54 protein-coding genes and 3 pseudogenes (2 of these 57 running past the window's edge) are annotated in these 57671 nt (G+C 58.8%); 21 read left to right on the top strand and 36 right to left on the bottom strand.

The genetic code is table 11. The features are described from left to right. Positions 1-933, top strand: partial view of a M20/M25/M40 family metallo-hydrolase gene (locus B5V03_RS02295; protein ID WP_129267633.1) — the 3' portion only. The gene continues 357 nt to the left of window position 1, outside the view; the window shows 933 of its 1290 coding nt (coding positions 358-1290); the start codon falls outside the window, past its left edge; the stop codon is at positions 931-933. Positions 934-948: 15 nt separating this feature from the next. Here the strand turns inward: B5V03_RS02295 and B5V03_RS02290 are convergent, their stop codons facing one another. From B5V03_RS02290 to B5V03_RS02280, 3 genes are all read right to left on the bottom strand, one after another. After that, complete coding sequence (locus B5V03_RS02290; RefSeq protein WP_433995325.1) at positions 949-2253, bottom strand: ATP-binding protein; 1305 nt, start codon at positions 2251-2253, stop codon at positions 949-951. A gap of 76 nt (positions 2254-2329) precedes the next feature. Further along, positions 2330-3004 (bottom strand): response regulator transcription factor, encoded by a 675-nt coding sequence (locus B5V03_RS02285; RefSeq protein ID WP_129267631.1) that lies wholly within the window; start codon positions 3002-3004, stop codon positions 2330-2332. A gap of 156 nt (positions 3005-3160) precedes the next feature. Next, positions 3161-3919 carry a sulfite exporter TauE/SafE family protein gene (locus B5V03_RS02280; protein ID WP_129267630.1) on the bottom strand — a complete coding sequence of 253 codons (759 nt, stop codon included), beginning with the start codon at positions 3917-3919 and terminating at the stop codon, positions 3161-3163. A gap of 436 nt (positions 3920-4355) precedes the next feature. Here B5V03_RS02280 and plsY point away from each other — a divergent pair, with 436 nt between their 5' ends. Further along, complete coding sequence (plsY, locus tag B5V03_RS02275; protein WP_129267629.1) at positions 4356-5042, top strand: glycerol-3-phosphate 1-O-acyltransferase PlsY; 687 nt, start codon at positions 4356-4358, stop codon at positions 5040-5042. A gap of 259 nt (positions 5043-5301) precedes the next feature. Beyond that, positions 5302-7188: a hypothetical protein gene (locus B5V03_RS02270; protein WP_129267628.1), complete on the top strand. Its 1887-nt coding sequence runs from the start codon at positions 5302-5304 to the stop codon at positions 7186-7188. Between the two features lie 81 nt (positions 7189-7269). Here B5V03_RS02270 and B5V03_RS02265 read toward each other — a convergent pair whose 3' ends face one another. From B5V03_RS02265 to B5V03_RS02250, 4 genes are all read right to left on the bottom strand, one after another. Then, positions 7270-7620, bottom strand: coding sequence for a YunG family protein (locus B5V03_RS02265; protein WP_129267627.1), 351 nt, complete (start codon positions 7618-7620; stop codon positions 7270-7272). A gap of 488 nt (positions 7621-8108) precedes the next feature. Continuing rightward, entirely contained in the window at positions 8109-9200 is a 1092-nt protein-coding gene (locus B5V03_RS02260) for a TRAP transporter substrate-binding protein (RefSeq protein ID WP_129267626.1), read from the bottom strand. A gap of 205 nt (positions 9201-9405) precedes the next feature. After that, positions 9406-10548: an Mrp/NBP35 family ATP-binding protein gene (locus B5V03_RS02255; RefSeq protein ID WP_129267625.1), complete on the bottom strand. Its 1143-nt coding sequence runs from the start codon at positions 10546-10548 to the stop codon at positions 9406-9408. 53 nt (positions 10549-10601) lie between these two features. Beyond that, positions 10602-11051, bottom strand: coding sequence for a VOC family protein (locus B5V03_RS02250; RefSeq protein ID WP_245502144.1), 450 nt, complete (start codon positions 11049-11051; stop codon positions 10602-10604). Positions 11052-11248: 197 nt separating this feature from the next. On the opposite strand from B5V03_RS02250, the gene B5V03_RS02245 reads away from it, so the two are divergent. The 6 genes from B5V03_RS02245 (at position 11249) to B5V03_RS02220 (ending at position 16810) form a co-directional block, all read left to right on the top strand. Beyond that, positions 11249-12121, top strand: a complete 873-nt coding sequence (locus B5V03_RS02245) for an NAD(P)-dependent oxidoreductase (protein WP_129267624.1) — start codon at positions 11249-11251, stop codon at positions 12119-12121. A 22-nt stretch (positions 12122-12143) separates the two neighbouring features. After that, positions 12144-13421 carry a sodium:proton antiporter NhaD gene (gene nhaD / locus B5V03_RS02240; protein WP_129267623.1) on the top strand — a complete coding sequence of 426 codons (1278 nt, stop codon included), beginning with the start codon at positions 12144-12146 and terminating at the stop codon, positions 13419-13421. 138 nt (positions 13422-13559) lie between these two features. Then, on the top strand, positions 13560-15146 hold the full coding sequence (locus tag B5V03_RS02235) for a sensor histidine kinase (protein ID WP_129267622.1): 1587 nt from the start codon (positions 13560-13562) through the stop codon (positions 15144-15146). A gap of 44 nt (positions 15147-15190) precedes the next feature. Beyond that, on the top strand, positions 15191-15394 hold the full coding sequence (locus tag B5V03_RS02230; protein WP_129267621.1) for a DUF1289 domain-containing protein: 204 nt from the start codon (positions 15191-15193) through the stop codon (positions 15392-15394). Positions 15395-15422: 28 nt separating this feature from the next. Continuing rightward, positions 15423-15977 (top strand): TIGR02281 family clan AA aspartic protease, encoded by a 555-nt coding sequence (locus B5V03_RS02225; protein ID WP_129267620.1) that lies wholly within the window; start codon positions 15423-15425, stop codon positions 15975-15977. A 164-nt stretch (positions 15978-16141) separates the two neighbouring features. Further along, positions 16142-16810 (top strand): outer membrane protein, encoded by a 669-nt coding sequence (locus B5V03_RS02220; RefSeq protein ID WP_164987728.1) that lies wholly within the window; start codon positions 16142-16144, stop codon positions 16808-16810. 53 nt (positions 16811-16863) lie between these two features. Here B5V03_RS02220 and dusA read toward each other — a convergent pair whose 3' ends face one another. After that, positions 16864-17874: a tRNA dihydrouridine(20/20a) synthase DusA gene (gene dusA / locus B5V03_RS02215; protein WP_129267618.1), complete on the bottom strand. Its 1011-nt coding sequence runs from the start codon at positions 17872-17874 to the stop codon at positions 16864-16866. Between the two features lie 134 nt (positions 17875-18008). Between dusA and B5V03_RS02210 the strand changes: the two genes are divergently transcribed. Together B5V03_RS02210 and B5V03_RS02205 are read left to right on the top strand one after the other, a co-directional pair. Then, a complete protein-coding gene (locus tag B5V03_RS02210) occupies positions 18009-19190 on the top strand; it encodes a site-specific integrase (RefSeq protein WP_129267617.1) in 1182 nt (393 codons plus the stop codon). A 126-nt stretch (positions 19191-19316) separates the two neighbouring features. Next, entirely contained in the window at positions 19317-20360 is a 1044-nt protein-coding gene (locus B5V03_RS02205; protein ID WP_129267616.1) for a nucleotide kinase domain-containing protein, read from the top strand. A 6-nt stretch (positions 20361-20366) separates the two neighbouring features. Here B5V03_RS02205 and B5V03_RS02200 read toward each other — a convergent pair whose 3' ends face one another. Genes B5V03_RS02200 through B5V03_RS02190 form a run of 3 tightly spaced genes read right to left on the bottom strand, consistent with a single transcriptional unit; the run spans position 20367 to position 23139 of the window. Then, complete coding sequence (locus B5V03_RS02200; RefSeq protein ID WP_129267615.1) at positions 20367-22106, bottom strand: hypothetical protein; 1740 nt, start codon at positions 22104-22106, stop codon at positions 20367-20369. Continuing rightward, positions 22037-22687 (bottom strand): hypothetical protein, encoded by a 651-nt coding sequence (locus B5V03_RS02195; protein WP_164987727.1) that lies wholly within the window; start codon positions 22685-22687, stop codon positions 22037-22039. The genes B5V03_RS02200 and B5V03_RS02195 overlap by 70 nt, the downstream gene beginning before the upstream one ends. Further along, a complete protein-coding gene (locus B5V03_RS02190; RefSeq protein WP_129267614.1) occupies positions 22684-23139 on the bottom strand; it encodes a hypothetical protein in 456 nt (151 codons plus the stop codon). The genes B5V03_RS02195 and B5V03_RS02190 overlap by 4 nt, the downstream gene beginning before the upstream one ends. Before the next feature lie 125 nt (positions 23140-23264). On the opposite strand from B5V03_RS02190, the gene B5V03_RS02185 reads away from it, so the two are divergent. The 3 genes from B5V03_RS02185 (at position 23265) to B5V03_RS02175 (ending at position 26715) form a co-directional block, all read left to right on the top strand. Next, positions 23265-23570, top strand: coding sequence for a type II toxin-antitoxin system HigB family toxin (locus tag B5V03_RS02185; protein WP_164987726.1), 306 nt, complete (start codon positions 23265-23267; stop codon positions 23568-23570). Further along, positions 23567-24751, top strand: coding sequence for an ImmA/IrrE family metallo-endopeptidase (locus B5V03_RS02180; RefSeq protein WP_129267612.1), 1185 nt, complete (start codon positions 23567-23569; stop codon positions 24749-24751). Before B5V03_RS02185 ends, B5V03_RS02180 begins: the two co-directional genes overlap by 4 nt. 461 nt (positions 24752-25212) lie before the next feature. Beyond that, entirely contained in the window at positions 25213-26715 is a 1503-nt protein-coding gene (locus B5V03_RS02175) for a tyrosine-type recombinase/integrase (protein ID WP_245502142.1), read from the top strand. An 85-nt stretch (positions 26716-26800) separates the two neighbouring features. Here the strand turns inward: B5V03_RS02175 and mmsB are convergent. From mmsB to B5V03_RS02115, 12 genes and pseudogenes are all read right to left on the bottom strand, one after another. Continuing rightward, positions 26801-27642, bottom strand: a pseudogene (gene mmsB / locus B5V03_RS02170) (3-hydroxyisobutyrate dehydrogenase). Between the two features lie 94 nt (positions 27643-27736). Next, positions 27737-28611 (bottom strand): annotated as a pseudogene (locus tag B5V03_RS02165) (acyl-CoA dehydrogenase family protein); the annotation flags it as partial. 226 nt (positions 28612-28837) lie between these two features. Further along, entirely contained in the window at positions 28838-29044 is a 207-nt protein-coding gene (locus B5V03_RS02160; protein ID WP_129267611.1) for a hypothetical protein, read from the bottom strand. Continuing rightward, complete coding sequence (locus B5V03_RS02155; RefSeq protein WP_164987725.1) at positions 29041-29475, bottom strand: enoyl-CoA hydratase/isomerase family protein; 435 nt, start codon at positions 29473-29475, stop codon at positions 29041-29043. The genes B5V03_RS02160 and B5V03_RS02155 overlap by 4 nt, the downstream gene beginning before the upstream one ends. Before the next feature lie 125 nt (positions 29476-29600). Beyond that, entirely contained in the window at positions 29601-30770 is a 1170-nt protein-coding gene (locus B5V03_RS02150) for an ABC transporter substrate-binding protein (RefSeq protein ID WP_164987724.1), read from the bottom strand. Positions 30771-30824: 54 nt separating this feature from the next. Then, positions 30825-31589 (bottom strand): ABC transporter ATP-binding protein, encoded by a 765-nt coding sequence (locus tag B5V03_RS02145; protein ID WP_129267608.1) that lies wholly within the window; start codon positions 31587-31589, stop codon positions 30825-30827. Next, the gene (locus tag B5V03_RS02140) at positions 31582-32334 is read right to left on the bottom strand and encodes an ABC transporter ATP-binding protein (protein ID WP_129267607.1); all 753 of its coding nucleotides are present in this window, start codon (positions 32332-32334) and stop codon (positions 31582-31584) included. The genes B5V03_RS02145 and B5V03_RS02140 overlap by 8 nt, the downstream gene beginning before the upstream one ends. Then, positions 32331-33314 carry a branched-chain amino acid ABC transporter permease gene (locus tag B5V03_RS02135; RefSeq protein WP_129267606.1) on the bottom strand — a complete coding sequence of 328 codons (984 nt, stop codon included), beginning with the start codon at positions 33312-33314 and terminating at the stop codon, positions 32331-32333. The genes B5V03_RS02140 and B5V03_RS02135 overlap by 4 nt, the downstream gene beginning before the upstream one ends. 20 nt (positions 33315-33334) lie before the next feature. Continuing rightward, entirely contained in the window at positions 33335-34237 is a 903-nt protein-coding gene (locus tag B5V03_RS02130; RefSeq protein ID WP_206736110.1) for a branched-chain amino acid ABC transporter permease, read from the bottom strand. A gap of 82 nt (positions 34238-34319) precedes the next feature. Further along, a complete protein-coding gene (locus B5V03_RS02125; protein WP_164987723.1) occupies positions 34320-36089 on the bottom strand; it encodes a thiamine pyrophosphate-binding protein in 1770 nt (589 codons plus the stop codon). 207 nt (positions 36090-36296) lie between these two features. Continuing rightward, on the bottom strand, positions 36297-37247 hold the full coding sequence (locus B5V03_RS02120) for a PDR/VanB family oxidoreductase (protein ID WP_129267603.1): 951 nt from the start codon (positions 37245-37247) through the stop codon (positions 36297-36299). Next, a complete protein-coding gene (locus B5V03_RS02115) occupies positions 37240-38460 on the bottom strand; it encodes an FAD-dependent monooxygenase (RefSeq protein WP_129267602.1) in 1221 nt (406 codons plus the stop codon). Before B5V03_RS02115 ends, B5V03_RS02120 begins: the two co-directional genes overlap by 8 nt. Before the next feature lie 184 nt (positions 38461-38644). Here B5V03_RS02115 and B5V03_RS02110 point away from each other — a divergent pair, with 184 nt between their 5' ends. The 7 genes from B5V03_RS02110 (at position 38645) to B5V03_RS02080 (ending at position 46174) form a co-directional block, all read left to right on the top strand. Then, entirely contained in the window at positions 38645-39580 is a 936-nt protein-coding gene (locus B5V03_RS02110; protein ID WP_129267601.1) for a LysR family transcriptional regulator, read from the top strand. Positions 39581-39923: 343 nt separating this feature from the next. Continuing rightward, on the top strand, positions 39924-41204 hold the full coding sequence (locus tag B5V03_RS02105; protein ID WP_129267600.1) for a cytochrome P450: 1281 nt from the start codon (positions 39924-39926) through the stop codon (positions 41202-41204). A 34-nt stretch (positions 41205-41238) separates the two neighbouring features. Next, a complete protein-coding gene (locus tag B5V03_RS02100) occupies positions 41239-41640 on the top strand; it encodes a limonene-1,2-epoxide hydrolase family protein (RefSeq protein ID WP_129267599.1) in 402 nt (133 codons plus the stop codon). Between the two features lie 51 nt (positions 41641-41691). Then, positions 41692-42708 carry a zinc-dependent alcohol dehydrogenase gene (locus B5V03_RS02095; protein WP_129267598.1) on the top strand — a complete coding sequence of 339 codons (1017 nt, stop codon included), beginning with the start codon at positions 41692-41694 and terminating at the stop codon, positions 42706-42708. A 154-nt stretch (positions 42709-42862) separates the two neighbouring features. Further along, positions 42863-43708: a sugar phosphate isomerase/epimerase family protein gene (locus tag B5V03_RS02090; RefSeq protein WP_129267597.1), complete on the top strand. Its 846-nt coding sequence runs from the start codon at positions 42863-42865 to the stop codon at positions 43706-43708. A 46-nt stretch (positions 43709-43754) separates the two neighbouring features. After that, a complete protein-coding gene (locus tag B5V03_RS02085) occupies positions 43755-45458 on the top strand; it encodes a GMC family oxidoreductase (protein ID WP_129267596.1) in 1704 nt (567 codons plus the stop codon). A 197-nt stretch (positions 45459-45655) separates the two neighbouring features. Beyond that, on the top strand, positions 45656-46174 hold the full coding sequence (locus B5V03_RS02080) for a MarR family winged helix-turn-helix transcriptional regulator (protein ID WP_129267595.1): 519 nt from the start codon (positions 45656-45658) through the stop codon (positions 46172-46174). 138 nt (positions 46175-46312) lie between these two features. Here the strand turns inward: B5V03_RS02080 and B5V03_RS02075 are convergent, their stop codons facing one another. The 13 genes and pseudogenes from B5V03_RS02075 to B5V03_RS02015 form a co-directional block, all read right to left on the bottom strand. Continuing rightward, positions 46313-47161: an alpha/beta fold hydrolase gene (locus B5V03_RS02075; RefSeq protein WP_206736109.1), complete on the bottom strand. Its 849-nt coding sequence runs from the start codon at positions 47159-47161 to the stop codon at positions 46313-46315. 67 nt (positions 47162-47228) lie between these two features. Beyond that, complete coding sequence (locus B5V03_RS02070) at positions 47229-48128, bottom strand: SDR family oxidoreductase (protein WP_129267594.1); 900 nt, start codon at positions 48126-48128, stop codon at positions 47229-47231. Positions 48129-48150: 22 nt separating this feature from the next. Then, complete coding sequence (locus B5V03_RS02065; protein ID WP_129267593.1) at positions 48151-48858, bottom strand: aspartate/glutamate racemase family protein; 708 nt, start codon at positions 48856-48858, stop codon at positions 48151-48153. Positions 48859-48938: 80 nt separating this feature from the next. After that, a complete protein-coding gene (locus B5V03_RS02060) occupies positions 48939-49910 on the bottom strand; it encodes an SDR family NAD(P)-dependent oxidoreductase (RefSeq protein ID WP_129267592.1) in 972 nt (323 codons plus the stop codon). A 257-nt stretch (positions 49911-50167) separates the two neighbouring features. Beyond that, a complete protein-coding gene (locus tag B5V03_RS02055) occupies positions 50168-50629 on the bottom strand; it encodes a hypothetical protein (RefSeq protein WP_129267591.1) in 462 nt (153 codons plus the stop codon). A gap of 337 nt (positions 50630-50966) precedes the next feature. Next, positions 50967-51719 carry an SDR family NAD(P)-dependent oxidoreductase gene (locus B5V03_RS02050; RefSeq protein ID WP_129267590.1) on the bottom strand — a complete coding sequence of 251 codons (753 nt, stop codon included), beginning with the start codon at positions 51717-51719 and terminating at the stop codon, positions 50967-50969. Then, positions 51716-52585, bottom strand: coding sequence for a fumarylacetoacetate hydrolase family protein (locus tag B5V03_RS02045; protein ID WP_129267589.1), 870 nt, complete (start codon positions 52583-52585; stop codon positions 51716-51718). The genes B5V03_RS02050 and B5V03_RS02045 overlap by 4 nt, the downstream gene beginning before the upstream one ends. 148 nt (positions 52586-52733) lie before the next feature. Beyond that, positions 52734-53423, bottom strand: coding sequence for a hypothetical protein (locus B5V03_RS02040; RefSeq protein WP_129267588.1), 690 nt, complete (start codon positions 53421-53423; stop codon positions 52734-52736). Then, entirely contained in the window at positions 53420-53665 is a 246-nt protein-coding gene (locus tag B5V03_RS02035; RefSeq protein WP_164987722.1) for an SDR family NAD(P)-dependent oxidoreductase, read from the bottom strand. Before B5V03_RS02035 ends, B5V03_RS02040 begins: the two co-directional genes overlap by 4 nt. Next, positions 53635-54504, bottom strand: a pseudogene (locus tag B5V03_RS02030) (fumarylacetoacetate hydrolase family protein). Before B5V03_RS02030 ends, B5V03_RS02035 begins: the two are co-directional and overlap by 31 nt. An 84-nt stretch (positions 54505-54588) precedes the next feature. After that, positions 54589-56385, bottom strand: a complete 1797-nt coding sequence (locus tag B5V03_RS02025; RefSeq protein WP_245502141.1) for an FAD-dependent monooxygenase — start codon at positions 56383-56385, stop codon at positions 54589-54591. Positions 56386-56422: 37 nt separating this feature from the next. Further along, positions 56423-57277, bottom strand: coding sequence for a VOC family protein (locus B5V03_RS02020; protein WP_129267587.1), 855 nt, complete (start codon positions 57275-57277; stop codon positions 56423-56425). A 15-nt stretch (positions 57278-57292) separates the two neighbouring features. After that, on the bottom strand, positions 57293-57671 hold the 3' portion of the coding sequence (locus B5V03_RS02015; protein WP_129267586.1) for a VOC family protein. The gene runs 500 nt beyond the window's last position; the window shows 379 of its 879 coding nt (coding positions 501-879); the start codon falls outside the window, past its right edge — the gene reads right to left on this strand; the stop codon is at positions 57293-57295.

Below are 57671 nucleotides of genomic sequence, written 5' to 3'. Positions count from 1 at the left end.
CTGATCGCCCACATGGACACGGTGTACCTGAAGGGCATGCTGAAGGACCAGCCGTTCCGCGTCGATGGCGACAAGGCCTACGGCCTCGGCATTGCCGACGACAAGCAGGGCGTTGCGCTCATTCTCCACACCGTGGCGATGCTGCAGAAGCTGAATTTTAGGGATTACGGCACGCTCACGGTGCTCACCAACGGCGACGAGGAGATCTCCTCGCCCGGCTGGCGCAGCACCCTCACCAAATTCGCCTCCGATCAGGATGTGGTGTTCTCGTTCGAAGGCGGCGGCACCGACGGCACGCTGCGTCTCGCCACCAGCGGCATCGGCTCGGCCTATCTGACGGTGACGGGCAAGTCGTCGCACGCGGGCGCACGGCCCGAGGGCGGCATCAATGCACTCTACGAGCTCTCGCACCAGGTGCTGCAGATGAAGGACCTGTCCAAGCCCGAGCAGGGCCTGAAGCTGAACTGGACGGTCTCCAAATCAGGCACCAACCGCAACGTGATCCCCGCCGACGCCACGGCGCAAGCGGATGCGCGCGCGCTCAAGGTCGCCGATTTCGATGAGCTGGAGAAGGCGCTGCAGGACAAGATCAAGAATCGCTTGCTGCCCGACTCCAAAGTCGAGCTGAAATTCGAAGTACGCCGCCCGCCGCTCGAAGCCAACGACGCCTCGCGCCGCGTCGCCGCCTACGGCAAGACCATCTATGGGGAGATCGGACTGTCCCTCAAGGTCGACGAGAAGGCGACTGGAGGCGGCACTGATGCCGCGTTTGCCGCGCTCAAGACCAAGGGCGCTGTGGTCGAAGGCATGGGCCTGTCGGGCTTCGGCGCACATTCGAACGATGCCGAATATGTCCAGATCAACAGCATCGTGCCGCGGCTCTACCTCGCCACACGCATGATTATGGATCTGTCGACCGGCAAGCTGAAATAGCGGTTTGCGCGGCGGTCAGCTTCGGCCTGGGGCGGAGGCCCCCTCCTCCGCCAACCGAAACCGCAGCGTGAATTCCGCGCCGCCGCCGGGGAGGTTTTCCACCGCAACCGTCGCCCCGTGATCGTCCGCGACGCCGCGCACGATCGAGAGGCCCAGGCCCGCGCCATCGCTGCGCTGGCGGTCGCGGCGCCAGAAGCGCTGGAAGATCAGCTCGCGCTCGGCCTCCGCGATGCCCGGGCCGCAATCGCGCACGCTCACCGAACCGTCCTCGCCGACCTCGACGTCGACGGAAGTATCCTTTGCGGTGAATTTGATGGCATTTTCGGCGAGATTGAAGATCGCGCGCTGGAGCATCTCCGAATTGCCGTGGATCATCACCGGCGCGTCGGCGCCCTTGAGCGCGATGTCCTTATGCTGGGCCAGCGCGAACGGCGCGATCGAACCGACCACTTCGGTGCAGACGGCGCGCAGATCCGCGGTCTCGCCGGGATCGAGCACCAGCGTGTCGAGCTCGGCGATCTCCAGCAGCTGGGCAACGATGCGGCTCATGCCTTCGATGTCGGCATGCAGCACCTCTCGTGCGGCGCCGTCGCCGAGCGTTTCGATCCGCGTGCGCAGGATCGCGAGCGGCGTGCGCAATTGATGCGCGGCGTCCGCCGTGAACTGCCGCTGCACCCGAAAGCCGTCCTCGAGGCGGTCGAGCGCCTGGTTGACGGCGGTGACGAGCGGCATGATCTCGCGCGGGATCAGCTCGGTCGGCAGGCGGATGTCGGTGCGCGCCGGACCGATATTGCTGGCCTCCTCCGAGGCCTTCCACAGCGGTGCGATGGCGCGGCGGAAGATGATGATGTCGGTGGCGAGCAGGATCAGCAGGATCGGGATGGTGATCCATCCGACCCGCCGGAAGAAATTCGAGACGATGTCGTCGATGATGACGTCGCGATGCGAAAGGTCCTCGGCGACGCGAATGCGCACCGTCTTGCCCTCGATCACGCGGCTGACGCCGGCGCCGGAAATGGTCTCGGACAAGCGCGGCGGCGTGGTGTCGCCGGTCTTTCGCCGCGAGGAGAACAGCACGCGTCCGTCGGCATCGCGAATGTCGTAGAGATATCGGCCATAGGCTTCCGAATAGAGGCCTCGCAGACTGTCCGGCAGATTGAACGTCAACGTACCGTCCGCCTGCGGCACGATGCGCTCGGCCAGCACCTCGGCCTGAGCGCGCATGGCGTCGCGATGCAGCTGGTCGATCTCGGAGTTGAGCAGCCAGAACAGCACCAGCGGCAGGAAGATCGCGACCACCGCGACTGCGACGATGTGCATGAACACGATGCGCGAGATCAGCGATTTGAACGTCGGCCTGGCGAATGCCCCGGCGCGAAATCCAACCTGGGCCACGCTATTTCTCCTCGGCCATGAGATAGCCGACGCCGCGAATGGTGTGGATCACGACCCTGGCGCCGTGCTCGGCGAGCTGCTTGCGCAATCGCGAGACGTAGACCTCGACGGCGTTGGAGGCGACCTCGCCTTCGAGGCCGAAGATGTGGTCCTCGACGTTCTTCTTCGGCACCACCCGCCCCTGCCGGCGCAGCAGGATCTCCAGCACCGAGGTCTCGCGCGCGGAAATGATCCGCGGCTGGTCGTCGACGAAGATCTGGCGGCTCTCGGTGTCGTAGACGAGGTTGGCGAGGCGGAGCGAGCGCCCCAGCAATTGGCCCGGCCGGCGCAAAATCGCCTCCAGCCGCGCCACCAGCTCCTCCATCGCGAACGGTTTTGCGAGATAGTCGTCGGCGCCGCTGCGCAGGCCGCTGACGCGATCCTGCAAGCCGCCGCGCGCGGTCAGCACCAGCACCGGCAGCGGTTCCATCTGCCGCCGCAGCTCGCGCAACACCGACAGGCCGTCGCCATCGGGCAGGCCGAGATCGAGGATCATCGCGGCATAGCTGACGCTGCTCACCGCCTCGCGCGCTTCAGCCGCGCTGCCGACGATGTCGCTCTGGTAGCCGGCCGCCGACAGGCCGCTCGCGACGAGCCGCGACAGCTCGGCATTGTCCTCGACGATCAGAAGGCGCATCGCATGTCCGCAAGGGGTACTCAAATCACCACACGGCTCACGCCGTATCCTTAGCTCTCTTCCACCATTCCGGACGCCTCGGCCAGCGAAAAAGCCGTTCCGGACCTGTCAGCTTCGTGTAAGCCGATCAGGATCGCGAGATCGGTCGAACCACCTTCATGCAAGATAGCCGGACACGCCGTCCCACAGCAGCTTCAGCGCCGTGACGACCAGCAACCCGTAGCAGGCGCGAAAAATCTGCTGCTGGTCCAGCCGTCCGTGCAGGCGCCAGCCGAGCCAAACGCCGGTGGGAATGGCAAGAAGGCAGATCGCCATCACGATCCATTCGTTGCCGGCCGGCCGCACCAGCAGCAGCCACGGCACCGCCTTGGTCGCATTGCCGACCGTGAAGAACAGGCTCGTCGTTCCCGCGTAAACTTCCTTGCTGAGGCCGAGCGGCAGCAGATACATCGCAAGCGGCGGACCGCCGGAATGCGCGACCATGGTCGTGACGCCCGAGGCGAGACCGGCAGCGACCGCCTTCGGCGTCGAGCGCGGAGCGATGATCACCTTGGGATCGCTGAAAAGCCACAGGCCGACGAAGACCAGGGTGACGACCGCCATCACGATCGCGACGGCGCGGTGATCCAGCACGCGAAACAAGACGTAGCCGAGCGCGATGCCGATCACGAGCCCGGGCAGCAGCAGCACGAGGTCCGGTTTCGACCAGGTCGAAGGCTTCCAGTAGCGAAGAGCGAACAGGTCCATCGCGATGAACAGCGGCGCAAGCAAGCCGCCGGCGGTCACCGGATCCATCACGAAGGACAGCAATGGGATGCCGACGATCGAAAACCCTCCGCCGAAGGCGCCCTTCATGAAGCAGATCAGGAAGACGCCGGTGAAGGTGATGAGGATGGTGGTGACCGTCAATTCCATATCGGCAACTCCGACACGACCCGGCTGCCCCCTCGATGTCTCTACGAAGCCCTTCGACCCGAATTGTCCTCGTCCTGGAAAAACAGTCGGGGCAGCGCCGATGGCACTCCAAACGACAATCCAATGAACGCGAGAAACAGGTCGAGATAAGTGAACTGCATGGCGGTTGCTCCGTAGGCGCCGGGCGAACCCGGTTCAATTTGCCGATTGCGTGAAATATGCTCCGACATATCACTCAGTACAATAATAACATTGCTCTCGGTGCAATTTGACGGACGCAAGCCAAAAAGGCTGGTCAAACTGGAGGACAAGGCAGTTCCCCCCCGAACGTCCGACGTTTGAAGTCCCGGCCCCGGATGAGGTTCAGGAGATGCACATAGCGGCCCAACGTAGCAGGCGATAAAACGCCGGTGCGAGACACTGGAAACAAGAACCCATGGCTTTCTGGACGGCGTGCGCGGTCGGGTTGGTGATCGCCTATCTCCTCGGCGCGACGCCCTCGGGCTATCTGGCGGGGAAACTCCTCAGGGGCATCGACATCCGTGAGCACGGCTCCAGATCAACGGGGGCGACGAATGTGCTGCGGACCCTCGGCAAATGGCCGGCCTTGGTGGTGCTCATCGCCGACGTGCTGAAGGGCGCCGCGGCCATCCTCGTTGCCCGCGTGTTCTGTCCCTGGCTCTCAAGAGTACTATCTCAAGTCCCGCCGACAGACCTTGATCTGCAAATGTGGGTGCCGTGGGTGGTTGGCTTGGCCGGAATTGCCGTGCTGCTCGGGCACAGCCGCTCGATCTGGTTGAATTTCACCGGCGGCAAATCCGCCGCGACCGGACTCGGCGTGTTGCTGGCGATGTCGTGGCCGGTCGGATTGGGGGCTGCAGCGACTTTTGGCATCGTGCTGGCGAGCACCCGGATCGTTTCCCTCAGTTCGATCCTCGCGGCGCTGACATCCATCGTTCTCGTCTGCGCTTTCGAGCAGCTGCTGCCCTATCGGTTGCTGGTGATCGCAGGCGGCCTCTACGTGATCGTTCGCCATCGCGCCAATATCGGGCGGTTGCTGGCGGGGACGGAGCCGAGGCTGGGGCAGAGTAGCCCGGATGCGAAAGCGGGGGCACAGGTCTAGCGCGCACCTTTTCTAGAGTTTCGATATCGCGCATGCGCCGACGCCCATAGCAGACCTTGCCCCGAAACCCGAGCGATGCCGGCTTCTACCGCCCTGGCGGAACGCTCTGCGATCGGCGCGAAGGAGCAACATCTGAACAGAGGTCCATCGCGAAATCATGACGGCAATCGCCTGCCGTCATCCAACGAGGCTATCAGATTTTGTGATAAAGAATATGTCCTGCGCTTGACTTCACATCGAAACTCTACCGAGGGCTGGCATGTCGGCTGAGATTGGCGTTCTGTTCGTCCACGGCATCGGCTCGCAGGTTAAAGGCGAAACCCTCGTAAGCTTCGGAGAGCCGATCTACAAGGTACTCCGTCGATTTGGAACAGCTCGAGAAGGCAGCGACAGACCATCCGATCAGCCGCCCTCCGAACATGACCAGGAAGCACATTTGCTTGAGGCATCTCTCGATCCGCTTCCCGCTGAGGCAGAGAGAATGGCAGCTCCCCCTCACGTGCGATTAAGCCTTCCTTCCGGCAACGCTGACGAACCGGCGGTGCAATGGATCATGGCGGAATGTCATTGGGCAACTTCATTTCCGCCGCCCCCCTCTCAAGCCGTCACGCTCTGGATAATGCGGTTCCTTCCGTGGCTGTGTTTCGCATTCTTCGCCCGCCGCCTGAGAATAGCGGTCACCTTCGCTAGCGCTTGGATGAGGGAGCCTCATAGGTATCGCGCGATCTTTGTGGCCTGGTATTTGCTCAAAGCGTTATTCTGCTTCGTGGCGGTTGCATTCATGTGCCCGGCCGCATTCGTTCTAGAACTCGCCCTTGTCGCGCTCCTGATCGTCGACTTTCTTCCCATCGAAGCCGTCCAAAATGTCGTAAAGCGCATCAATCTTGCGATTTCAGCAATCCTTGGCGACTGTTTTATCTTCGCATCCAGCGATTTCCGTCAACAGGCCGTCGCCTCCAAGCTCTCCCGCGACCTGAGTTGGCTTGAGGAGAACTGCAATAGGATCGTCATTGTCGCGCACTCCCAGGGGGCGGCAGTCACCTATCTCGCCTTAAGGCAATACGGTCGTCGAAAGGTAAATTTGTTTATTAGTTTCGGAGCCGGAATTCTGAAGCTGTTTCAGCTCTCGCGCCCGGAGCACAGGGACACAATCCTTCTGGTCGCCTTCGTCGCATTCTTCCTCGCCCTAACTGAAATTTATGTCTTCGCCGCTGTGACGGGCTTGTCACGGACGCCGATCCCGATCTGGTCTGCCATGCTTATGATCCCGCTCATGATCATCGGCATTTTGCTGGGAATCTCATTGACGTCTGAAGAGGGAGCGCAGGAAATTGAGGCCCGCACGTCGGAGTTCAAGGAGCAGGGACTTCACTGGGTCGATTTCTACGCAGCGCTGGACCCTGTGCCGAACGGCCCGCTTCTGCTGCCGACACCTGAAGATCTGAATTCCTCCCGAGGACCGGAAAGCATCCAACTCTGCAACCAGCTCTCTATCCTGGCTGATCACACCTCCTATATGACGAATCGGGACGAGTTCCTTCCCATGGTCGTCGAAGCGATTGGGCGATACAGCGGCACCAACGTTCGATTGCCCAAGCGGGATTACTTCGACATTTGTTGGGCAAGCGCTTTCCGCCGGATCCGTATAACGATTGAAAAGACTGACCAGACGATCTTGCTCGTAGCCCTATTCGCCTACCTGTTCGAACGAAGAACGTTCGAAGCGTTAGGTACCTGGCTCGTCGGTTTAACCCAAGTTGCCTGCGGCTATGCCGAGGGCACGGCGGGCTGCTGGCAACATTCAGCGACGATCACGGGTCTCGCTGCCTTGATTGCAATTTATCTGATTTTGAGGATGACCGTCCAAGCACTGCACTGGGCGGGCGCCAGCTTGAGTCGCTCGGTGACCCAATTGTTTATCTTCCTGTTCGCGGCAATTAGTCATTCGGTCACGTGCGTGACGCTCTCCTTCGCCGTTTTGCTTTATCATGCACCTTTCTCTTGGGTCGTTTGGTTATACAAATTTGTGGGCGAGAGAGAGCTTTCTGTTGAGGCGTTTCAGGGAATTTATCTCGGGCTGGCAGTCGGCCTGATCGTGACGGCTTTCGATGGGACGCGTGCCTATTTTGAACGCGTGAACAACTAGATGCAAGCTCCACACGAGCTATGCCGGGAGCACGGTTCTGGTCCCTGAAAGACATGGAAATCAATCAGGCAATATCTGACCCTAACCTGACTTGGCACGATGCTCCGCAAAAGCGACTCTGAGTTCAGTCAATTGCTCGTTCGTGGCCCCCAGCTCTGCGTCGACTCGATCGGTCGGCACGTCCATGTAGGCAATCGGCTGCTCGAATTGGCTCGCCGTGAAGTCGTATCGCTGCCCTTCGATCCGGTTGTAGAAATGATCACCGGCCGGCAACGGCGTCTTCAACAGATCGCCGCCGAAGAGCTCGTGGATCAGCAGCGCCGTGACGTTGCATTGACCAGCCGCAGGATTGTCCGGCGTCCATTGGCTGGCCGTCGACAACGACCACGCCTTGCGCAGCGCGCGTTGAACCTCATCGGGATCGAAGCTCATCGTCACTCCCAGAGATCGGCGCCCGAATTTCGGATTATACGATTATCGCATCATGCTCCTGTTTTGCCCGACGTGTCAAACGGCTTCATTGCTCGGCTGAGCCCAACTCATCCACGCGTCATTGCGAGCGTAGCGAAGCAATCCAGAGTCCCTCGGCGGAAAGATTCTGGATTGCTTCGCTGCGCTCGCAATGACGGTGTGGGAGCAGAGGCGCGCCAAACGCAGATATCGCTTCCGGTCGCCGTCAGGCGTAAATCATCGCGCCAGCCAAGTCTGCGCGGCGATTGCTCCACTCCACCGATTTGCCCCAGCGAAGCAAATCGTTAGCCGCATCCACCGGGCAACGTGCCTTCACTCCGCTTCTACTGTGCATGGGGTTGTTTTCGAAATTTTTTGTTTTGGCACCCCGAATACACTCGCTGATCAAACAAAAAGCCCGGCCTCGCGAACGAGGCCGGGCCCTGTCGTCTTGCGACGTCTTGCGAAGATCAGCCGCGGGTGCGCGAGCGGATCATGAAGGTGTCGTAGGTGTACTCGGCGACCTGCCACCACAGATATTCGTCGGAGCGGTAGGCCTGCATCGCGTCGATCGACTTCTTGAAGTCGGGGTTCTTGGCCGAGATCTCCGCCCAGAGCTCGTTGGTCGACTTGAGGCAGGCTTCGAGCACTTCGTTGGTGAAGGGACGAAGCTGGGTGCCGCCGGCGACCAGACGCTTCAGCGCCGCGGGGTTCTGCATGTCGTAGCGCGCGGCCATCCAGCTGTTGGCGTTGGCCATCGCGTTGGTGAGGATCGCCTGGTAGCTCTTCGGCAGCGAATTCCACTTGTCGAGGTTGGTGAAGGCGTGGACGGTCGGACCGCCTTCCCAGAAGCCCGGATAGTAGTAGTACTTGGCGACCTTGGCGAAGCCGAGCTTCTCGTCATCGTAGGGGCCGACCCACTCGGCGGCGTCGATGGTGCCCTTTTCCAGTGCCGGATAGATGTCGCCGCCGGCGAGCTGCTGCGGCACCACGCCGACCTTCTGGAGCACCTGGCCGGCGATGCCGCCAATGCGCATCTTCAGGCCGGAGAGATCCGCAACGGTCTTGATCTCCTTGCGGAACCAGCCACCCATCTGGGTGCCGGTGTTGCCGCAGGGGAAGCCGATCACGTTCGACTTCTTGAAGAACTCGTTGCCGAGCTCCTCGCCGCCGCCCTGGTACCACCACGAGTTCTGCTGGCGGGCATTGAGGCCGAACGGCACCGAGGCGTAGATCGCCCAGGTGGGGTCCTTGCCGACATAGTAGTAGGAGACGGTGTGGCACATCTCGACGGTGCCGTTCGAAGTCGCGTCGAGCGCCTGCAGACCAGGGACGATTTCGCCGGCGGCGAACACCTGGATCTGGAACTTGTTGTCGGTCATCTCGGCGACGTATTTCGCCACCTGTTCGCCGCCGCCATAGATGGTGTCGAGCGACTTCGGGAAGCTCGACGTCATGCGCCATTTGATCTCGGGCGAGGACTGCGCGATCGCCGGCGAGGCCACCGCGGCGGTCGCCGCCGCACCTGCTGCCGACACTTTCAAGAAATCACGACGCTTCATCTTCAGATCTCTCCTTGTTGGGGCGTTTCCCCTAACTTCCTCTTTGTCGCCGCTCATTCCGGCGACGCATTTTTGGGCGCATCGGACCGAAGGGGCTTGACTGCCGTGGCCTTTAACACGGAAGCTCCGCTTTCGGAACGCGACATTGGCATGACGGGGCTCTACGAAAGTCGCATGTCCCAAGAAATTGCTGGCCCAGACCGGATCAGGCCGCGGCGATGACGCCCTTGAGCTGATCCCGGACCTGTCCCGCAATGGCGCGATAGATCGCCGCATGAGGCCCGTCCGGCTCGCTGTCAACCACCGGGCTACCGGCATCCGACGAGGCGCGAATCGCCATGTGCAGCGGGATCTCGCCCAGGAACGGGACGTCCAGCTTCTCGGCCTCGTGGCGCGCGCCGCCATGGCCGAAGATGTCGGATTTCGTGCCGCAATGCGGGCACTGGAAATAGCTCATATTCTCGACGATGCCGAGCACGGGCACGTTGACCTTCTTGAACATCGCAAGGCCCCGGCGCGCATCGATCAGGGACAGGTCCTGCGGGGTCGAGACGATCACGGCGCCTTTCAAGGGCACGTTCTGCGCCAGCGTCAGCTGGGCATCGCCGGTGCCGGGCGGCATGTCGACAACGAGCACGTCGAGCGTGCCCCATGCGACGTCGCGCAGCATCTGCGTCACCGCCGACATCACCATCGGACCGCGCCAGATCATCGCGGTCTCTTCCTCCACGAGGAAGCCGATCGACATGATGGCGAGGCCGAAACGCTTGAGCGGAATCATCTTGCGCTCGCCGTCGAGCTCCGGCTTCTCATGCAGTCCGGTCAAGCGCGGCACCGAGGGGCCGTAGATGTCGGCATCGAGCAGCCCGACCTTGAGGCCGAGGTCGCGCAGGCCCAGCGCCAGATTGAGCGCGGTGGTCGACTTGCCGACGCCGCCCTTGCCCGAGGCCACCGCGATCACGGCGGTAACGCCCGGAATTTCGGACTGCCGCGCCATCGGTGATTGGGCGCCGCCCTGCGGCGGCGGCTTGTGGGCATGGACCGGTTGTACGCCCGGCGTGCCGCGGCTGGGCGTTGGCGGCGGCGGAGGTGCAGCGCCCGCCTTACGCTCGGCAGTCAGTGCCACCATCACCGTGGTGACGCCCGGAATGGTGCGCACGGCAGCTTCGGCCTCGGCCCGGACCGACTCCCACGCCCGCGCCTCGGCGGCGTCGACATTGATCGAGAAGAACACCTTGCCGTCGGCGGCACTGATCGCGCTCAGCACATTGGCATTGGTGAGCGCGACCCCGCGGGGCGATTTGATCCGGGCGAGGCTGTCGAGAACCTGTTGCTGCGTCACGCTCAAAGCGCATCTCCTCAAATTCAAGATGCCCCATTAGAGCGGAAACGGCCAAAAGGCTACTGTCTGCCGATATCACCAGCCATCTCGGCGGGCGCCGCCCCCTGCTCCAGGGCCGCCTCGTAATTGAGCTCGATCATGACCCCGTTGGGGTCGTGGACGAAGATCTGCCAGAGGTCGCCGCCGGGCACCTGGCGGGAGTCGAATTTCATGCCTTTGGACGTCAAGCGCTGCTTCATGCCATCGAACCCGCGGCTGACGAAGGCGACGTGGTGGACCACGCCGGAATCCGGCTTTTGCGGCTCCGAGGTCGGCGAGATATCGACGAGGTGCACCACCGGCTTGCCCTCGCTGTACATCCAGGCGCCGGGGAAGGCGAAATTCGGCCGGGCGCCATTTTCCAGGCCCAGCACGTCCTCGTAGAAGCGGACCGTCTCAGCCAGATTCCGGGTCCGGATGTTGAAATGATCGAGGACGCCAACGCTCACGCCGCCCAAGCCCGATGCCATGCTTTCGCTCCCTTGTTTTGAAGTCCTTTTAGTCCTGCCATCCTAGCACAGGGGGCCGCCAAACGAAGCCGTTGCCCTCCTGCCCATAGGGTTTATGGTGCGGCCGATCCGCCCCAACGCGGAACCCCAAAAATGCCGCCTGGGCGCCCTCGCCCGGCTACAACCGTAAAACCCAAACTACGGACAAGGTACCACACATGGCTAAAGTCGCTTTCCTCGGTCTCGGTGTGATGGGCTTCCCCATGGCCGGACACCTCGTGAAAAAAGGGGGCCATGAGGTCACCGTCTACAACCGCACCGCGGCCAAGGCGAAGGAATGGGCGGACAAGTTCGGCGGCAAGACCGCGGCGACCCCGAAGGCTGCGGCTGAGGGCCAGGATTTCGTGATGTGCTGCGTCGGCAACGACAACGACCTTCGCGCGGTCACGATTGGTGCTGATGGCGCATTCGCCGGCATGAAGAAGGGTGCGACCTTCGTCGACCACACCACCGCCTCCGCCGAAGTCGCGCGCGAGCTCGATGCGGCCGCCACCAAGGCCGGATTCAAGTTCATCGACGCACCCGTATCAGGCGGCCAGGCCGGCGCCGAGAACGGCGTGCTGACGGTGATGTGCGGCGGCGCGCAAGACGCCTATGCCGGCGCCGAGCCGATCATCAACAGCGCCTATGCGCGGATGTGCAAACTGCTCGGGCCCGCCGGCTCGGGCCAGCTCACCAAGATGGTCAACCAGATCTGCATCGCCGGCCTGGTTCAGGGTCTCTCCGAGGGCATCCACTTCGCCAAGAAGTCTGGCCTCGACGTCGCCGCTGTCATCGAGACCATCTCGAAAGGGGCGGCGCAGTCCTGGCAGATGGAAAACCGCTACAAGACCATGAACGAGGACAAGTACGATTTCGGCTTCGCGGTCGAATGGATGCGCAAGGACCTCTCGATCGCGCTGGCTGAGGCCCGCCGCAACGGCGCCAATCTGCCTGTCACCGCGCTGGTCGACCAGTTCTACGCCGAGGTCGAGAAGATGGGCGGCAAGCGCTGGGATACGTCGAGCCTGCTCGCGCGCCTCAACCGCTGACACCTGACGAACTGACCCCGCCTTGCTGATCGCGATCGCCGCCATCTTCGTTGTTGCTTACGCGGCGATCGCGCTGGAGCATCCGATCGGGGTCAACAAGAGTGCGTCCGCGCTGTTAGGTGCGGGCTTGCTCTGGACCGTGTACGCGGTCGCGACCGGCGACCATGCGATGGTCGGCCGTCAGCTCGACGAATCTGTCGCCTCCACCGCGCAGATCGTGTTCTTCCTGATCGGCGCGATGACCATCGTCGAGGTCATCGACGCTCACGACGGTTTCGAGGTCATCACCTCACGCATCGGCACGACCAGCCAGGTCCGCCTGATGTGGCTGATCGGCTTCGTTGCGTTCTTCCTGAGCGCGATCCTCGACAATCTGACGACCACTATCGTCATGGTCTCGCTGATCCAGCGGCTGATCGCCAGGCGCGAGGATCGCCTGCTGTTCGCCTCCCTCATCGTCATCGCCGCCAATGCCGGCGGCGCATGGACCGTGATCGGCGACGTCACCACGACGATGCTGTGGATCGGCGGGCAGATCTCGCCCCTGAAGATCATGGGCGCGGTGTTTCTGCCCTCGCTAGTCAATTTGCTGGTGCCGCTGGCGTTCATCAGCCTGGCGCTGCGCGGCAAGACCATTGCGGCGCCGTCCAAGGACGGCGGGTTGCAGGGTGTCGATCCGTTCGAGCGCAACGTGATGTTCTATCTCGGCCTCGGCGTGCTGATTGCGGTGCCTGCCTTCAAGACGCTGACCCATCTGCCGCCCTTCATGGGTGTCTTGCTCGGGCTCGGCATTGTCTGGCTGGTCGGCGAGATCGTCCATCGCGACAAGGACGAGCATATCCGCCAACCGCTCACGCTTGCGCATGCGCTGACCCGGATCGACATGGGTTCGATCGTCTTCTTCGTCGGCATTCTGCTCGCGGTCGCTTGCCTCGAACATGCCGGCCTGCTGTCCATGCTGGCCAAATGGCTCGATGCCGTCATCGGCCGCCAGGACATCATCGTGATCGTGCTTGGCCTGCTCAGCGCCGTCATCGACAACGTGCCGCTGGTCGCCGCCACCATGGGCATGTACGACCTCGCGCATTATCCGCCCGACAGCTTCCTGTGGGAGTTCATCGCCTATTGCGCCGGCACCGGCGGCTCGATCCTGATCATCGGCTCGGCCGCGGGCGTCGCCGCCATGGGGCTCGAGCGGATCGAGTTCCTCTGGTACGCCCGCCGCATCGCCGGCCCGGCGCTCGCGGGCTATCTGGCGGGCGCAGTGGTGTACATTGCGCAGCACGCGTGGCTGCACTGAGCGGCAGTGACGCGCCGAAAATTAACGCGCGGTTAACGTAATTCTTTAGCTCCTTAAGTCACCTCTTAAGGATTTCTTGCCAGAGATAGACAATGCAGAAGGCCCGCGTCCGGCGCGGGCAGGAATCGTTGTTGCTTGATGAGTAACCCCGCTGAAAAGCCAGAGGTAGTTCAGCTTCCGGCCGAGCCGGTAAGCGCTCCATCGGCGAGCAGCCGACGGGCTGCGTCGCAGCGGGTGCGCGAGGCGCGCGATAAGTTAACGTCGACCAGCGGAACCCGGCCGGCCTTCGACGCCGAGATGCTGCGCCAATATGCGCAGACGCGGCTGTCGGCCTCCTATGTCGTGATGCTGCTGGTGGTCGTGACCGGCGTGCTGTTCGGGCTGTGGATGCAACCGATCCCGGCCGCGGCCTGGACCGCCGGCATGCTCTGCATTCACGCCGCGATGATCCGCAGCTGCCACCGCTTCCTGGCCGAACCCACCTCGCCCGCCGCAACGCGCGCCTGGCGGACGCGCTTCGTCGTGCTCGATCTGCTCTATGGCCTGTGCTGGATGGCGATCCTGATCCATCCCGTGCTCGACATGGTCACGGAAACGCTGATGATGTTCCTGATGCTGCTGGTGATCGCAGTGTCGAGCATGCTCGCGGCCAGCCTGCCGATCGCAGCGCTTGCCGCCACCGCGCCGGTTGCAGTCGCGATGGCGCTGAGCTTTGCGATGACCGGCGCGCTGGACAATTACATCCTGGCCGCGCTCGCGCTTGCGGCCGAAGGCTATTTCGTGCTGCTGGCGCATCGCCTGCACTCCTCGACCTTCGCCACACTCGAGGCGCGCGCCGAGAAGGATGCACTGATCGGCGAGCTCGAACAGGCGAAAGCCATCTCCGACGAGGCGCGTCACCGCGCCGAGGCGGCCAACGTCGCGAAGTCGCGCTTCCTTGCGCAGATGAGCCACGAGCTGCGCACGCCGCTGAACGCGATCCTCGGCTTCTCCGAGGTAATGAAGAGCGAGATTTTTGGCGCGCATGCCGTGCCGGTCTACAAGGAATATTCCGGCGACATCCACAATTCTGGCGTGCACCTGCTCAACCTCATCAACGAGATCCTCGACCTGTCGCGGATCGAAGCCGGCCGCTACGAACTCAACGAGGAAGCGGTGTCGCTGGTCGGCATCGTCGCCGACTGCCATCATCTGATGAAGCTGCGCGCGTCGAGCCGCGGCATCACCATCCACGAGGTGTTCGAGCTGGCCATGCCGCGGCTCTGGGCCGACGAGCGCGCGATTCGGCAGGTCGTGCTCAATTTGCTCTCGAACTCGATCAAGTTCACCCCGCAAGGCGGCGAGATCTGGCTCAAGGCCGGCTGGACCGCTTCGGGCGGGCAATACCTCTCGGTGAGGGATTCCGGTTCCGGAATCCCCGAGGACGAGATCCCGGTCGTGCTTGCCTCGTTCGGCCAGGGCTCCAACTCGATCAAATCGGCCGAACAGGGGGCGGGCCTCGGCCTGCCTATCGCAAAGAACCTGATCGACCTGCATGGTGGCACATTCACGCTTAAATCGAAGCTGCGCATCGGCACCGAGGTGATCGTGACCTTCCCGCCAGAGCGCGTGATGAGCGCGCTGGCGCCGATGTCGGATGATTCCCCGCCGCTCCAGCCGGAGGTGCCCGACGAGAAGCGCCGGCCGCGCCACAAGCCGATCATGAGCGCGGGTACGGGCTCTTAACGAGATGCTTGCAGACATGCCCGACCATCCCTCACTATGTCGAAATGAGCAAAGAAACGCCGTGCGTCGCCGTCTGTATGATCGATCCCAAGACCAAGCTGTGCTTCGGCTGCGGCCGCACCTTGCCGGAGATCGCACGCTGGCACGCCATGGAAAGCGCGGAGCGTCTCTCGGTCATGGCGCTGCTGCCGGCGCGTATGACGGATGCTGGACTTGCACCGATCGCGGGATCGCCGAAACGCGCCTGACGGGCTCGCGTGCCTTCGGAGGCCCGCAATGATCCGCTTCCTGCTCGTCCTCATCATGCTCGCCTGTACAGCCGGCGCCGTCGTCGCCTATGGCGATCCCGACCAGATCGCGCGTGCGAGCACCAAGGTCTCGCACATTTTTCGCGCACAGACCGCCTCCCCGGCGCCTGCCGTGCAGATCCAGCGCGGCCAAGGCGGCGAATTCGCCCTGCGTGCGAAGATCAACGGTGTCGCCGCGCCGATGGTGATCGATACCGGTGCGACCTCCGTGGTGCTGACCTGGGAAACCGCGAAAGCGATCGGGCTGCCGCTCGACATGCTCGAATATAACGTCGATCTCGAGACCGTCGGCGGCCACACCAAGGCAGCTCGCCTCACGCTCGACCGTCTCTCCGTTGGCCACCTCGTCGAGAAATCGGTGCCAGCGCTCGTCATGCCGCGCGGACAGGCGAAGACCAATCTGCTCGGCATGAGCTTCCTTGATCGCCTGGAAAGCTGGGGCGTGCGCGCCGACACGCTGATGCTCACGGGTTATCCGGAGCTTCAGAGCAGCCACCGCCGCCCGCGCACGGCGATCGATTAACCGCAAACGATTCACGAGAGCGCTGCAACCGCGAATGCCGGCCGATGTGGCATTTCCGACATTTACAAACCGCCCAGTCGGTTTATAAAAATGGCTGTTCCCGGGATCGGGGTTGGACGAGTGCTGCTCCCTGAGGGACGTGGCCAAGTGGGAGATTCAAAATCATGACTGCCAGAGCCGCCTTACGCCGCACGATGTGCGCCCTGCCCTTTGCCGCGGCGTTCGCCGCAGGCAGCGCCTGCGCTGCGGACCTGTCGCCGCGCTATGCGGCGCCCTCCTCCGCCTATACGGCGCAGCAGCCCGCGTATTCATGGGCGGGCCTCTATGCGGGCTTCAACGCCGGCTATGCCCAAAGCGGCGACGACGCCCTCAACAATCTCGTCGGAACCAGTGGCGGCAAGGTCAAGGGCGCCTTCGGCGGCGTGCAGATCGGCTACAATTACCAGATCTCGCCGATGTTCGTGGTCGGCATCGAGAACGACTTCGAGGGCGGAGACATCAAGAACCACGACGCGCTCAACAGCGCCGCGGTCAGCCTGCCCTGGTACATGACCGGCCGCGCCCGCGCCGGCATCGCCACGATGGACTCACGCCTGCTGTTCTTCGGGACCGCCGGTCTTGCCACCGGCGAATTGAAGGACGGCCCGATCAACAAGATGAAGATGGGCTGGACCGCCGGCGGCGGCGTCGAATGGGCGTTCCAGCCGAAATGGTCGGCCAAGGCCGAATATCTCTACACCGACTTCAAGCACAACGATTTGCCGGACTGGAACGCCGCGAAATTCCACACCTTCCGCGTCGGCGTGAACTATCACTTCGACCTGTTCCGCTAAAAACCGATCGACGAGGAGCCGGATGTCACAATCCGGCTCTTCGGCCCCTGTGGCTAGGCCGCCTCCTCAGCCGGGACGCGCGCACCGACACGCGCGATCGCATCGCGCAGCACGTCCACACCTGCGCCCGGCTTCACCCCGTTCTCGGCGAGATGGCGGCGGAAGGCGCGCGCGCCGGGGACGGCATGGAATGCGCCGACGAAATGCCGCGTGATGGCGTGCAGCCGCGTGCCGCGCGCAAGCTGCTGCTCGATATAGGGCATCATCGCTTCGAACGCCTCCTGCATGGTCGCATGCGGCGCCGTCTCGCCGAAGATGTCGGAATCGACCGAAAGCAGCCGCCACGGCTCCTGATAAGCGGCCCGGCCAAGCATCACACCGTCAACGTGTGCAAGATGGGCTTTCGCTTCGTCGACGCTCACGATGCCGCCATTGATGATGATGGGCACCTCAGGCATCGCGCGCTTGAGGCGATAGACGCGGTCGTAGTCGAGCGGCGGGATGTCGCGGTTTTCCTTCGGCGACAGACCGTTGAGCCAGGCCTTTCGGGCATGCACGATCAGCGCGTCGCAGCCCGCGGCGACCACCGCGCGCGCGAGCGTATCGAGTGCGACTTCCGGATCCTGGTCATCGATGCCGATACGGCATTTCACCGTGACGGGCACGGCGACCGCACGCTTCATCGCCTCGACGCACCGCGCCACCAGCTCCGGCTCCGCCATCAGACACGCACCGAAGCGGCCATCCTTCACACGATCGGACGGACAGCCGACATTGAGATTGATCTCGTCATAGCCGAACTCTTCGCCGATCCGCGCGGCCTTCGCGAGGTCGCCTGGATCCGAGCCGCCAAGCTGAAGCGCCACCGGCTGCTCGACCCTGTCGAAGCCAAGCAGCCGCTTCCGATCGCCGTGAATGATGGCGCCGGTGGTCAGCATCTCCGTGTAGAGCAGCGCCCGCCGCGTGAGGTGACGGTGGAACACCCGGCAATGCCGGTCGGTCCAGTCCATCATTGGCGCGACAGAGAAAAGAAAATCGTACGATTTCGTAGTTTTTTCGGTCATTTCAGTTACTTAGGGAGATTTTTGAATTTCCTATTGTAGCTCGTTTTTTAGCCATTTTCGTCCATTTTGATACCCCCGGTACTGCGGCGCAGTACCGAAGACGTCCATGCAGTACCGGTAATGGAGCCTACAAGATGGGAACCGTCGTACCACGCAAGCGAAGCGATGGCTCTACAGGATACCAAGCCCAGCTCCTCATCAAGCGAGCTGGTAAGATCGTTCATCGAGAAAATCGGACGTTCGATCGGCAGCAGGCTGCCTCCGCCTGGCTGGAAAAGCGGGAGAAGGAACTCGCCAAACCGGGCGCCCTCGAGCGTCTCGAAGCACCGGATCCCACTCTGGCCACCGTTATCGACCGCTACACAGATGAATCTATCAAGAAGATTGGTCGTACAAAGGCGCAGGTACTGCGGGCGATCAAGAACTACGACATAGCCAATAAGAAGTGTTCTGAGATCACAAGCACCGATGTGGTCGCATTTGCCAACGAACTGATAATTAACGTCGCTCCGTCGACAGTCGGCAACTATCTCTCGCATTTGGCAGCCGTCTTTGCCGTAGCCAAGCCGGCTTGGGCATATCCACTTGATCAGACCGCAATGAAGGACGCTTTCGTAGTTGCGAAGCGCCTCGGTATTGCGAGCAAGAGCCGCGAGCGTGATCGACGGCCGACTCTCGAAGAGCTCGACAAGATCATGGAATATTTCGGCGAGCGGTTGAACCGCCGACCATCCTCCATTCCGATGCAGAAGGCCATCGGGTTTGCGATATTTTCAACACGTCGACTTGAGGAGATTACACGAATCTCGTGGAAGGATCTTGACGCTGAAGGAAGTCGTGTTTTGGTTCGTGATATGAAGAACCCTGGAGAGAAGAACGGGAATGACGTATGGTGCGATCTTCCGCCGGAAGCGCTTCAGATAATTCTCTCAATGCCGAAGAGGCGCGAAGAAATCTTTCCGTATTGCGGCGACACTATTGGGACTAATTTCACCCGCGTGTGTCAGTTCCTTGAGATCGTTGACTTGCATCTGCATGATCTTCGTCATGATGGTATTTCAAGGCTATTCGAAATCGGTCGGAATATTCCTCAAGTTGCCGCTGTGTCGGGTCATCGCTCTTGGTCAAGTCTCAAGCGCTACACGCACTTGCGCCAAACCGGCGACAAATATGCGAAATGGAAGTGGTTCTCGGTGCTAACAAGCTCAACCAGTTCTGTCGGGACTTCACCGAAATCCGCCTTTGTTGCGGACTTCACGACCGGGTGGTTAGATCTTACGGCGGGCAGTGATGGCGGAGCTGCGGGTGAGCCATAGATAGCGGTTACGCGGCATCAAAACAACTCTCTACGGAAAAGGTCGACGGCGACGCTGGGAACTCTGGCTACGTGAGCACGCTTATGCGAAACACAGGTACGCCAAAGAGTACAGATTCGAGACACGATGCCAACTGACCTCGCCCCGCGCCTCCCGCTTGACCCAGGGCCTTCGAACCACAAAAATCGCGGGATTGTCGTCCAGATCGGCAATCGCCAATTGCGGACGACGCCTGTTTTTGACGCCTATTGGGAGTTCGCGGCTGAGCGGCAGCGGATCTTTTTCCGTCGCCTTGAAGGTGCATCGGGAGTGCTCACGACCGATCCCGTCCTTAAGCTGTTCAAATTCACTAACGCTTACCGCGCATCCGACCGCGTAAGCCAGTACCTTCTGCGTAAAGTCATCTATCGAGACGACCTCCCGAGGGATGCGCGAAACGTCTTCTTTCGGACGATCATCTTCAAATTTTTCAACAAGATCGAGACGTGGCAGCATCTAGAAGCGACGATCGGCAAGATCACGTGGGAGGATTTTGACTTTTCCCGCTATGACGAGCTTTTAACGGGACGAATGGCGGCGGGTGAAACCATTTACTCAGCCGCGTACATCATGCCGTCCGGAGGCAGTGTCTTCGGACACAAGCTCAAACACCAAAATCACCTTCGGATGATCGAGCATCTTTTCGCCGAACGATATCCGGAGAAGCTGTCCGACTGCAAAACGATGACGGAAGCGTTTTCGCTTCTGCGGACTGTGCCATTCGTGGGACCGTTCCTCGCCTATCAATATGTGACTGACTTCAACTACAGTGAGCTGACGAATTTCGGGGAGGACGAGTTCGTCATGGCAGGTCCGGGTGCGCTGGATGGCATCTCGAAATGCTTCATCGGGGCGAATGCGGTAAAGTCCTCGGATGTCATTCGCTACATGTTCGATCATCAAGAAGAGCATTTTGAGAACCTCGACATCGAGTTCCCGAATCTTTGGGGCCGCCGCCTCCAGCTCATCGATTGTCAAAACCTCTTCTGCGAGATTTCAAAGTACGCGCGCGTCGCATTCCCCGACTACGCAGGCGTAGCGGGTCGGACGCGCATCAAGCAGAAATACCAACCTACGGGCCCGCTGCCCGAGCCGTTCTATCCGCCGAAGTGGAAGATCGGCATTCGATAAGCTGATTCATGTCGCCATGTCTTGGATGTCGGCAATGGCTGTAGCGGTGCAGCTGATCCTGTCCGCATCCCGGCTGAAGGCGATTTTGTAATCGACGGCTTTCAACTTCCATGCACGCTGTTGGACGGATTTTGCGGTCTTGATGTAAACGATGTTGCCGGCCCCGAGCCGAACTTCGATTTCAGACCAAAGTTCGGCCGAGTTCGGGTCCAATCCGAGCGCATCAAGAGTGGCGCGCTTGGCGGCGGCAGTTTCGGCGCACCGGTTCTCTCGTTTGGCCCATTCCCGTTCGGCGGGCCCAAGAGTCGTATCGCTCGCTTCCGCGCTCAATTGCGCGGAGCCCATGCCGAGGCCGACGTTGATGCCTTGAACTGCAGGGCAAACGGTCGGAGAAAAGGACAGGGTGCGGCGCTCAAGATCAATATGCACCGTGCCCTGCTTTTCGTTAGAAAGCTGGAAGAACATGTCGCAGCCATCGAAGATCGCATCTTCCCATTCCCAAAACGTGTTCTTGGCGACCTCAAGCCCATCGACATAAGTGCGGAGCATCTTCAATAGCTTGAAATTGATGAGCGTCCGTTCGGGGAACAAGCGCGTCGGCGTGCCCACGACGCAACGGCCGGCAGCTTTCGCCTGGCGGTCGCCTTCCGTGTGAATGGCCTTGATCACGAGCTCCTCGACGACTTTGGCGCGGCCTCCATCTTCTACTTCGTCAACGCGGTCATCGCGGCTTTTGCGCTTTCGCTTCATCAGGCCGCGCACAACCGGGGACCAGCCGAGATGCCCGATAAACGCGAGATGGATGGCGTCGTGAAAGCGGTATCCGTCGTCTTCGTAATAGTTATCCGTCAGATCATCCCCGAGCGGCTTACCATCGAAGTACATGCGGGATTTCTGCGGTCCGATGCGCACAAAGGCGACATCGAACTGTCGCGGGAACTGCTCCTTTGCATCACGGCCGGCATCGTGCAGCGTCGTTGGCGTGCCGCGTACCGACCGGAACTGCACCTTTTCGCAGTTCGATGCGACCACGTCATCGAGCGAAAGGTGATAAAGGCTTGCGATTGCCGAAAGGTGCCAGGCGATGCCGCCAAGGATAACGGTCGCGCGCCTATTCGCCACGTTCGTATGCAGTGCGACTTCGGTGGCAGGCAGCATGGTGCGCAGGAGTTCGGCGCCGTGCTGCCAGAGGAGCGCTAGGCACACTTCGAGCAAAACACGGCCGTCCGTGCGCGCGGTCTTGTAAGCCAGCCGCTGGTAGTCATCAAAGGTGTAGCCGTTCGCGTGCTGGAACGTGGCAGCGCCTTCAAGGAAGCCTTTGCGGTTGGCAGGATCGAGCGATTGCTCAATCATGTGGGCGCGGTCGTCGCTGCCGCTCATCTCCGTGCGCAGTGCGCCGATGTTGTCGGCAAGAATGTCGACATAGCCGCCGTTCATCACATGCGCGGCCGAGTAGCAATACCAAAATGAGTCGCCCAACTCCTCCTTGATCTCGTCGTTGGGCTGGTCCCAGTGCGGCCCCTCGCCTCCCTCGGACAGAATTCTCTTCTTTACCGCGGCGACCAGCGAGCCGATCTCGCTCACCAGCCCATATAGCGTAATCGATCGTTGTTCATCGGTGGGCTTGCCGGCGAACTGCTTGGTCCTGTCCACGAAGGCAGCGTAATCGACCGGCCTCATGCCCTTGCCGCCTTCGCGCTGGTGGCTTTCTTCACGCGGCGCTTTTTCGCGCCGATAAACTGCCAATGGGCAGGCTCGCCGATGTAACCGCGCTGAGGCAAAGACTGGAGCCACGCCACCACTTGCGCGATCTGCTCATCGGTGAAGATGCAGCGATGCCCTGGCCCCTTCTTGAGCACGAATGCGAGATGATCGGGGATATTGATGCCGAGGCGGCCCCAATAGGCGAATTCGTGGCTGATTAGCACCCGGTCGGTGGTGCCGGTATCGCGATGGAGGTCGCCGAGTGAGAGACTTCCGTCTTCAAGACTGTGAAAGGAGTCCTCCTGCAGGTACTCCTCGCCGCCGTCACGGTGATAGATATTGTCGCCGTAGCGCATGTAGGTCGTGCCCGTCATCACCGGCTTCTTGCGACGGAAACGGCGGTCTTTCCAATAATCGTCGAAGCCAATCACCTCGTCGACCCGCATCCAGTAGGTGAGGTAACCGGTCAGCTTTGGGTCGGCGGCGCCCGTGCCGAGGATATAGTCGCCTATCTTGGCAAACTTGCGGATCTGCGGCTTGCAACACGCAAGCGTGCAAATCCCATGAAAGGGGTTCGGTGCGAAGCCGAGATCGTGCTCGATGACGTAGGAGAAAAGGGTCATAACGCTTTCGCTTTTTCTTCGTCGACGCACAGGTTGCGCTCCGTATTCGGCTTGGGCAGTGGCTGACCATCTGAGGTTTCGAAGCAGTGCTGGTCTTCTTCCGTCGCGACGACGCGGAACCGCTCGGTGTCGAAGCGGATGATTGAGTAGGCGTACTTGTTCATGGAGTCCGGCGGCTGGGCGCCCGGCGCCGCGTCGTGCGGCCACACGCAAATGGCGCGACGGCCACCCCGCTGCGTGGTTGCAAGATCTGTCTCAAGAGCCGGATCGACGCAGGTTTCCGGCGAGGCCAAGATCAGAACGATTTCGTCTTCGCAGTCAGGATCAGGCTCGCCGACCGCATCGACTACCTCGATTTTAGCACCGGTCATGCCGGCGTCTTCGGCCAGACGCTTGATCTGGTCGATATCTTCATCCTTCAGGTTACGGCCAAGTATCGTAATACGACGCATAGCGGTCTCCGTAAACTTTTGGGTTGTACCCCGGCAAGACATCAACGCTCCCGGATTGGGAGCGTGGATCAATTTTCACTTGCCGTCAAGGAAAAAGCTCCCAAAATGGGAGCTAGGAGATTATGATGAGATTCGTGGGACAAACCGAGGTGGCGGGGTTCCTCGCCGGTTCGCCTGCTTACGATAATACCGTCAAGGCGTGGGTCGCCGAGATGAGGTCGGGGCAATGGCAGTCGGCGACAGCGCTCGCCGCGGAGTTTCAAAATATCGACGTGTCGGCGCTGCCTTGGGTGGTCTTCTACCTGCTCCCTTCGGCGCTCCGCATCCGCACGCTGATCGATTTCCGCATCGGCGTCGTCATGCTGTTGGCCATTGATCTATCGGCCGCGTGGCACGGCACCCAAACGCAACCCTGGAATAAAATACCGTGACCATTAAGCCGATCCGCAATGCTTCCGACTTATCGGCGACGAAAGCTCGCCTCGCTAGCTTGCTGACTAGAAATTCGGGCGAGTTCGATGACGAGATCGAAGTTCTGACGACCTTGGTCGAGCAGTTTGAGGAAAAGTTCGCGCGGGTCGACGCGCCAGATCCGATTGCAGCGATCAAATTCCGGATGGAAGAAAAAGGGCTCACCCCCCGGCAGCTAGAACCGTATATCGGGTCACGGGCGCGGGTATCGGAAGTCCTCACCGGTAAGCGAAGCTTGTCGATCGACATGATCCGTTCGCTCCACGCGGGGTTAGGAATTCCGTACGCCTCATTGGTGGCGCGACAGCGGAAAACTGAAAGCGTTGACGAGATATCCGGCGATGCACTTCGGCATCTGAACACTCTTGGCTTCTCGCTCGGCAGAGACGATATATCCCACTTCATCCCGCTCTCGCTTCAGAAGGCGGCGCCATCGGCCCTGCTTCGCAAGACCCGTACGCAAAGAGCGGCCTCGAAAACCGATCAGGGTGCGCTGCTGCTTTGGCAGGCGGCCGTCTTGCAGCGCGCGGAAGCCTTAAAGCTGGCAAGCACATTCGACCGATCTCAATTCAGCCAAGCGAGCTTGCGGAAACTTGCGAAGCTGAGCTCAAAGATTGATGGAATAAAGCGCGTACTCGATAACCTTTCGCATCTTGGTATTGCCGTGATTGTGATGCCCTCGCTCCCGGGCACGTTCTTGGACGGCGCGGCGATGGTTACCTCGACGAATGCACCCGTCGTCGGCCTTACCCTTCGCTATGATCGGGCAGATAATTTTTGGTTCACCCTCCTCCATGAGCTCTCCCATATCTGCCTCCACTACGAAATACTGGTCGACGGACACACAGCCTTCGTGGACGACATGGAGATCGCCAGCGATGATCTCCAAGAGCAGGAAGCCGATACGTTGGCCCAAGAGTCGCTAATTCCATCATCCATCCTTGAACAGGTTGTCTGGAGTCCCGATTCAAGTTTAGACGACATCACAACAGTATCGGCGCGAGCGGTCGTTCCTGTAACCGTAGTGGCTGGCCGATGGCAGCGGGACCACCAGAATTACAAAAAATTCTCGCGGCTAATCGACCGCGGCTCTGTTCGTTCTTTTCTACTGCCTTGGCAAAACCCAAAATGGCCAAGCTGAGTGATCCACACCGTGGATCAACTTATTTGGTGCTCCCAATAGCGTCTGGTTGAAACAACACGCTACATCTTCAAGATCGGACATCGGAGCGGGTAAAGGGAATCGAACCCTTGTATTCAGCTTGGAAGTCTTCGAAAATCCGTAGTGTTTTCAACACCCATTCCGACATTTTACAGCTTTTTGGTCGATTGAGATTACTACAGAATTTCTCTTTGTCGGAATGGTATTGCGAGCCTCATAAGCAATCTCCGAACCTATGGTCGCGTGCAAGTGGCCGCGGCACGAGGTCTTGCGAGGGGCCGTCCCAACGCCCCAACTTAAGGAGGGGAAAGGACCGTTCTTTCGTCGGTTCGATTCCGGCCAGGGGCACCAACTAGGCTGTTCAAGCCTGTTCCAAAGCGTTCGCAACCGTCCGCGCAGTGCTCGGAAACCTTGAAAAATAGGCACTTCCGCGTACATGGGTGTTCGTCACCGTTTGTTCTCATCCGATCCCAACCGTCCGATTTGTTGGCATTTTTGTTGGTATCGTGTTGGTATCGGGAGAACAAACGTTCACGGCGAATTTCGCTATTCCGAACGAGGGAATTGAGCAGATGGCCCGCAAGAATCATGGCGCGTACGCCAACCCCAAGCAGATTAGGACCGACGTCGACTGCCGCGCCGCCCGACCGAAATTCGACAATGGCGCGTGGAGCCCCGCCAAGATTTCTGACGTGACTGGCCGCGGTCTCTATCTCTTCGTCACGCCGGACGAGAGCAGGCCCGGCAACGCTGCTTCCAAGCTCTGGCGGATGGGCTACCGCTTCCACAGCCGCCAGAAAACCTATTCCATCGGCCCTTATGGCAACGGAAAGGATGGTACGTTCTCACTCGCCGAGGCGAGGCGCGAGCGCGACAAAGCCAAGGACCTGCTCAGGGAAGGCAAAGATCCGAGCACGGAGAAGCAGTTCGACAAGCACAGGCAGGCGGCCGCCCGGCCTTTTAAGCAATGGGCCGACGAGTGGCTCGCGAAGAAGAAGGTGGAGAAAGTCAAACGCGGCAGGATCGTCGCGGTGCGCGACCCCAAGACCATCGAGGTGCTTGAGCTGCGTGTCGGCTACGTCAAGGATCGCTTCGGCAAGCTGCACAGGCAGGACATCAAGCGTCCGGACGTGCTCGCGTTCATGCGTTCATACGAAGCCGAGGGAAAGCTGGAGACGCGCGACCGCGTGCGCAGCATCGGTGAGCAAATCTGCAACTATGCCGATGTCGAAGGCGACGGCTACAATCCATTCCGCAACCTGAATGGGCAGATGATTGCCAACATTTCGACGCCGCGTCCCGGCGTTACCGAACCACGCGACGTGACGCGCGTCTTCAGGCTCATCAGCGCGCCGTGGACGAGAGCGAGGTTTAGTGACGTTGTTGGCCTTGCTTTGCGCTTCGATGCGCTGACCATTCCCCGCCCCGGGATGGTCAATGAAATGGAGTGGAGCGAGGTCGATTGGGACGCCGAACGCTGGACTATTCCAGCCGCGAAAATGAAGACCGGCTGGGACCATGTCGTGCCAGTGTCTCGGCAGGCACTCGCAATCCTGTGCAGCGTTCAGAAGCTGACCGGCCATCGTTGGTACGTGTTTTCCTGCTCGAAGGACGCGCCGCTATCAAACAACACGCTCAACAAGCGCTTGCGGCTGCTTGGCATTGACACCAAGACTGATCATTGTGCCCACGGATTCCGGACCACCTTCTCGACCCTGTCTCACCATGAAGAGATCAAGGACGCCAAGGCATGGGATGGCGACGTCGTCGAGCTGCAGCTCGCGCATCTCGATAACTCTACTGTGGAAGGGCTCTACAAAAAGCACGGACCGCTAGCACTGATCGGCTCACGCACTAAGCTGATGCAGCATTGGGCTGATCGGATCGACCACTGGCTGGATCCGAAAAAGGTGATGCCGATAAAGCGCGGCGGGCAGGCCTGATGCTCTGCGCTTTTCCGCCCGAGGCAAACCCCACTTACCCCGAGCTATCGTTCGGCTGCCGGACGACGAAGGAAATTCACGACACTTAGAAGTCCTTTCCGCCGTTACCCGCGTCGTCATCGCACTTGTAGATGGATGCCGCATGAACTCACAACGGTATGCTCGCGTGCACGGAGAACGCAGCTTCGTTTGCCAAAAGCAAATCCTTCAGCAAGAGCGAGACAGCAAAGCCTGGCTTGTAATCGTTGTTTGCCCGCGATGTCGGCACCGGGCCCGGCACCGGGCAATAGGCAGTCAATGACCAGCACTGCCCCGACGAGGTTGAGGCAACATCGAACGGCGCCTGATGGGAAAGCCCAAGCTTTTCGGCAAGCGCAAAGGCTTCACTTTCCGCAATCATGGAAATCCCGAGGATCATGTTGTTGCAGATCTTCGCCGCCTGCCCCGCGCCGGCGCCGCCACAATGAACGATCTTCTTTCCAATCTTTTCGAGGATAAGCTTAGCCGTTTCGAATGCTCTCCCAGCTCCACCGCACATGAAGGTCAATGTCGCAGTCTTCGCTCCGCCCGTACCACCGGAGACCGGCGCATCCACGGACAGCACTGCGTGCTTGGAAGCCAGTGCATGCGCTCTGCGCGTGCGCTCGACGTCGATGGTAGAACTGTCGATAATCAACGTATCCCTGTCCATGGCGGGAACGATTTCGTGCCAGACACCGAGCACCGCCTTGCCGGTTGGCAGCATAGTGACCACGACATTGGCGCCCACCACCGCCTCCGCCGAGCTCTGGGCGATATGGACGCCATCGGCCTTGGCTTGACTGCGGGACGTCTCAGCTAGATCGCGCAACGACTCTGTGACCTGCTTTGACGAGATTCGCTGCCACCGCCCATATTGCCGAGACCGCTAAATGCGACCGTTGCCATGGAAATCCCTTCGCGAACCGTTTTTGGTTTGTTCTCTTCCATTTTAGATCGTCTGCATCGATCTCGGCAAAATGGCGATCATTTCCTCCGTCACGTCTTCGATCGAGGCTGCACACCAAAGCGAGGGGCGCGCGGCTTCGAGTTCAATCGCCATGTCCGCGATCTTGAACTGAAGCGCCTAGAATTCGTCGAAGCGCTTTCCAAATGCCTTGCGCTCATTCATGTAGGCCAGCGACCTGTCCAGCGCGGACTGCGCACCGCCGAGCGAGCAGGCTGTGATGTTGAGACGGCCGCCGTCTAGGCCGGCCATCGCGATCTTGAAGCCGATACCCTCGTCGCCACGCCGGCTCTCGACCGGCACTCGCGCATTCGCGAAGATCACCGCGCGGGTCGGCTGAGCATTCCAGCCCATCTTCCGCTCATTGGCGCCAAAAGACACACCTGGCGTCTTGCTATCGATGACGTGCGTCGAGACGCCGCCAGGGCCGTCACCGCCGGTCCGCACCATCGCCACCAGCAGATCCGTGCCGCCGGCACCCGAAATGAATTGCTTCTGGCCATTGAGCGCGTAATGATCGCCTTCACGTACCGCGCGGTTGCGAAGCGCCGCTGCGTCCGAGCCGGCACCCGGCTCGGACAGACGATAGCTCGCAATCAGCTCAATGGTGCAGAGTTTTTGCAGCCACTTATGGCGCTGGTTCTCATTGCCGTAAGCATCGATCATCCAGGATGCCATATTGTGGATCGAGAGGAAGGCTGACACCGTCGGACACCCCGTCGCCAAGGCCTCGAAGATCAGCGCGGCGTCGAACCGTGTCATCGCGGAGCCGCCAGCAACGTCCTTGATGGAGATACCGCCCATGCCAAGTTCGGCGGCCTGCCGCATCACGTCGACCGGAAAGTGTTTCTCCTCGTCCCAGCCTAGTGCATGCCGCGCGATCTTCTTCGCCGCAAAGTGCCACGCGCCATATCACGAACCGCAATTGGAAGTTTTCGTTAAGAGAAAACACCGTTTCTCGTCTGAAATATGAACGGATTGAACGGATATGCCCCTTTGTGCGGCGAGCACCTGTGCACATCCGCTGAGTGGAGGCCGCCATGATCCTAACGGCCCGAGAAGAGAGCTGGCCTTTTTTCCAGGAAGGCCCGGACGCCCTCTTCCTTGTCTGCGGTCGCGTAGTAAAGCGCGAACGCTTTAGCTTTCCGCGTCAAGCGCGCTGGCGACATCCGCATCAATCGCGGTGTTGAGGGATGCTTTAAGCTGAGCAAAGGTGAATAGCGGCCGGTGCGTGAGCTTCATTGCCAATACCGCGGTCGCCTCTGGACGATCGGATACCGGATGCACGGATTCCAACAAACCATAGTCGAGTGCTCGATCGGCTCCAATCCGATCGCCAATCATCGATAGCATACGTGCGAGGAACTGCCCGCGAGCTTGGTGAGGCGGACCGTCCCAGCGCCTGCAAGCTGCATTCCCAGTTTGATCTCTGGCAAACCGAAGTGCGCAGTGTCGGCCGCGATTCGGATGTCACAAACCAGGGCAAGCTCAAACCCTCCCCCGAGACAGTATCCTGCGATTGAAGCTGTGATCGGATTCGGGATAGACGTCGTGATGTCGGTCACGGCGCGCAGCCGCGCTGCAATCGCCAAGACGTCGAAGGGCGAGGTACGCACAAATTCGTTTATGTCATCACCCGAAGCGAAGGCTCGTTCACCGGATCCACGAAACACGACAACACGCACGGTGTTGTCATCGCGCAAAGCTCTCAGTACGTCGAGAAGCCGATTTAATACGTCCGCGCTAATGGCGTTGAAAACGTGCGGCCGGGACATGGTTATCGTTCCGAACCGGACCATCGATCTTCACAAGCCCATGAGGCGACATTGCCGGAACCTTTGCTTCGAGCGCGCGCTTCAGACACGAGGTCGAAGCGCACGATTACGACAAGCATTGCAAATCACTGAGGGTTAGCGAGCTGCCAAGGATCCTTGATCGCCTTGTACACTCCCACTTCAATATTGCGAAGTTCGCCGTCTACCTTTCGCACTTGGCGGACGTGGGCGTCTTCAATAAGATCGCGCTCCACAGGATCGATCATGACAGGTCCGCGTGGGCTCTCCCATTTTTGACCTTTGGCTGCCGCCATTGCTTTTTCCGGGTCGGATTTCCCTCTCGTCGCTTCGATCATCTGCTCGATCAGGTACATGCCATCGTAAGCAGCGGCTACAAATTGCCCGGGGAGGAGCTTCTCGCCGTACTTAGCTTTGAAGGCCTTTACAAATTCCCTGTTCGTATCCGAGTCCGGGCTAAAAGGACCGTAGTGCAAGGTCGAATACATGCCTATCGCCGCCTCGCCGATCGAGTCGAGGTATGCCTCCTCGGTCTCACCCAGGCCGTAGTACTCCATACCCTTCTGTCTGAGCTGTCGTTCGGTGAAACCTCGCACGAGGTTTATCGAAATCGGTCCGTTCGGGACAAACGTAAATAGCGCATCAGCACTCGAATCTTGCACTCGTTGCATGTAGCTCGAAAGGTCTGTTGCATCGAGGGGAACCTTGATGACGTCAACGATTTTGCCGCCTCCCTCTGTGAAAGACTTGGTGTAGGCCGCAATGGCATCGTGACCCGGGGCGAAGTCGACCGCAAAGACGACGCCTTTACGTTTGCCCTGATCGATTGCAAATCTTGCGTTCTGAGTTGCCAACCCCTGAATAGTGGTGGCGACCCTGAGGAAGTAGGGTGATTTTCGCAGGGTGTCAGACGCATTCGAGTTAAAGATCACGTAGGGGATCTTCGCCTGAGTAATCGCGGACGCAACGGCGACAGTGTTTGGTGTAAGATAACCCCCGCCGAGGTATTGCACCTTCTGATTTGACATCAGCTCGACCGCGAGTTGCTGAGCGCGGGGCGCCCCCCCGCCACCATCATCGCGATACACGATTTCCACGTCTTGACCGCCGAGTTTACCGCCAGCTTTCTGCAGATATAGTTCGATGCCCCTCTTATATTGTCCGCCGGCGTCGGAGAAAGGCCCGCTGAACGGGCCGATAATGCCGATCTTGATGCTGTCGGCCATCGCCGCGGTTACAGACACTGAGCCCAAGCCAAGCGCCAGCAACAGCTTCATTCCTATCCTGAACATTTCGTAATACTCCCCGTTGAATTGAAATTGTGGCGAACCCTACCGAGCTCGTCCGCCTTGGTTGGTAATAACGCTGACGCGCTTCGATGCGGTCTCGGCTTCGAAACCAAGTAAGCTCGCCAATTTTGATGGGTTCGAGCGCAGTTCGTCATTTGTACCTGCCCACGCCACTCGTCCGCGATCCAAAACGATCGAACTGTCGGTCAGGCTGAACGCCAACTCGACGTGGTGCTCAACCAAGACGATTGTCAGATCACCTGCGCGGCGGACACGATTGAGCGCGTCTGCCAACTGTTCGATGATGACAGGAGCCAGTCCTTCGAACGGCTCATCCAGCAAAAGAATCTTGGGATTGCTAACGAGAGCCCGCGCTATTGCGAGCATCTGTTGCTCGCCGCCGGAGAGTTGATTGCCGTAATTGCGCCGACGTTCGGCGAGACGGGGGAACAGCTCATATGCGGCGTCCACTGTCCATTTGCCTTTTGGCTGTACGGCAACGGCTAGATTATCCTGCACTGAGAGAGACGCGAAAATCTCCCGTTCCTGTGGTACGAGCGCAATGCCTGACAAAGAGCGCAGGTGGACGTCGAGCTTAGAGATGTCCCGTCCTTCAAAGACAATGCGTCCGTGTCCGAGTTCAGTGAGACCCATGACCGTGGCCAAAAGAGTCGTCTTGCCGACCCCGTTTCGACCAAGCAGCGCACAAGAAGTGGTCGACGAGAAGCCGATCGAGACATCCTCAAGGACGACGGCACCAGCTCCGTATCCGGCCGTAACGCGATCGAGGGTAAGGAGCTCATGCATGACGAGCATTCCCCAGATAGACCTCGCGGACCAACGCATTACTCTTTATCTCGCCCGACTTTCCTTCAACCAGAATTCCACCCTGGAACATGACCGTGACAGTATCGGCAAAGCCAAACACGATATCCATGTCGTGGTCGATGATTAGGATAGCGGTTTCTCGGGGTAGCCGTACGAGAAGTTCTAGGAGCCGTTCCGAGCTGCTTTTCGGCAGACCAGCTGCGGGTTCGTCGAGCAAAAGAACTGACGGCTTCAAGGCCAACGCCAAGGCGATTTCGACAAGTCGCCGTTGGCCGTAGGAAATTTCCGAGATTCGTTTGGTCGCGACCGAGGTCAAATCAACCATGTCCAACAACCGATCGACCTCGCGTTGCAGCTCGGGCTGTCGAACGGGATTGCGCCACAACCCGCCGTCAGACTTTAATCGCGCGGATACGGCCAGCGCGACATTTTCGGTAACTGTCATCTGATTGAACAGCGAATTGATTTGGAACGTACGTGCGAGTCCTCGATTGACGCGTGAGGCGGGCGACGCATTGGTGACGTCAACATCTCCGATATATACCTTGCCCCCCGTCGGCTTGAGCGTTCCCGAGAGGAGATTCACGAACGTCGATTTGCCAGCTCCGTTAGGTCCGATCAGCGCGTGTCGCGCACCCTGGTCTAGCGAAAAGTTGATGTCCTTGGCGACCTGTAAGGCTCCAAAGCTCTTTCTCAGCTGTTTGGTTCGCAGCGCAGCAGTCATCGGGGTTGCTTTCTCCCCCACACACGAAGCTCGATGCGATCCAACATCAACGCAACCCCGTCGGGCATAAAACGCACTATCAAGATCAGGAATACGCCTAGCACGAACAGCCAGTTGAAAGGATCGATAGCCGCCGCCCGATCGGACAAGACCATAAAAACCAGCGCCCCCACAATGGCACCCGTCAAACGACCCATGCCTCCGATCACCAGCATCACCAAGACGTTGCCGGAAACACTGAACGAGAGGGAGTCAGTTGCGGCAACGCCGACGGTCTGCGCCAGGATCCCGCCAGCCACTCCGGCGATTGCGCCGGATATGACAAAAAGTGTGAGGCGGCGCAGGAAGACCGCAACCCCAAGCAGGCGCATACGCAGATCGTTTTCGCGGATGCCGCGAATTGTCAGTCCAAAACTTGAATTGACGATCTGTCTGCACAGAAGAAACGTGAGTATCGCAATTGTCCCCGCATAGATGAACCCGACGCGGCCCGTAAAATCGAAGGGGAAAAGTCCAAAGATCGGGCCCACCGAATATCCGGCAAGGCCATCGTCGCCGCCTGTTAACCACCGGGCCGTCGTAGCAAATTGAAGCACGACGGCGGCAACCGCGATCGTCAGGATAACCTGGGTGACTCCCTTTGCTCGCAGAACGAGCGGCCCAAATATCGCCGCAGCCAGGGCAGCAGATCCCGCGGCCGAGGCTAGACCGAGAAGTGGATCCGAGGAAACACGCAGGGCAAAGAGGGCCGCGGCATAACCTCCAATGCCGAAGAAAACGGCGTGACCGAGGCTCTCGATACCCCCGTAGCCCATTGCTAAGTCGAGAGACAAGGCGAAGATAATCATGGCGACGATCTGGATCCCGAGGTGACGATAGTCGCCCGGAAGAAAGAACAGGACCACGCCCATAAAAATCACCAGCGTCTCACTCAAGCCGATCTGCTGTCGTTGGAAGCCGGTCCGGGTAATGATATTCAATCTGAATCCTCCCGCTTATCTCAGCTTCCTCCGAACAGACCGTTCGGTCTTATGATTAGAACTGCGGCAAGAAGAATGTAGATCGCGAACGATCCATATTCGGGAAAGTAATATCGACAGAATGTATCAAACACACCATAGGTTACGGCGGCGACCAATGATCCGGCGAGGCTCCCGAAACCGCCGACTGCGACAACAATGAGCGCAAGAACAATGTATTGCGTTGGGTAGAACGGCTGCAGCGGCAGCATTTGGGTTCCCAAAATTCCACCGAAGGCAGCGAGGCCACAACCTGCTGCGAAGGCCTGGGAAAAGAGCAGTTTCACATTGATGCCGACGCAGCGGGCCATTTGCGGGTTTTCCACGGCCGCCCGTAACTTCGCGCCAAAATTCGTGAATTCGAGCGCACACCACATTAAGAGGGCCACGACCGCGCTGACGAGGCCGACAAACACGCGATACACGGAGATGCTATATCCACCAATGTGCCAGACACCCTTGAGCGACTCGGGTATTGGCAGAGTGTAATAAACCGAACCAAACATGAGATTTGCGGAAGCAACCATGACGAACATGAGCCCAATCGTCATGAGAATTTGCCCCAAAGGGTTCGTCCGGTACACCCACTGGAAGATGGATCGTTCAAGAGCAATACCGAGAATGATCACAGCTAGGACGGCAAACGGTAGCGCTACGAAGAGTTCGACACGGAATGTGCGCATAATGGCGAGGGCTGCATAGCCCCCCAGCATCGCGAATCCGAGATGCGCCATGTTGAGCAGCCGCATGATCCCAAGAGTGACCGTGAGGCCACTTGAGATCAGAAAAAGGATCATGCCGTAAGATAGGCCGTCAACAAACAGCAATGCTGGAGTAAAAGGCATAATCTTACGCGCTCCGCGAGCGATCACAATCACAGGCACCGTGTGAAAGCAGTATCGTTGCCACTGCGTTGCGACCAAAAGCTGTCGGGGTCACCGTCTGTCCTTGCACGTTAGCCGGCTGTTACGCTGGCCAGCTACCTTGGAGCGGAGGCGCAAAATGGCCAGCGGCGTTCTGCTGCGGTTTTCGATCACTTAGAATCGGAATCACGGTCTTGATCGCCCGCTTGATCCGGGTCGCCGGATCGGTCACGACGTCGATGAGGTAGCTGCTTGAAGACTGCAACGCCCGATTAAGCGCCGCCTCGATGTCGTCCGGATCAGTGACCCGCTCGCCGCTCACGCCGAGGGACTTTGCCAAACCCACAAAGTCGTGGTCCGGAAGATCGACCCAAGGATTCTCGATGCCCATCATCTTCATGCCTTGTCGATTGGCGGCAAGGCAGTGGTTGTTGTCGATGATGATGATGACCTTGATGCCGAGTTGCGACAGCGTCGAGAGTTCGGCAAGATCATAGTAGAAGCCGCCGTCGCCGTGGTAACAAACGACCGTCTTCTCGGGCGCCGCCAGCTTCGCTCCGATGGCGACGGGAAGTCCCGCGCCAAGCGACATATATCGGGACCCCAGCGGCATTGCGGCCGAGTCCTTGAAGCGAAATGACCGGTAGACCATGAATGCTTGTCCGCCGGAGTCGCCGACAATCATCGTTTCTTTGGGTAGCAATTCCGCCATCTTACGAATGAGGTAGTACTGGTTTATCGGGGCACCGCTGTCGACACCAAGGCTGTCGTGAAATTCATGCCACTTTCGTTTGGCTTCGGCGACCGCGGCCAACCTAGCCGGTGTTGCTCCCTTGGCGTTGCCGCCGGCTTTAACCGCGTCGATCAACTGGCGCAGGATCGTCTTCGCGTCGGCAACGATTCCCAGTTTGGGCTGGAATATCTTGCCAATTTCGTTGGGATCGATATCGATCTGAATAACCTGGCTAGGCTTTTCGATATTCCAGGCACCCGTCGTCATCTGCGAGAAAGAGACGCCAAACGTCAGCCAACAATCGGACGCCTGTACGATCTCGTTTGCAGAAACCCAGCCGAAGGTACCGACCACTCCTCCGAAGAGAGGATGATCATCCGGCATAACGCTGCGCCCCCCCCATGACGAGGAAACTACGGTGACGCCGAGAAGCTCTGCAAGTTCACGCACCTCCTGCGCAGCCCCCGAGAGCTGAACGCCGGCTCCAACAAATATGACCGGGTTCTCGGCGGAACTCACCATTTCCAACACGCGATTGACGCTAGCGTTCGTCGCGGCGGGAGGCGCGGGCAGCTCAAGAGCCTCGATTGGGCAGTCGGTCGACTTCACCAGGACTTGATACGGCAAATCCAAAACCGACGGACCGGGCCTGCCGGTGCTGGCGGAAAGAACGGCTTGGCGAATTGCCAGCGGCAGGTCGTCAGGAACGACGACCTTGCGCACGTATTTTGCCAGCGGCTGCATTGCGAGATAATTGCCCGTCGAATCTTGTAGGGCGCCACGCAAATCAAGCGAACTGTCGAGATTGATATCGATTACGACGAGCGGGGTACTGTCGAGCTTTGCGGCATAAACGGCGGGGGCCGCATGCAGCATACCCACGCAGTGAAACAGGCACGCCGACGCAGCTCGGCCTTTCACACGGTTGTAACCATATGAAATCCAGGCGCCGGCCAATTCGGTACGCGCATTCAGATTATTCATGCCGGATGTCGCGATTTGATGGATGAGCGCGCCGGTGCCGCCGCCGCTATAACCTATAACAAGTTCGATGCCGCTCGCTTGCATCGTTTGAGCGATGGCCTGTGCGCCGGTACGAGACACCGTAGTTTTGGTGGAGTTCGAGACTGCGTCCTGCATGAAGGCCTCCCTGCTATTTTGAGTTCGCTTCCGATCGCCATTCTGTGGCACCGGGCGAGTGGGTTGCTGACAGCTTGAGCCTAGTTTGCAACCAAGTGGCATTCGCTTATCGGCAATTGCCATCTGATTGTCAACTTTGTTTCCTTTTTTACTGCATCCCGGCATTCGTAAAGCGACCAGCGGCCGCATTGCCGGATGTCCACCGCTTTAAAGATCGAGAACCAACGTGTCCGTTTTGGCCCCACTGCAGCAAATCGTCATCGAGCGATTGCTCGCGTGTTCCTCTACCGTCATGATCGAATCGCGATGATCCGGGATGCCAGAGATCACTGATACTTCGCAGCCGCGGCAAATGCCTTGCTCGCACCAATATGCAGGCACTTCGATTCCGGCTTCTAAAAGAACGTGGAGGATTGATTTTCCCGAAGGGATAAGAAATTCGCGCCCTGACCGCGCCAGTTGGACCACATATTCTCCCTCGCTGCTGCTCTCGCGCATGGGAGTAAAATACTCCACATGAATCCTGTCGCGCGGCCTGTCTGCGGTAGCTTCTAGAAAGGCGGTAATCATCGGGTTGGGGCCGCAGCAGTAGAGATGACTCCCCACAGGACAAATCGCCGCGATCCGGCCTATATCCAGCACGCGTCCGTCGCGTTCATCATCGCAATGTATCGAAACGTTGGCATGCGGCTCGAGAACGGTAAGAAAGGGCATGGAGTCGCGCGAGCGACCTGCATAGTGGAGCTCTACCGATTTTTTAAGAGCCACCAGTCGCTTGAACATCGGAAGGATGGCTGTGATTCCGATGCCTCCAGCCGACAACACAACGTGGGCAGCGTCCTCGACAAGCGGAAAGCAGTTTCGCGGGGCGCCAATCGTCAGCCTTTGACCTGGCCGGAGATGATTAAAGATAAAATCCGACCCGCCCCTGCCTTTTGGATCGCGCTTTACCGCGACGGAATAGCTTTTCGGCGCATCGCTACTGTCAAGCAGCGAGTACTGCCGGAGCAAACCATTAGGCAGATACAGATCGATGTGCGCACCCGGCTCAGCTGGAGGTAGAGAGCCTTGATCGGAAGGGCCAAACTCAAGTAGCCGGATATCGTGGGCGATCTCACGGACCGCTATCAGATTGACCTGGAGTCCAGCCTTATACATTGGAACTCACCGTCCCGACCATTGCGGAAGATTGCCGAGACCACATGGTTTCCTTTTCGACATCGTAGTCGAATAGGGACTTCCGAAAGGCAGCCGAACTTTTTATCTCGTCGTCACGTTGGGCCAAATTGGCGTAACGGGAGTCATATCGCTGGCCGTTTTTTCGTGCCTCAACCTGAACCATGGCGGTACGAGGCGCACGAAGGTTTGCATAAGCCTGCAGCGCTGCAGGGACATCGGTTGCGGAAGTACCTTCGAGGAAGCAAGCGAGAGCTATTCCATCCTCAATAGCTTGGTTCGCCCCTTGCCCGAGATGCGGCAACATCGGATGTGCGGCATCGCCGAGAAGAGTTAGCCGCCCGTTTGTCCAGGAGTCGAGGGGCTCCCGATCGTAGAGGCCCCACCAGAAGCAACTTTCGACTTTGCTCAGCAAGGTAGTGATTCGCTTATCCCATCCTTGGAAGGACGAAGCGAGTTGGCCGCGGTCACCCGGCGCTGACCACGATTCCACGGTCTCGCCTCCGGTCGGAACAAAGCCGACATAGTTGAGGATAGTACCGCCGCGCACGGGATAGACCATGAAGTGCTTTCCGTCGCCCATCCAAACCAGCATCGCATCGTCGGGCCAGGCATCGAAAAGCGCTTTTTCAACCAGACCGCGATAGGCGCGCATTCCGGAGTAAACGGGCGGCTTGGGTTCGGAGACGAAGCGTCTAAGCGCCGAATTGATTCCGTCGGCGGCCACGACCAAATCCGCTTCGGCAGTGTGCCCGTTATCGAACACAACAGTTGCCGCCTCACTGTTCTGTCGAAAGTCGACGCACCGATGTCCGGTGAGTACGGCGCCAGACGGGAGATCCGCTGCAAGCGTGTTGAGAATATCGGCGCGATGCATTCCGTACATGCCGTTCCATCCGGTAGAGTCCGTCGTTTGGAACGACCCTACCGGTGATCCATCGCTACGATGAAAAGCTGACAGGGGACCGATACGAGCGCCCACCGATGCGAGCCGCTCGCGAAACCCCATTCGTTCAAGATGTCTAAGGCTATTTGGGTAGATCATGACGCCGGCGCCGACCTCAGCAAGTGCCGGAGCCTGTTCGTAAACCACGACATCCAGCCCTTTGCGCATGAGAGCGTTGGCTACCGCCAGACCCCCGATACCGCCGCCCACGACAGCAGCCCGTAGCGATCGACGCAGGTTCTTTGGCATCGTTGGGACGCCTCCATTCCGGGGGCAACGCCACCCGAGTTGTCTCTCGACGTCATCCCAACGGGAGAGCCGATGCTCGCGTTCGTGCCAGCACGGGCATTTCTTTAAACAGGCGCCACCTATTTGAAAATCTACCAATTTCTAATAGAGTAATTGATAAGCGTTATAAATGAAGAGGTGCTAAATGGTCACGCTCCGACATATGCAAGCGTTCCTGGCCGTCGTGCGGACGGGAAGTTTTACGCGCGCAGCCGACCTCATGAGCATTACCCAGCCAGTCGTCTCAGGTCTTGTGACCAATCTGGAGCAGGAAGTGGGCTTCAGGCTGCTTGACCGGTCGACACGCCGGGTTGAACTGAGCGACGCAGCCGCGGAATTTCTAGAGGATTCACAGTTGCTCGTTCGGAATTTCGAAGATGCGGTGCGGCGCGCGCGGGATGTAGGGGCCGGACGGCGGGCGCATTTAAGGGTCGGCGCACCGCCTTTGCTTGCGACGATACTCCTACCCCGTGCGATGCAGTTATTTATGGAGCGCTCGGCCGATTTGGCCGTTACGCTCATCGATCGCTCGATGGTGGTGCTCTATGAAATGGTCCTCGAGGGAGAACTTAACCTTGCGATTGGAAGTTTTGAGGGAAGCGATCCTGCGATCGCACGGATTCCCCTCGTATCGGACCAATTGTCCGTACTCTGTCGAAAGGAACACCCGCTCGCGCACGTCAGGAAACCGCAATGGAAGGATCTTGCCGGGTTCCCGATCGTAACCCTGCCTAAGGGAAATGGAATTCGCCAGAAGACCGAGCAAGGCTATATGCTTGCAAACGTTGAAATGGTTGTCGCCTATGAGCTGGAACAACTCGCAACCGTTATCGCGATGGTCGACGCCGGGTTCGGCATAAGCGTGGTTCCGCCTTACGCACTGTCCTGCCTCCCTTCCCAGAATCTGGCCCATCGACCGTTGACCGCTCCGGTCGTGACCCGATCGATGGAGATCATCCGTCGCCGCGACCGAGCATTGTCTCCTGCAACGGAGGAATTCATCAACTGCCTACGGTCGCTCGCCCCTCAACTCAGCCGACGGACTGTCGCCGACGCCGCGAGCGGAGAACCGGTAGATTGACGTGGCCGACTTATTGGTAAAACGAATAACGATATATATCGTATCGTGATTTTCTTATAAGCGATGCACCTGTATCGTTCGTGCAGGCATCAGGATGTCTTAGCGAGGCGTCACCTGCGAGCTGCAGGGACCGGCCTGACGCTAGATGGCAGCGCGTCCCCTTCTGAAAATCGGTCGGCGCGATAAGCCCAAGCGTCGTCAAGGTGCAGGAAGAATGCCGTTTGTGGCTTGGACGGCGTTAAGGCTTGCTTCCAATTCGACCGAAGGGTTAGGCTCCTGACAGATACGCAATTTAGTTGACAATCTCAAAACAAGCGGGCTGCAAAGTCAGCGGGAGGAACGTATGAATTCGGAACACGAAGGATCACAGCCCGAGCGAGGTCAAACATCTCCGGCCGCAGCTTGTCCGCATCTCGACGGTTATGACCCGCTGCAGCCTGATCAAGTTGCGAATCCTTATGAGTGGTTACGCCAGGCGCGCGCCGACTCACCAGTATTCTATATGCCAAAATACGATATGTGGTGCGTCGCAAACCACGCATTTGCGATGGAAATTTATAGAGACACGCTGACCTTCTCCAACCAGGCAGCCCAGCGGCCGCAGACCCCAATGCCCGATTCTATTAAGGTACTCATCGGCGATCAGCCTCTCTGTGCCGCGGGCAACATCAATTTCACAGATCCGCCGGATCACATTCGATTGAAGCGCGTCCTGGCGCCCGCCTTCATGAAGGCTCTCGCCGGCATCGAGCGGACGATCCAAGACCGGGCAGATGCCTTGGTCGAAAAATTCATCGATCAACACGCAGTGGACATTATTGCCAACTTCACGTGGCCGCTTCCCGTCGCCACGATCGGCAAGCTCCTTGGCGTACCAGATGAAGAGATGACGCCTGTAAGAATTTGGGCGGAAGCACACTTCGAACTGACGGGCGGGGGCCGGCTGTCCGACGACCGGGCCCAGCATTGTTGGCGCAGCGCTGTTGAGATCGATCGTTTTGCGAAAAAGCTGGTGGAGAAGCGGCGACAAGAACCCCGGGATGACTTTCTGTCACAGCTCATCATTCTGCAAAAGCAAGGAGAGGATATTAGAGACGAGGAAATCGTCACCGCCGGTCTTTCCATGATCCGGGCCGGTACCGATACCAGCTCCCAGACGCTAGGCCAGACTCTGCTTTTGCTGCTCACCCACCCCGAACAATTGGCAGCTGTAAAAGCCGACAGCGGCCTTCTTCCTTCCGCGATTGAGGAAGCCCTTCGCTTGCGGGGACCCGTGAGGGGATTGATCAGAACGGCAACAAAAGAGGTCCGGCTTGGTGAAGTCACAATTCCGGCGGGCGCAAAGATATATCTCCATGTAGGGTCTGCATCGCGCGATGAGACGCTATTCGAGCATGCTGACGTCTTTGACATACGTCGCGAGAATGTGAAAAAGCATCTTGGTTTCGGCGCTCTTACGCGATTGTGCATCGGAGCGCCGCTCGCGCGGCCTACGGTCAGAATTGGACTAAAGACCTTACTGGACCGGCTACCTGACATTCGGCTCGCTTCAGATTTTCAAACTCTCGAATACACACGCAGCATGGTCGTGCCGTCTTTAAAACGATTGCTCGTATCCTTTTAACAGGTGCTGACAGTCCACCAAAAGGAGAGAGGCAATGAGCCCGACAAGCATAGTGACTGAGTTTATCAACGCCTGGAATCAAAACGATATTGGCAAGGCAATGGGGATGCTGTCGGAAGATGTTTTCTATCACAACATCCCTATGGAGCCCATTCGCGGGCGAGCGGGCGTGCAAGCGTTTGTGAATAATTCGAAGTTGAAGCTGGGTACCCGGACGCGCCCCCACTGGCAGTTGCTTGCTATCGCCGAAAACGGCGACACCGTCCTGACGGAGCGAATTGACGCGTTTCACGCGATGGACGGGCACCGCAAGTCTTTTGACGTTCCGCTTATGGGCGTATTTCGTGTCGCCGACGGCAAGATCACCGAGTGGAAGGATTACTTCGATCTCGAGACGTTTCGCCGCGGCGTGGCGGAATATTGCGGCGAAGACTAATCCGCGATCTATACCAGCAACGAATAACCTCAAAGGTCTGCAATCGTCGACATGACAAAATCGCAAGAGACTATCAGAAGTGTTTGGTTTGAGGCCCCACGAACGGCATCGCTAAGGGAAGAGACTCTTTCCGAAATCAGCGAGCGCGAAGTGCGCGTTCGTGCGATTCACTCCCTTATCAGTGCAGGCACCGAGCTCAACATGTATCGGGGGCAGGGAAACCTGCCCGAGCAGTTCCTGGCGTCGATGCAGACGATGCGTGGCAAGTTGCCCTTTCCCATCAAGTTCGGATATCAGGTCGTTGGAGAAATCGTCGACGCCGGTCGTCTTTCCGGGTTTTCGATCGGAGACAAGGTTTTCACGGTTCACCCACATCAAAATCTGTTCAACATCGAGACGGGGGGACGCTTTGTACGGAAGATCCCCGACGGCGTTAGCCTTCAGCATGCGCAATTCACGACCATGTTCGGGGTTGCGCTGCAGACGTTTCTGCAACGACCGGTTCGGCCGGGCGAGGTCGTCGCCGTCTCCGGCCTCGGATTGATCGGGGCGTTTTCGGGCTATCTATCGCGGCTCTCCGCGGGACGGCTCATCCTGATTGAACCGCTCGCGAGCCGCCGGCGCAGATCCGCTTGGGTCGGCGCGGATTCGGTCGTCGCGCCGGAGGAGGCAAAACAGGCAATTGCGGATCTGAGTGGCGGCCGTGGTGCAGACTTGTTCATCGAGACGAGCGGCGCGCCGGCTGCGCTGCAGACCGCGATCGACAACACAGCCGCACTGGGAACGATTGCCGTACCGGCTTGGTATGGTACGAGGCCAGTTACTCTATCGCTATCGCCTGATTTCCATCTAAAGAGCTTAAAAATCATCAGTATACACGTGTCCAACCTAGACGAGGACAAGCGCTGGGATGCAGAGCGAAAATTCCTCACCAGCGTCGACTATTTGTCGAAAATTGATGTCGAGAGATTCCTATCCCATCGCATTCCTTTCGCTGAAGCGCCACAAGCGTATGATCTCATCGACAAAAATCCCGATGAGACATATTCAATCTTGCTCGAATATTAGAAGCCGGCAGCGAATCTTCACAAGTTCGGAATTGTCACGAGGCACAAACGAGAAGCGTGCACCGCCCGTCTCTCACCCGAAACTGGATTGAACCACGCGGGAGCTCGAGCGGCGGTCAATTTGCGGTCTCCACGAGCGCACCGGAAACTCATTGATGTCATGGACGCTTCGCTACGCACCCCATCTCGGCTATAAAGACCCTGGAGAACCTTTATTCTCAGCACTGGCGGGGCCCGACCCCGTATCGCACGTCAAGTTCGCGCGAGAGCGCGGTATGGGGGGAATTCTATACCCATGGGCCGCTTCGCGCAGCCCGGAGGAACGCGACCGCGTTGCGGCGGCCTTGGTGGAGTTCGGCCTTGACTGTGGGTGTATCGCATCTACGCCGCGCGACGCCATCATGGAGGGTATCTGGGTTGCGCCGGATTCCGATGCTGTTCTTGTCGAACATGTTTCTTCCGCTTTGCGCGTTGCGAAGAGCCTAGGCTCGCGAACGCTAGTAGTGCTGGTTCGTGGGCGCGACGGACTGTCTCGGCCCGTCATGTGGGACAGAGCGGCGGATCGGCTGCGTAGAATCGCCGATCTTGCGGGTCGCCAGGATGTAATCTTGTCGATAGAGCCTATGATAGTGATTCCAGACATGCTCTTGCGAACTTTTTCGGAAGCTGTCGAGTTTGCTCAGGAGGTCGATCACCCGGGTGTAAAGCTCACGTTTGACACGGGACATGTGTTCCAGATGGGCGATGATTTGCTACCGACCTTTGTTGACGCTTATGACCATATCAACACTTTGCAGCTCGCTGATATGCCTGGACGGATGGAAGTTGGTGCAGGCGAGATCAACTTCGTCTCTTTGCTCGCTCACGCCATTCGGCGCGGCTACGATGGCCTCGTCGAATTGGAACATCAATGGTCGCAGCCAGGTGTTAGCGGCGAACAAAACGGCCTTGAGATGCTTTCATCTGTCGATCTGGCAGCCAAAAAAGCCGCCCAGGGCTAAAGCAGTAGCCAACCTTAACAGCCGGGACATGTAGGAGGCCGCTCAGATGAACCCTCAACGATACGATATCGTAATTGTTGGCGGTGGCGCAGCAGGATGTGTATTAGCAAACCGATTGTCCGCTGATAGCGGGACGCGTGTACTCTTGATCGAGGCAGGGAACGACTTCGAGCCCGGGAAAGAGCCAGCAGCCATACGGGATCGAGGCGTTCGCACGACACGGCTTCCCCAATACTATTGGCCTGGCTTGCTCTTCACCGATGGTCCGCGTCGTGGCCCCTTTATGCAGGCGCGGGTCATGGGTGGCGGATCATCGATAAACGGAATGCATGCCCAGCGCGGCGTTCCCCGCGATTACGATGAATGGAGGCAACTTGGTATTGTCGGCTGGGGATGGGACGATGTCTTACCTTATTTTAAACGTCTTGAGAGAGATATCGATTTCGATACGCCGGACCATGGGCAGGATGGTCCGATCACGGTCCAACGCGTTCCTCAAAAAGATTGGAGCAGCTTTTCGCGAGCCTTCCAGGATGCGCTCAGTGACAGGAATGTTCCGCCGCTCGCCGACATAAACACGCAGGCGGGTGACGGTTCAGGTCCCGTTCCGCTCAACATCGGCGAAAGCTCCCGCCTTTCCTCGGCCATCGCCTACCTCACTCCCTCGATCCGTCGCCGAAGCAATCTTGCGATTCGAGCAAGCACCGAGGTCCTCAGGGTTATTTTGGTGGGCGGTATGGTCACGGGCCTGGAGCTTGTCTCGGGTGAGATAATCTCGACAGGCCAAGTGATCGTTTGCGCCGGAGCGATCCACTCACCGGCCCTTCTCCAGCGTTCCGGCATCGGGCCAGGTGCCAAGCTAAAAGAAGCGGGTGTTTCCGTCGCGTTGGATCTGCCCGGCGTCGGGCGCAACCTGCGCAATCATCCCATCGTTACGGTCTCATCTCACCTCAAGCCGCGCGGGCGACAACGCAACAAAAGGGTCCGTCCGCCCTCGACAATGATCGCTCGGTACTCGTCGAACGTCGCGGGTACGCAACCAACGGATATGTTACTGACGATCTGGGAGCGCAATCTGGGTCCATTGGAGGTCGATCCCTTAGGAGGCCAACTTAGCCAATCGATGGTTATTTTGAACAAGCCCTACTCGCACGGCGAGGTAGGATTGACATCGGGCGCACCGATGGGACCGCCTACAATCAACGCGGCCTGCTTGAGCGATCCACGCGATCTCGAACGCATGGTGTTGGGTTTCAAGATGGTTTGCGATATTTTGTCGAGCAACCCCGTCGGTTCTTTTGTGAATCACTCATTTGTCGCCAACATATCCATGGGGAAGCCACCCGATCTTTTGACTGCAAGGGTGTTACAGGACAATATAACAGCAAAGTTACTCAGCGCTGTTGGCGCCGTTGCAATGGACCTGTTGCCAATGTTTCGAAATGGCATGATGAACCGCGTGGGAAGCTCTGTCTCCTCAATCCTAGCCGACGCTGACAATCTGCCCGCTTTCGTTAAGTCGATTGTCTATCCGGGCGGACATCCAGGCGGGACTTGCCAAATGGGCCCGAAAAACCAGACGAGCGCCGTGGTCGACTCTCGTTGTCGCGTATGGGGTGTTGAAGGGCTGCGCGTGGTTGACGCATCGATCTTCCCGACATTGATGTCAGGCGGAACAAACATTCCGACAATGATGGCAGCGGAAAAGGCAGCGGACCTGATCCTTGAAGATCGCAATGCAAACCTATGATCTCAGGGCACTTGAGATCTGTTGAGATAGCGCGGACTATTGGCATCGACGGAGGGGGCGTCGGTTTCCCAGAATAATCGCGAGACAGCCATCCGATATCTAAATTCTTAACCGCATCTGCGATTCGCAAAATTGGGACAAGCGGTCTTTACTTTGTTCATCAACAAAGCGAATTGTAGGCGAGCCAGTGAGGAATAATGAGCAATTTCATTTTAAAAAACCTACTCAAGGCCGCCTATTGGATTGATGATGCGGTACAGGAAAACATGGAAGCGCACGGCTTTCCTCGTGTGAGTCGGGCCGTCTCCTGGGTCCTACTTAATATTGCTCAGGGCGATCAACGGCAGACGGATATCGCACGCAACCTCGGAATAAGCCGGCAAGCCGTGGGGAAGTTGCTGATTGAATTGAGACACCGCGGTATCGTGGAACTCCAGGCAGATCCTAGAGACAAACGAAGTCGTATCGTCAGATTTTCGAAGAAGCACGATGACCAAAAGGCTGCATGCATTTCGATTTTGACAGCGCTCGAAGTCGAGATAAGGGCGCGAATTGGTGCGAGGGTGTTCGACCAGATGAAGCGCGGTCTCAGCGCGGATTGGGGTAAAGCACCAAGGTTAGAGGAATTGTCTCTTGCGAAAAAACAGGCTGCGGGAAAGCTCCAACTCAGGAAGCAGGTCTCCAGCAGAGTGCGCGCCCGCCTCAGCGCTCCATAAATGGCAAAAATGGGTGAGGTTCTTCAGCGGCGGTGCAGCCCTATTTTCCGACAGTCGGCGCGACCGGCGGAGCGGCGCGCGGCGAAAAAGGAACTATTATCGTTGGTCAAACTCATCAGAATAGCCCGGCGCGGGGAGCTAGGTCGACGGATAGGCTTGCGCGAGAAATTCAAGTGAAACAGCGTTAAACTCCTCAGATTTCTCAATATGTGGAAGATGGCCGCATTCTTCGAAAACCACCAACCGGGCATCACGAATGCGATTTTTAATATTCTCAGCATAACCAGGTTCACGCAGCGCGTCATTTGCGCCGGCGAACATTAGCACTGGCACCACGATGTTTTCATACCTTGTCGCATCGGGCTTGCCGAAGTCACCTGCCGCGCTGACAAGAGGCGAACGAAAGCGCGCTGCCGCAATTGCCTCCCAAGCGCCGGGGGTGACACTCGCAGCATGGCGCCGACGGATATAGGCCTCGTCATCTGCCCACTTGGGATCGTGTGTGATCACCGATACGAGCCGGCGCATCCCTTCGAGCGATCCGTCGTAATCAAGCGTAGAACGGCGAGCTTCGTTGTCTGGGACGAACCCTCCCCCACTCGAAATCACCAGAGCAGAGACAGGAAAATCCGCGCGCCGAGCGGCGGCGATGGTCAAAAGCAACGTGCCGCCCATGGAGCTTCCGAAGAAGGCGGCGCGATCGATCGCCATCGCCTGAATAAAGCGAGCCATATGGTTGATACGACGCGCCGCTCCGCCACCGAAGTCATAGAGCTTGTCGGTCTGGCCAAAACCCAGCCAATCCGGCGCTAGGACGCGATAGCGGGAAGCGAGCGCTGGAATCGTATGCTCCCAGCTTAGCAGACCGCTTGCGCCGTATTCGCCACTATGCAGCAAAAGGACGGGTGGACCTTCTCCGGCCTCGATGTAATGGGTGCGAATGCTATCGACGACAATAAATTGGCTACGCAGCTGGAAATTGCTCAATTGTTGGAATCCGCAGTATGAGGGCACTTGAGTTTTGGTTGGGGCACCACGGTCGTTCAGCGATAGTTCACGTCGGAAGAGCCGAATTGGAGTCTAAGGAGACTGGCTTGCGCCAAGCGGCGGCGGTTTCTTCGACGTAGGCCTTGAATGGTCGTGGCGCCCTGCTCAGCAGCGCAGTCACCGCATCTAAATCGTCCGGTCGGGCCAGCATCCCATGAGCGGCGAGGCTACGATACATCATGGCCAGATCGTAAACGAGCCAACTCGGCAGGAACGTCTTTACTCCGTCCTGCCAGGTATCGATGCTCCCAACATATCGCACCTTCTTTTGAAGCGCCGTACTCCAAATCGCCGCGCAATCCTCCCCTGTAAGTTTTTCCGGACCGACAAGATTGTAGCTCTTGCCGTGATGCCCATCCTCAGTCAGGGTTCGTCCAGCAGCTTCCGCGATATCGCGCACGTCAATCCGACAACAGCCAACCGATCCGATCGGTTGTAGATACAATCCCCGCTCGAGAAGAAGCTTCTGGCAGTTCCTGTCATTTTGGAAGAAATGGTTAGGACAAATGAACGTATACTCCATGTGCGATCGTACGACCGCTCGCTGGATAGCTACTTTCGCTCCGAGATGCGGAATATGGTCGAGTTGATCCAAGCAATGAGATGACTGGTAGACGAAACGCCGAACTCCCGCTTCGCGAGCCATCTGCACAGCCAACATACCTTCGACGGTCTCTTGTGCAGAAGGAGCGTTAAGCATAAAGACGGCATCGATGTCACGAAATGCTTCCGCAGCACGCTGAGGATTGCCGACGATATCGCAGACAAATGCCTCGACATTCGCGGGCAACGCAGCCGCTCGTGCCTCGCTCCGAGTCGCAACCCGGACGTCCACCTTTCGTCCCAAAAGGTCGACGACAAGAGAAGAGCCCACGTTTCCGGTTCCACCAATAACGAGAATCCTCATGGAATCGCCTCGCCTATCTCGATCAGGAGTTGCCCCAATAGCCTTGAGTGCCTTTGATCGGCATTCCTGAGCGACGCAAATCGATCAAGATTTCGGCCGCCTTGACCGCAGCCGTTACAGGCGCGACAACGGGTACGCCGTCGATCTCTTCGATCCCCGCGCCCACCGCAAGCAAAACCGAAAGCAGACCGCAGCCAACGATAAGTACGTCGGCCCCATCATCAATACACGCGTGTGCGACGGGCGTTACCGCGTCGACGAGTTTGTCGAGGCGACCTTCCATCAACCACCGTACGCCATCCATTTCTGTCGCGCCGATCGAACGAACGGGATGATACTCGATGGCGTTGGCCCGGCGCCCATACACGCGAATGGCGTCTTCCATCTCGCAGATATAGCGGCGATTGGGCGACAGCACGGCAAAGCGGCGCCCCATCAGGGCAGCGAGCGTCATCGCGCTTTCAGCCAACCCCGTAACAGGTATGTCGAGCATCTGCCGGGCAGGCCAAGCTGCAGAGTCGAAGTAACAATACACAATTGCTGCATCCATCGATCGCGAGTTTTCGAGGATATTGTTGAGAATGACCTTATCATTGGAGAAACGCGCCCCGAGATTGTTGATCTCGGATATCTCCGAGATACCCGTTGATGGGCGAAAGAAAAGTTCCGTTTCGGGCCGCTTCGATCGGCTGGCGCAGCCGATGATGAGCTTGCCGATCTCGCGAGACACGAGACTATCTTCCTTACGGGATGTCGGACCTTGTAAGAGTATCCTCATTCTTCATCCGACCTTTTCCAATGCGGCATCGATTACTCCAGGGGTTCTGCGCCGGCGGCAAGGGCGCGCTGCACTCGCCACGCTCCCATATCCTTGAGATGACGGAAAACATGGGTGGTCCTAGTCTGATCGAAAATCAGCGATTTGTTTTCAACAATATCCTCAGCCGTTGCGGTAACGTTGGTATACCCATCAGTTGATGTGAAGAACTGATGGAAAGTATGTCCGGCGCCCGTCTCCACGATTTCACCGTTGACGTCGCAGTCTTTATGACTAAGCCAAGCGGCGACCGGCGAAATTTGATCGGCGCGCATGTTGCGCTGCCACCAACCTTCGGAGTTGCTGGCCATACTCGTCTTCGATCGCTCCCTGGCCTTTGGATCAAAGAACGGTTGAGCCAGACGTGTATAGGCGATGACGCCGAGCGCGTTGACCTTGATGTCGAGATCACCGGTCTCAAGTGAGAGTTGCCGCGCCAATCCGACAACAGCCCATTTTGCCGCGCCGTAGTGAGTAAGACTTGGCATACCGGTCAACGCGGCCTGGGACGTAATAAAAATAACGCGCCCGTATTGCTGGTGCGTCATATGTGGCCAGGCAGCACGGGTAACGAGCCAGGCGCCATCCAGATGAACTTGGATAAGCCTGCGAAACTGTTCGTATGTCATCTCCGCAAAGGGGACGAACTCGACCACGCCGGCATTATTGATGACAATGTCGATGCGCCCCCAAGTGTTGATCGCGGACTGAACGATGCTTTTGGCTCCGCTTTCTGTGGCCACGCTGTTCGTGTCGGCAACCGCTTCGCCACCGAGCGCTTGGATCTCCCGAACAACCTCTTCGGCTGGTGAGATTTCGCAGCCGCTTCCATCGGCGGTGGACCCGTTGTCGTTAACTACAACCTTGGCGCCGCGACGAGCAAGGTAGAGCGCGTGCGAACGCCCCATACCGCGGCCAGCGCCTGTCACCAGCGCGACTTGTCCTTTAAATGTCAGGGGCTGCATTACTTCCTCACCAGTTCACCAGTTATTCGCCAAGTACTACTCGTCAATTGACGGGTTGAAGCAAAGAACGAGCGGATAAGCACAGCCGCCGCTGGCCCACGACCCCCGAGCCGCCGACCGGTCGCCCGATCGACGAGCGGTATACGCAAGTTTGGATGAGCCGACGGTCCGCTACCGGTTGAACTGCCAGCGCGCTTAGCGTGGCCCCCTTTCTCAGTTCTCCCGGAGTCAGCGGCCCAATGCGAGCGCCCGACGTGTCAAGATGGAAAGACTCGTCTCCAATTCTGCACTGTCACCGCTCGCTTCAAACGGATCGCTTGTTCTGGATCGATGAACTCCAGCAGAAACACGCCCTCGACCCATACCTCGGCGAGGCCAAATTGGCCGCCGGCGCGGTCGCTATGCTGCGCGGGCCAACCGGCTTCCTTAGCGATAGCAAGAATTTCCGGTTCCGGCTTGTCGATGAAGATCCCCAAATGCACCTCCGAGTGGCGCACCGGGGGCTGGTCCGTGGTCCAGTTAAATTTGCCGGTGTCATATATGAGGCAACGGCCGCGCCGCGTGACTTCAATCTGGACGGTGCCGTCTTTCGACCAAGCCATCCAGGCATCTGGGCCTCCGGGTGGAAACGTCGTCACCTCTCCACCAAAAATCCGCGCCAGCACCTGAACTACCGACTTCGGATCGTCCGCCGGAATCGACGCATGTTGAATCATCATCCCCTTGGTTCCCCGGTGGAATTGCAAGTTATTTGACCGACGTCGGATTTCGCGATGCCAGCATGTCTGCTCCTTCTAACAGCCCGAGCATATTTTAGAACGGGCCGACTTCTTATATATTGATAGGCACGATCTATAAATCCTAACGCCCCGAAGTTGACCTACTATCCGATCTGGGCGCATGCGAACGTTTGAAAATGGCCAAGCCAGCGTCAAGAGCGATCTCGAATGATCGCCAATCTGTCTCAGCACTCGCGAAGGGGTTAGAAGTTCTTCAATTCCCCTTCCTGCCTTGGGTCGTCGTAACACTAAGAGACGAAGTTGTTGAATATGCTTCCTAGTAGGTAGCGCGGCCACCGGAGAGGTCGAACGCAGCGCCGGTGCTGAATGAGCATTCCATGCTGGCGAGCCAGCAGACCAGCGCGGTCGCCTCTTCGATCGTACCGAACCTCCCGAGCGGGATCTTTGACTGCATAAACTCGATGTGCTGAGGGGTCATCTGGTCGAACAGAGGCGTCTTGATAGCCGCCGGCGTGATACAGTTTACGCGGATACCAGTCAGAGCCGTCTCCTTGCCGAGAGATTTGGTCAGCGCGATTACGGCGGCCTTGGATGCGCTGTAGGCCGAAGCGTTCGGATTGCCCTCCTTCCCGGCCACGGAGGCGACATTTACAATGCGGCCATAGCTGCCCTTGTACATCTCTCGGACAGCGGCGCGGTTGGAGTAGAAAACTCCGTTGACATTTACGTCAAAGACCTTGCGCCAATCCTCGCCCGAGTAGTCCTTCAAGGCGGCGTTCGGCCCGGTGATGCCGGCGCTGACCACGAGAATGTCGAGCCGGCCTCCCAGCGCTTCGATGCTTCGATGCATGGCGGCCTCGACCGCTCCTTCCGCGACGACGTCGACCGTTTGCGTATCGCAGGCGCCGGCTTCCTTCGCCGCGGGGACAAGGGCGTCAGCGTTCAAGTCCCAGATCGACACACGGGCACCTTCGGCCGATAGGCGACGCGCGACGTCACGGCCGATACCGGACGCCGCGCCGGTCACGACGGCCGTTTGCCCTTCGAATCTTCCGCTGAAGATGCTCATGGCCTCTGCTCCACAACCCCCGACCATTCGTGGACCTGTTGGCGCTGGGTGCCCAAGCCCTCGATGCCCAATGTCATAACGTCGCCAGGCTTTAGGTAGATTGGGGCGGGCTTCTTACCCATTCCGACGCCCGGCGGCGTGCCAGTCGCAATGATGTCGCCGGGCATCAATGTCATGAAGCGGCTGACGTAGCTGACGATTTCGGCGCAATCGAAAATCATCGTCCGCGTGTTGCCCTGCTGCATGCGTTGTCCGTTGATGTCAAGCCAGAGCTCGAGCGCCTGTGGATTACGGATTTCGTCCGTCGTCACCAACCACGGCCCAACTGGGCCGAAGCTGTCGCATCCCTTCCCCTTGTCCCACGTGCCGCCGCGCTCCATCTGGTACTCGCGCTCGCTGACATCGTTCACGACGCAGTAGCCGGCGACGTGAGCGAGAGCGTCGGAAGGCTCGACGTAAGAGGCTCGCGTACCGATCACAATCCCGAGCTCGACCTCCCAGTCCGACTTCTTCGAACGTTTCGGAAGGACGACGGGGTCAGTCGGACCGCTAAGGGAAGTAATCGCTTTCTGGAATACTATAGGCTCTGATGGTATCGGAAGGTTTGCCTCCGCGGCATGATCACCGTAATTGAGACCAATGGCGATGAACTTCCCGACTCCTGCGATCGGGACGCCAAGTCGGCGCTCGCCTACAACGAGCGGCAGTTTTGACGGCGAGACGGCCGCGATCTGTTCCAGCGCTGAAGGCGACAGATTGGCCGGCGTGACATCAGCAACAAGACTCGATAGATCGCGCAAACGACCCTGATCGTCGATGAGCCCCGGCCTCTCGGCGCCAGGATTACCAAATCGAACGAGCTTCATATGGAGTTTCCTTTTGTCTCGTAGCCTCTATGTTCGTACGGCTCCCGACAAACGTGGGAGCCTCGCTGGATGACCGTCGAAGCCACCGTCGATATTGATATTAGGAGAAGCTCGTCTGGCGCGCCGCGACGGCTCGGGTGAGACGCCATTACGCATCTGGGACAAGCGCCACCTCAAACGCAGAGGCCTTCCCGGCGGCGATGGCGCAGAGCGAGAGAGACTGCATGCGTTTAGGCGCGTCGTTTCCACGCCACACGATGTGCAGATCCGGCCGAAGTAGGAACAGGCCGAAGCCGAAGATTTCCTGAATATGCGGTTCGTCGAGATGGACGACCTCTAACGGAGCGTCGATGGATGAGAAAGCCGCCTGTAGATCGGAAAGGTCGCAAGTGCCCCGAAGATCAAGCAACGTATAGTTTTGACCCAGGATATCTTGCAGCGCGCGGCCATCCTTGAGCCACATATGCGGAATGCGCACCCCAGGTGTTGTCTGGGGCGTGTATGTCGTCACGCTCCAATCAGGAAGAGATCCTGTCTCCGTACAAACAAGGGGTGACCCAGCATACGAGTACCCCAATTCTACACCGACCATTGAATAGATCCGTGCGTGATGTTGTTGTGCTGCCCGGCCTAGGGTCGCGCGCACCTCAGCGCCTTGCGCCGTGTCATCCCTGATCTCGGGCCGCCACCATTTGCGCCATTCCATTTGCCCGGCTGCGGCCCAACCAGAAGCGTCCCGATTCTTGAGGCCGACCAGTCGCCTCTCGTACTCGTACGATGCGAGCAACTGTCCGCCCAGACCGAAGCCCTTCGTGCGGTCGTCGGGATCGACGCTCACAATCGCGACCCGGTCCTTGATGCCGATCCGCTGATCGATTCTGAATTTGGGCGCGAACTCCTCCTTGCCGGGGCAAGCGCCGCCTCATTCGCGTCCCAAATCGAGACTTTCGCGCCTTCTGCCGACAGCCGGCGCGCCACGTCGCGGCCAATACCGGATGCCGCCCCAGTCACGATGGCTGTACGCCCCTTGAACCTCCCGCGATAAATGTTCACGGGCGGCGCTCCCGAGAAGCCGACCATTCCCGGACCTCTTGGCGTTGGATACCGAGTCCCTCGATACCCAACGTCATAACATCACCTGGCTTCAGATAAATGGCGTCAGGCTTCTTTCCCATTCCGACTCCCGGGGGTGTGCCGTTTGCAATGATGTCGCCCGGCATCAATGTCATGAAGCGGCTCACATAGCTGACGATTTCCGCACAACCAAATACCATCGTACTAGTATTGCCGCTCTGCATACGCCGCCCGTTAACGTCGAGCCACAGATCGAGCCTTTGAGGATCCGCTATCTCGTCGGTTGTCACCAGCCACGGACCCACGGGCCCGAAAGTGTCGCACCCCTTCCCCTTGTCCCAAGTACCGCCGCGCTCCATCTGATACTCCCGCTCGCTGACGTCGTTCACGACGCAGTAGCCAGCGACGCAGGCAAGGGCATCCGCGGGCTCGACATAGGATGCTGTTGCACCGATAACGATTCCGAGTTCTATCTCCCAGTCAGACTTGCGCTATCCTTGCGGCAGAACGACAGGATCGTTCGGGCCGGTTAGCGAGGTGATGGCCTTCTGAAAGATGATCGGCTCCACGGGCAATGGTAGGTTTGCCTCGGCCGCGCGATCTGCATAGTTGAGACCGATTGCAACGAATTTTCCGACGCCAGCAACCGGCACACCAAGCCGCGGTTCACCGGGTACTGGCGGCAGGTTGGAAAGAGCAACGGCCGCGATCATTTCCAAGATAGGCCGCGCCAGCGTTTCCGGAGTAATATCGGGAACGACAGCGGAAATGTCACGAAGAACACCTTGACCGTCGATGAGCCCGGGCTTCTCTGAACCGGGATTTCCAAATCGAACGAGCTTCACCTACAACTTCCCTTTCTGTCTCACGCCGCGGCCAAGCAAGGCCTGCGGGTCGACAATCCGCACCAATCGTCTAATGATCGATCGCTACGCGCGGCGCAACGCGGTCGGCTGCGCTCCAAACGGCTTGGCGGCGTTCTCTGGCGTCATTGCTCGCAGGTGCTCCACCTCGAACGTCGACACATTGCCGGTCGCGAGCGCGCATAGTGCACGAGCATCCACACCTACAGGCGGCTTGCTTCCGCGCCATACGATGTGCAGATCTGGTCGCAAAAGAAACAGACTGGCTCCGAAGACTTCGCGCACGTGAGGTTCATCGAGTCTCACGACATCCAGTGGCGCGTTGATGGACGCGAATTCCGACTGCAGGTCGGAAACATCTGAATCGGCTCGAAGATCAAGGATGGTGTAGTTCTGACCGAGAACGTCCTGCAGGGCGCGGCCGTCCTTGAGCCACATATGCGGAATGCGCACCCCCGGCGTCGTATGTGGGGTATAAGTGGTCACGGTCCAATCAGGCAGCGAGCCAGGCTCCGAGCGAATAAGCGGAGACCCCGCATACGAGTAGCCCAATTCCACGCCCACCATTGCGTAGATGCGCGCGTGATGGTGCTGCGCTGCCCGTCCCAAGGTTGCGCGCACCTCGGCACCCCTCGCCGAGTCATCTCGAATCTCGGAACGCCACCATTTGCGCCATTCAAGTTGACCGGCGGCGGCCCAACCGGACGAGTCTCGGTTCTTCAGACCTACCAGGCGCCTCTCGTATTCGTACGAGGCAAGCAATTGCTCACCACCCCAACCGGCGATCGTTCCCGCCAGCTTCCAGGAGAGATCAAGCGCATCGCCGACGCCGCTATTCATCCCCAAGCCGCCCGTGGGAATGACTAGATGCGCAGAGTCACCAGCCAGGCACACCCGCTTTTCGCGATAGCGCTCCGCGACCAGCAAGTGCAACGTCCAGTTCGTGACGTTGAGGATCTCGAACTCAAATGGGAATCCTACGACGTCCAGAATCGCTTCTCGGAAGTCAGTTCCCTCCGGCAAGCCTGAGTGAAGCGTGAATTCCTTTCGATCTCCCTGTACGATAAGCGTCGAGCCCAACTCATCGGCTACATAGTAGTGCCGCCCCTTTCCGATTGGGATTCGATCGAATAGCTCTTCCGAACGGAAGCAGACCTGACGCATCGAGCGAATGCCGCCCGTTCCTTGCAATTTTATGTCTAACTGCTTTCGAACGGCGCTCGCTCCACCATCCGATCCGACCAGATACCGCGCAGTATGCACTTCCTCGCCGCCATCCAGGCAACGCGCCTTTACTCGGACGCTGTCGGCGTCTTGCTCAAAGCTCAACAACTCCAAGCCGTATCTCACTGTGACATTTGGTGTCGCTTCCGCTACCTCGCGCAACAACGGCTCAAGCTTATTCTGAGATACCAGTTGGTACGGTTCCAGCGGCTGGCTACCGTCCGTACACTCAGCGATCGCCTTTCGATATTCGCCAACCGATGGATATTTCAGATGGGCGAGCGGTGGATCCACCAATCGCGTAATCACAAATACGTCCATTGGCACGTCATCTGGATAACCAAGCGCTCGAACGCGCTCGGCGATCCCCATACGTCGGAAAAACTCCATCGTTCTAGCGTTTGACCGATCCATCTTCGGCCAGGGCCCCGTGCTAGGCTGACGCTCCATCAGGAGACAACGAACGCCGCGGCGCCCCAAGTCGATTGCGAGCGTCAGGCCGACAGGACCTGCCCCGGCCACAATAACATCGAACTCGACCGGTTGTTTTTCTACGCTCGTCATCAAACTTTCCTCCAGAAGGCATTTTATTGTGGGCGGCATCTTGTCCGAAGATGCCGCTCGTGAGTAGTCGGACATCCTCAAGTCCGGCTATAGATGCTCTACACGTCTCGTCTTATTGAGATTTGACCATGACCGATCGGGCGCCCCACATGCAAACGCTCGAAGGCTCATAGTTGAATTGCCGAGGGCGATGGCTCTCTTCATCCTCGATCTCATCCACTCCGACCGAATATTCGAAGACCATGCCATCGTGTCCCCGGAAGTAGAGGAAGCGCGCACCGGATGTTGGATGACGGCCGGGCCCAAAAAGGATCGGCACACCTTGATCGGAGAGATGATAGAAGGAACGGAGCACATCGTCGTTGCTCTGCACCTGGTGATTGACATGGTGAATGCCCGGCCCTGCCGCTGGCGCGAGCGCGATCGTATGATGGATGGCATTGATGCGCATCAACGCGACATCTCCGATCCGATCGCTGACCCGAGCATTGCAGACCTCGGTCCAGAACTTTTCGTCGCGCATAGGGTCCGTTGAGTACAACCCCACGTGGCTGAAACCCCTGATCCCGGCGTCCCGAGAGGCAAAGTATCTTTTGCCACTTCGCGCCGGCCCGACAACCAACTCGATTCCGTTTCCTGAAGGATCCTTGAAGCCGATGAAGGCACGGACTTTGCGTTCATCACACTCCGCCGGGGTACCGACGTGCACATGGTGACCAAGCGCCTCCAGTGTGGCCGCCGCCGCATCCAAAGAGGGGGATTTGTCTACTTCGAAGGCGACAACCTGCTCTTGAGGGTTTCCCTGATAGTAGCACAATGTGTGAGCTCGCTCATCCGAGCGGAGATGGGTCGCATTCTTCCCGCGGTCGCCTACCTGGAGACCCAGTGCACGAGTCGCAAATGCCTCAGCTTGATCGAGATCTTGGGTGCCGAGGCGCACATAAGACACGTCCTTCAATTCAATCATGCTAGGCTTCCTTTTCTACGGCGACTGCCTATCGGGGTGAGCAATTAGTTCAGGCGAATCCTGACATTCACTCCCCCAACCGCATAACGTGTAGCGATCGAGCTCGAACTGCCGGGGATGATGGCGCTGCTCGTCAACAATCGCCATCTCACATCCGAACGCAAACATTTGCCGATCCGGCCCCTCAAATCTGACGAACGCCTGACCGGAAGCGGTTTCACGCCCAGGCCCTTGAAGGACTCTGACCTGATGTTCTTGCATGTGGTAGAAGTTCTGCATGATGTTATCAAAGCCCTCGACCTCGAAGGTGACATACAGCAAGCCACTTCGCTTCGAAGGATACAGCGCCACGCGATGGTGAGTTGCATCGCATCCCAGGTAGGCAATGCCCCCC

Origin of the sequence: Bradyrhizobium betae (assembly GCF_004123905.1) — a bacterium.
Classification (GTDB): domain Bacteria; phylum Pseudomonadota; class Alphaproteobacteria; order Rhizobiales; family Xanthobacteraceae; genus Bradyrhizobium; species Bradyrhizobium betae_A.
This window is presented reverse-complemented; position numbering and strand designations above follow the sequence as displayed.

Bases quoted from the DNA above. Each gene is read 5' to 3' on its own strand.
- B5V03_RS02260 (WP_129267626.1), bottom strand. From the start codon at position 9,200: ATGAAGCGTCGTGATTTCTTGAAAGTGTCGGCAGCAGGTGCGGCGGCG.
- B5V03_RS02270 (WP_129267628.1), top strand. From the start codon at position 5,302: ATGTCGGCTGAGATTGGCGTTCTGTTCGTCCACGGCATCGGCTCGCAG.
- B5V03_RS02020 (WP_129267587.1), bottom strand. From the start codon at position 57,277: ATGATTGAATTGAAGGACGTGTCTTATGTGCGCCTCGGCACCCAAGAT.
- B5V03_RS02285 (WP_129267631.1), bottom strand. From the start codon at position 3,004: ATGCGCCTTCTGATCGTCGAGGACAATGCCGAGCTGTCGCGGCTCGTC.
- B5V03_RS02115 (WP_129267602.1), bottom strand. From the start codon at position 38,460: ATGCCAAAGAACCTGCGTCGATCGCTACGGGCTGCTGTCGTGGGCGGC.
- dusA (WP_129267618.1), bottom strand. From the start codon at position 17,874: ATGACCGAAAAAACTACGAAATCGTACGATTTTCTTTTCTCTGTCGCG.
- B5V03_RS02060 (WP_129267592.1), bottom strand. From the start codon at position 49,910: ATGCAGCCCCTGACATTTAAAGGACAAGTCGCGCTGGTGACAGGCGCT.
- B5V03_RS02095 (WP_129267598.1), top strand. From the start codon at position 41,692: ATGACAAAATCGCAAGAGACTATCAGAAGTGTTTGGTTTGAGGCCCCA.
- B5V03_RS02110 (WP_129267601.1), top strand. From the start codon at position 38,645: ATGGTCACGCTCCGACATATGCAAGCGTTCCTGGCCGTCGTGCGGACG.
- B5V03_RS02205 (WP_129267616.1), top strand. From the start codon at position 19,317: ATGCCAACTGACCTCGCCCCGCGCCTCCCGCTTGACCCAGGGCCTTCG.
- B5V03_RS02210 (WP_129267617.1), top strand. From the start codon at position 18,009: ATGGGAACCGTCGTACCACGCAAGCGAAGCGATGGCTCTACAGGATAC.
- plsY (WP_129267629.1), top strand. From the start codon at position 4,356: ATGGCTTTCTGGACGGCGTGCGCGGTCGGGTTGGTGATCGCCTATCTC.
- B5V03_RS02250 (WP_245502144.1), bottom strand. From the start codon at position 11,051: ATGGCATCGGGCTTGGGCGGCGTGAGCGTTGGCGTCCTCGATCATTTC.
- B5V03_RS02245 (WP_129267624.1), top strand. From the start codon at position 11,249: ATGGCTAAAGTCGCTTTCCTCGGTCTCGGTGTGATGGGCTTCCCCATG.
- B5V03_RS02055 (WP_129267591.1), bottom strand. From the start codon at position 50,629: ATGATGATTCAACATGCGTCGATTCCGGCGGACGATCCGAAGTCGGTA.
- B5V03_RS02150 (WP_164987724.1), bottom strand. From the start codon at position 30,770: ATGAAGCTGTTGCTGGCGCTTGGCTTGGGCTCAGTGTCTGTAACCGCG.
- B5V03_RS02085 (WP_129267596.1), top strand. From the start codon at position 43,755: ATGAACCCTCAACGATACGATATCGTAATTGTTGGCGGTGGCGCAGCA.
- B5V03_RS02090 (WP_129267597.1), top strand. From the start codon at position 42,863: ATGTCATGGACGCTTCGCTACGCACCCCATCTCGGCTATAAAGACCCT.
- B5V03_RS02195 (WP_164987727.1), bottom strand. From the start codon at position 22,687: ATGACCCTTTTCTCCTACGTCATCGAGCACGATCTCGGCTTCGCACCG.
- B5V03_RS02100 (WP_129267599.1), top strand. From the start codon at position 41,239: ATGAGCCCGACAAGCATAGTGACTGAGTTTATCAACGCCTGGAATCAA.
- B5V03_RS02035 (WP_164987722.1), bottom strand. From the start codon at position 53,665: ATGGTCGGCTTCTCGGGAGCGCCGCCCGTGAACATTTATCGCGGGAGG.
- B5V03_RS02235 (WP_129267622.1), top strand. From the start codon at position 13,560: ATGAGTAACCCCGCTGAAAAGCCAGAGGTAGTTCAGCTTCCGGCCGAG.
- B5V03_RS02225 (WP_129267620.1), top strand. From the start codon at position 15,423: ATGATCCGCTTCCTGCTCGTCCTCATCATGCTCGCCTGTACAGCCGGC.
- B5V03_RS02160 (WP_129267611.1), bottom strand. From the start codon at position 29,044: ATGATTGGCGATCGGATTGGAGCCGATCGAGCACTCGACTATGGTTTG.
- B5V03_RS02125 (WP_164987723.1), bottom strand. From the start codon at position 36,089: ATGCAGGACGCAGTCTCGAACTCCACCAAAACTACGGTGTCTCGTACC.
- B5V03_RS02290 (WP_433995325.1), bottom strand. From the start codon at position 2,253: ATGCACATCGTCGCAGTCGCGGTGGTCGCGATCTTCCTGCCGCTGGTG.
- B5V03_RS02190 (WP_129267614.1), bottom strand. From the start codon at position 23,139: ATGCGTCGTATTACGATACTTGGCCGTAACCTGAAGGATGAAGATATC.
- B5V03_RS02140 (WP_129267607.1), bottom strand. From the start codon at position 32,334: ATGACTGCTGCGCTGCGAACCAAACAGCTGAGAAAGAGCTTTGGAGCC.
- B5V03_RS02105 (WP_129267600.1), top strand. From the start codon at position 39,924: ATGAATTCGGAACACGAAGGATCACAGCCCGAGCGAGGTCAAACATCT.
- B5V03_RS02025 (WP_245502141.1), bottom strand. From the start codon at position 56,385: ATGTCCGACTACTCACGAGCGGCATCTTCGGACAAGATGCCGCCCACA.
- B5V03_RS02145 (WP_129267608.1), bottom strand. From the start codon at position 31,589: ATGCATGAGCTCCTTACCCTCGATCGCGTTACGGCCGGATACGGAGCT.
- B5V03_RS02280 (WP_129267630.1), bottom strand. From the start codon at position 3,919: ATGGAATTGACGGTCACCACCATCCTCATCACCTTCACCGGCGTCTTC.
- B5V03_RS02185 (WP_164987726.1), top strand. From the start codon at position 23,265: ATGAGATTCGTGGGACAAACCGAGGTGGCGGGGTTCCTCGCCGGTTCG.
- B5V03_RS02080 (WP_129267595.1), top strand. From the start codon at position 45,656: ATGAGCAATTTCATTTTAAAAAACCTACTCAAGGCCGCCTATTGGATT.
- B5V03_RS02050 (WP_129267590.1), bottom strand. From the start codon at position 51,719: ATGAGCATCTTCAGCGGAAGATTCGAAGGGCAAACGGCCGTCGTGACC.
- B5V03_RS02070 (WP_129267594.1), bottom strand. From the start codon at position 48,128: ATGAGGATTCTCGTTATTGGTGGAACCGGAAACGTGGGCTCTTCTCTT.
- B5V03_RS02045 (WP_129267589.1), bottom strand. From the start codon at position 52,585: ATGAAGCTCGTTCGATTTGGTAATCCTGGCGCCGAGAGGCCGGGGCTC.
- B5V03_RS02155 (WP_164987725.1), bottom strand. From the start codon at position 29,475: ATGTCCCGGCCGCACGTTTTCAACGCCATTAGCGCGGACGTATTAAAT.
- B5V03_RS02265 (WP_129267627.1), bottom strand. From the start codon at position 7,620: ATGAGCTTCGATCCCGATGAGGTTCAACGCGCGCTGCGCAAGGCGTGG.
- B5V03_RS02220 (WP_164987728.1), top strand. From the start codon at position 16,142: ATGACTGCCAGAGCCGCCTTACGCCGCACGATGTGCGCCCTGCCCTTT.
- B5V03_RS02230 (WP_129267621.1), top strand. From the start codon at position 15,191: ATGAGCAAAGAAACGCCGTGCGTCGCCGTCTGTATGATCGATCCCAAG.
- B5V03_RS02120 (WP_129267603.1), bottom strand. From the start codon at position 37,247: ATGTATAAGGCTGGACTCCAGGTCAATCTGATAGCGGTCCGTGAGATC.